Consider the following 56,422-nt stretch of genomic DNA (forward strand, 5'->3'; position numbering starts at 1 on the left):
CCCCCCGCACCGTCCCGTCCCCCAACACCTCGGCGACCACATCCGCCACCTCCCCCGCACACCCCGCCCGCACCGCCGCCACGAGCTGCCCATGCCGCCGCCCGCACTCGGCACGGGTCCGCCACAGCACCTCGGCAAGGTTGTCGCAGCCGGCGAGCAACCGCCCGGAACCGACCGGCACGGGCCCCCGCATCCGCTCGGGCCGAGGATCACAGGCGAAGACCGACCGCAACGCCACGACCATCTGCTCCGCGGCGGCGAGCACCCGTCGCTGCCCGTCCGTCTTCCCGGCCACCCGCAGCGGCAGCAGCGCGGTTCCGAGCCGGTCATCGGGCAGCGGAGCCCGCGTCACCGGCGACTGACCGGCCGTATGCCAGGCGGCCTGCACAAAGGGCCGGCTCGGATCACGCAGGGCCGTCTCCAGCAGGACGAGCCCACCCGCGCTCAACCGCTCCCCCACGATCCGCAGGCCGGGCTCGGCCTGGACGGCGACATCGAGCCGCACGGGCCCCTCGGGACCGTCGGCCGTGCACCCGATCCGGAAGCCACGCCGCCGCTGTGCGTCGGGCCGGGCCCGTTCCGGAACGCACGCGACCGGATCGGGGAACACCTCCCCCACCCCGGCACCGCCGCCGAGCCGCGCCAGCGCCTCGTACGCCCGTAACGCGGTCGTCTTCCCGCACCCGCTCGGCCCGGCGAAGAACGTGAGCGCGCCGAGCGGAAGCGCGACCCTCCGATGCCCGGCGAACGCGGACAGCCGCAGCTCGGTGACCTGAGGACGCCCGGGACACGCCTCGCCTGGGAGGCGGGCAGGAGACAACTCAGACGAGAACACGGCCATGCCCGGACCGTAGGCCCCCGGCGATCAGGCGAACCGTTCCACCCCGGCGCCCTTCCTACGATCGAGGGACCGCACGTGGGCGCGACCAGCCACAGACGACCCGCACCCGCAAGACAAAGCTCAGCAACGTCAGACACCCGGCGCCGTCAGCCGCCCGGCACCGTCACGTGCCCGGAACCCCCGCCCCCTCCATCAACCCGCTCACCTCGGTCCCGGGCGGCGTCAGCAGGAACACGTTCCGGTCCACCCGGTGCATCCCGCTCGCCAGCCCGAAGACGACACCCGTGCTGAAGTCCAGCACCCGCTTGGCGACCTCGGTCTCCGCTCCCGTCAGATCCAGCAGCACCGGAATCCCCGCCATCAGGGTCTCGGCGACATCGCGGGCGTCCGCGAAGACGTTGACCCGCAGAACGACGAACCGGCGGCGCGGCTCCGTCACCGCCTCCGGGGGGACTCGGTGGTCCACCGCGGACGGCCAGGCGTCACGGCCGCGCAACGGCACGACCTGGGCGAGCCCTTCCCACTGTTCATCGGTGACGTCGTGGCTGTTCACCGGCTCCCCCCGACCTGACTTGCCTTCAATGCCTGCACCAGCCAATTCTTACGCCAAGTCACCCGTTCGGCCCAACAGCGACACGGTGCGCGACCGCACCGAAACCGTCCCGCACGGCACCACCCACCCCCTCACATCGCCTCGTCTGCAACTGTGTGGCCGACGTAACTCCTCATGATCAAGGGATGTGACATCGACGTAACGGGCAATTCGTACGCTTCACTCACCACCCCGACCGCCGGAGAAGGGCAGCGCGTGATCTCGACCACCTCCACGACTCCGGTCTCCACGACTCAGGTCCGGACGGTCTGCACGTACTGCGGGGTCGGCTGCGGAATCCTGCTGGACGTCGGGATGGGGCCCGACGGGCGGCGTACGGTCCTGAAGGCGTCCGGTGACAAGGCGCACCCGGCGAACGCGGGCCGGTTGTGCACCAAGGGCGCGACCACGGCCGAGATGCTCGCCGCGCCCGGGCGGCTGACCACCGCGCTGGTCAGGGACGACCGGGGCGAGGAGCCGGTGCCCTCCCCGGTCGCCGACGCCATCGCCGAGACCGCCCGCCGGCTCCGCTCGATCATCGACGAGCACGGGCCGGACGCGGTCGGCTTCTATGTGTCCGGGCAGATGAGCCTGGAGGCCCAGTACCTGGCGAACAAGCTGGCCAAGGGGTTCGTCCGCACCAACCAGATCGAGTCGAACTCGCGGTTGTGCATGGCCAGTGCCGGGGCTGGTTACAAGCTCTCCCTGGGCGCCGACGGGCCGCCCGGGTCGTACGAGGACTTCGACAAGGCCGACGTGTTCCTCGTCACCGGCTCGAACATGGCCGACTGCCATCCCATCCTCTTCCTGCGGATGATGGATCGGGTCAAGGCGGGCGCGAAACTCATCGTGGTCGACCCGCGACGCACCGCCACCGCCGCCAAGGCCGACCTGTTCCTCCAGATCAAGCCGGGCACCGACCTCGCCCTGCTCAACGGCCTGCTGCACCTGCTCGTCGAGAACGGCCACACCGACCCCGACTTCATCGCGGCCCACACCGAGGGCTGGGAGGAGATGCCCGCCTTCCTCGCCGACTACGCGCCGGCCGCCGTCGCGGAGATCACGGGGATCGACGAGGACGACCTGCGCACGGCCGCCCGGCTGATCGGCGAGGCGGGCGAGTGGATGAGCTGCTGGACGATGGGGCTCAACCAGTCCACGCACGGCACCTGGAACACGAACGCCCTGGTCAATCTGCATCTGGCAACGGGTGCCATCTGCCGGCCGGGCTCCGGGCCGTTCTCGCTCACCGGGCAGCCCAACGCCATGGGCGGGCGCGAGATGGGGTACATGGGGCCGGGGCTGCCGGGGCAGCGGTCCGTGCTCGTCGAGGCCGAGCGGGACTTCGTCGAGGAGCTGTGGGAGCTGCCGCCGGGCACGCTGCGTGCCGACGGGGTCGGCAAGGGCACCGTCGAGATGTTCCAGAAGATGGCCGACGGCGAGATCAAGGCCTGCTGGATCATCTGCACCAATCCCGTCGCCTCGGTCGCCAACCGCCGTACGGTCATCGAGGGTCTTGAGGCCGCCGAGTTCGTCGTCACGCAGGACGTCTTCGGTGAGACCGAGACCAACGCGTACGCCGATGTCGTGCTGCCCGGCGCGATGTGGACCGAGGGCGAGGGCGTCTTCGTCAACAGTGAGCGCAATCTGACGCTGACCCGGGCCATGACCGACCCGCCCGGGGAGGCGATGGCGGACTGGCGGATCATCGCGGCGGTCGCGTGCGCGATGGGGTACGAGAAGGGGTTCTCGTACGAGAGTGCCGAGGACGTCTTCGAGGAGATACGGCGGGCCTGGAACCCGGTGACCGGCTGGGATCTGCGGGGGGTGACGTACGAGCGGCTGCGGGCCACGCCCGTGCAGTGGCCGGCCGCCGATGTGGCGGGCCCGGAGCGCAATCCGATCCGGTACGTCGGCGCGGACGGCGAGCTGCGGTTCCCTACCGGGAGCGGGCGGGCCGCCTTCCATGCGCGGCCGCACATGCCGGCCGCCGAGATGCCCGACGACGACTACCCCTTCGTACTGAACACCGGGCGGGTGCAGCACCAGTGGCACACGTTGACCAAGACCGGGCGGGTCGCCAAGCTCAACAAGCTGAACCCGGGGCCGTTCGTGGAGGTGCATCCGCGGGACGCGCGTGAGCTGGGGATCGCCGACGGGGACCGGGTGGAGGTCGCCTCGCGGCGGGGGCGGGCGGTACTGCCGGCCGTGGTGACGGACCGGGTGCGGCCCGGGGGCTGTTTCGCGCCGTTCCACTGGAACGACCTCTTCGGGGAGTATCTGAGCGTCAACGCGGTGACGAGCGACGCGGTGGACCCGATCTCCTTCCAGCCGGAGTTCAAGGTGTGCGCGGTGTCCTTGACCAGGGTGGCGGCTCCGGTGCCGGAAGGGCCGGTGGGGCCGGTTGAGGCGCTGACGCCGACGGCTGTCACACCCGGCTCCGCTGATCCGTTCGGTCTGGCACCCTCCCCGCCGCCCGTCCTGACCGCCCAGGAACGCCTGTATCTGACGGGCTTCCTCGCCGGCATCGGGAGCGGCGCACCCGGGATCCCCGTCCTGCCGCCGGACGCGCCCTTCAGCCCCGAGCACGCACTGTGGGTCAACGGCGTGCTCGCCGGGATGTACTCCCGCACGGCGGCGGAACCGGTGACGCGTGACGGCCGTGAGGTCGTCGTGCTGTGGGCCTCGCAGACCGGCAACGCCGAGGAGTTCGCCACCGCCACCGCCGAGCGACTGGGCGCGGCGGGGCACCGGGCCACCCTGGTCGGCATGGACGAGGCCGATGTCCCCGCTCTCGCCCGTGCGGCCGACCTTCTCTTCATCACCAGCACGTTCGGCGACGGTGACGCCCCGGACAACGGGTCGGGCTTCTGGGACACGCTGTCCGACGCGGAGGCTCCGCGGCTGGACGGGGTGCGGTACGCCGTGCTCGCTTTCGGCGACTCGTCCTACGACGACTTCTGTGGCCACGGGCGTCGGCTGGACGCGCGGCTGGGCGAACTGGGCGCGGTGCGCATGGCCCCCCGTACGGACTGCGAACCGGACTTCGAGCCGTCCGCCGGGGTGTGGCTCGACCAGGTCCTGACGGCACTGGGCGGCACGCAGACACCCGCTGTCCCGAAGCCGACCGGGAAACCGAAGGCCGGTGCCAAGCCCGCCCCCGCCACCGCCCGCCTCGTCGGCAACCGGCTGCTCAGCCGGACCGGTGCGGGCAAGGAGGTGCGGCGTTTCACCTTCGACACGAGCGGGACCCCGCTGACGTACGAGGCGGGCGACGCGCTCGGCGTGCGGCCGGTCAACTCGCCCGCGCTGGTGGAGGAGTGGCTGGCGGTCACCGGCGTCGACGGATCGACCGCCCTGGAGCTGGACGGCGTCGGCGGGACCACCTTCGCCGAGGCCCTGCACCGGCACCTGGACATCACGAGGATCACCCCTGACCTGCTCCGCTTCGTCGCCGAACGCGTCCGCGACGACCGGGAGCTGCGCCGGCTGCTGCGGCCCGACAACAAGGACGGTCTGGCGCAGTGGAGTTGGGGTCGGCAGGCCGCGGACGTCATCGCCGAGCATCCGGTGCGGGCGAGCGCCGAGGACTGGGCCGGGGTGCTCAAGAAGCTCCAGCCGCGCCTGTACTCCATATCGTCCAGCCCGCTCGTCGACCCGCACAGCGTGTCGCTGACGGTCTCCGTCGTGCGGTACGAGAACCTGCACGGCCGGCCGCGCGGCGGGGTCTGCTCGCCCTTCCTGGCCGATGCCGAACCGGACACCGAGGTGCCGGTCTTCGTCCAGCGCTCCCCGCACTTCCGGCCGCCCGCGGACGCCTCGACGCCGATGGTGATGGTCGGCCCGGGCACCGGTGTCGCCCCGTTCGTCGGCTTCCTCCAGGAGCGGCGCGCGCTCGGGCACCGGGCACCCAACTGGCTGTTCTTCGGGGAGCAGCACCGGGCCAGCGACTTCTACTACGAGGAGGAGCTGACCACGCTCCTCGACGAGGGCGCCCTCGCCCGCCTCGACACCGCGTTCTCCCGGGACCAGCGCAACAAGGTGTACGTGCAGGACCGGATGCGCGAGCACGGCCCCGAGCTGTGGCGCTGGCTCCAGGACGGCGCCCACTTCTACGTCTGCGGCGACGCCTCGCGCATGGCCAAGGACGTGGACCAGGCGCTCCGGGACATCGCGGTCGCGCACGGCGGGCTGGAGGAGGCCGAGGCGGCGGCGTACGTGAAGCAGCTGGCGGCGGCGAAACGGTACGTTCGGGACGTGTACTAGCCCCTCGTGCGGGGCGTGTACCAGCCCTTCCCGGGGATCTTCTCACCCGCCTCACACCGGACTCTTCACCTCCGGGGGCACCCCGCTCACCAGGCATGATTACGTTCCGGTGCCGTGCAGTCGGCAGAACAGCAACGGGTGGCGCCCGGCCGGTGGACGCGGCCGGCGGCGCCCGCCGTCCCGGAACCCCCCGCCCAGTGGCACCGCGTCCTGACCCTCCTCGCGGACATCAGCCTCTTCGTCGGCACCCGCCCGATCTGGACCCAGGCGGCCAGTCACCGTCTTGTCGTGGCCGCCGTCATCTCGGCGTGCTACGCCTCGATCCTGGCGTGCGGCGTGCTGACCCTGGTCGTGCGGCGGGCGCGCTCACTGGCCCGCCTCGACCTGTGCGTCCTGGTGACCGCCGTGACGCTGACGCTGTGCGCGTGGGCGATGAACCACGGCGGCAGCGACGAGGCGATCCTCACCACCCAGGCCGCCCGTGAACTGGTCGCCGGGCACCCGGTCTACGGGCAGCCGTGGCCCTGGCTCTTCGGCCACGGCGTCGCCCTCACCCCGACGGTCACGGGCGGCTACGACTTCACGTACGGCTATCCGCCGCTGACACCGCTGCTCACCGCGCCGCTGCTGTGGCTGGGGCACGGGGCACTGCCCGCGACGGTCGTGAGCACGGCCGCGCTCATCGCCGGCGCCGTCGCGCTGTGGCGGATGCTGCCCACGCCGTGGCGGTCGGCGGCCACCATGGTCTGCCTCGGCTTCGGTTTCCTGCCGTCGTACGGCCGCCTCGGCTATCCGGCGATCGTGGCGCTGGCCCTGCTGGTGCCGGTGGTGGTGCGGTGGCCGCGGCTCGGGCGGGGCGGGCGGCTCGGGGTGGCCGGGCTGGCGCGGGCGGCGTGTCTGGGGGCGGCTTGCGCGGCACAGCAACTGCCGTGGTTCGTCACGCCGTTCCTGCTGGCCGGGGTCTACGCCGTGCGGCGCGGGGAGTCGGGGGCGCGGGCGGCGGCGCTGGTGGTGGCGCGGATCGCCGGGGCCGCCGGGGTCGTGTGGCTGCTGGTCAACACCTACTTCGTCGTGAGCGAGCCGGGCACCTGGGTCCGGGGCATCGCGCTGCCGCTGACGCAGGGCGCGGTGATCCACGGACAGGGAGTGGTCGGCGTGTCCCTGTACTTCACCGACGGCAGCGACCGGCTCGACTGGTACTCGCACGCGAGCATGCTGCTGGCGGCGGGGCTCTTCGCGCTGTTCGTGTTGTTCGTTCGGCGGCTGGGGCCCGCGGCGACCGTTCTGCCGTGGTGCGCGTTCTTTCTGGCGACGCGGTCCCAGGACGGCTACTACGTGATGATGACGCCGCTGTGGCTCGCGGCGGCGGTGACCGCCCCGGCGTCGGAGTTCGCGACCGCCTGGCAGCCGCGTCCGGGGATGCTGTCCCGGCGCCCGGCACGTATCGCGGCGGCCGTGCTCCTGCTCACGCCGGCTCTGACGAGCGCGGCATGGGCGGCGACGGGGACGCCTCCGCTGCGCCTGCGGGTGGTGTCCGCGCGATGGGCGGCGCCGACTGCCGTGAGCCGCCTCGGCGTCGAGGTCACCAACACGGAAGCCGCCGCGCTCGCGCCCCACTTCACGCTCACCACGGGGCAGGGCATGAACCAGTACTGGACGGTCGTACGGGGCCCGGCCACGCTGCCCGCTCACGCTACGGCCCGCTATGAACTCCGGCCGCCCGCAGGGAGGTTCGTCCTCCCCCGTCCGGGCGTACGGATCCGGCTGCGGGCCTTCACGGCCGTACCGCAGACACTGTCGAGCGCGGACGTCAGGCTGCCGCGGTCCGGGTGAAGCGGAGCGTGCCGGCGACCGTGGTGAGGCCGCGGATCATGCCGAGCTGGTTCCAGCCCATGCCGAACTGGTCGCGGTCCACGGTGAACTCGGCGTCCAGGGTGAGCGATCCGGTGTCCGCGCCGACGAGTCGGGCGGTGAACGACTTGGGGCGGCTGATGCCGCGGACGGTGAGCTGACCGACGACGTGCACGGTGTCGCCGTCGCGCAGCTCGGCGCTGCGGACCGAGAAGGTGATCTCGGGGTGGTGGGCGGCGTCGAAGAAGTCGGCGGAGCGCAGGTGCTCGTCGCGCTTGGCGTTGCGGGTGTCCAGGGAGGCGACGTCAAGGGTGATCGTGCCGGCGGCGGATCCGTCGGGCCGCACCTCGCCGTTGCCGGTGACGGCGTCGAAGGTGCCCTTCACGGTCATCAGGCCCCAGAACGTCCGGTGCCGGACGGCGACGGTGGAGGCGCTGGGGTCGAGCTGCCATGTTCCGGTTTCGACGGCGACGGTCATGATCTTTCACTCCTGGGCATCGGGGTCATGGGGGGCGCATGTGTAGTCCAAATTTGGATGACCCCACGCTAGCCGATACTCCAATTTTGGACAACAGCTACACTCGAAATCATGGCCGACCTCCCCGAATGCCCCTCCGCCTCCGGCGACGGGCTCCTGCCTGCCGAGCTGCACGCCTGGATGCTGATGCTGGCCGCGACGGGGGCCGTCGAGCAGGAGCTGCGCGGCGTGGTCAAAGAACGGCTGGACATCTCGCACGACGAGTTCCTGGTCCTGTGCCTGCTCGCCGGGGACCCCGGGGAGGCCCTGCGCATGACGCGGATCGCCGAGCTCCTGGGCCGCCCCAAGACCCGGCTCACCTACCAGATCGCCTGTCTCCAGCACGCCGGCCTGGTCACCCGCAAGTCGGTCTGCGGCGACAAGCGGGGCGTCGAGGTCGCCCTCACCGAGAAGGCACGGGGCCTGCTCAAGGACGCCTCCGGGGTTCTCGCCGAGACGGTCAAGGAGGCGCTGGCGCGGTTCATGGGCCCCACCCAGCGCGAGGCGATGGGCGCGCTGATGCCCGACTTCGCGGCCGAGACGACGCCGGAGTAGTCAGCGGTTCGGGCGCCGGGCGGTTGCCGGTGCGGTTGCGGGTACCCGGGCGGGGCCCGCCACCACACCGAGGAGGGGTTCATGGGGACCTCGGAGCTGCCCGCTCCCGTCGTACGTCGCGAGGCCGGACCCCCGCCCGACCAGGCCGCCCTGGAGGCCGCGCTGCGCCGGCGCGTCGACGGCGAGGTCCGTTTCGACGCCGGGAGCCGGGCCGCGTACTCCACCGACGCCTCGAACTACCGCCAGACGCCGATCGGTGTGGTCGTACCGCACACCCCGGAGGCGGCCGCGGAGGCGGTGGCCGTCGCCCGGGAGCACGACGCGCCCGTGCTGTCGCGGGGCGGCGGGACGAGCCTGGCGGGTCAGTGCGCCAACACGGCCGTGGTCATCGACTGGTCGAAGTACTGCACGGGCCTGGAGTCGGTCGACGTCGACGCCCGTACCTGTGTCGTCCAGCCGGGGATCGTCCTCGACGAGCTCAACCGCCGGCTCGCCCCGACCGGGCTGCGCTTCGGCCCCGAACCCGCCACCCACGCCAACTGCACCATCGGCGGCATGATCGGCAACAACTCCTGCGGCGCCACGGCGCAGGCGCACGGCAAGGTCGTCGACAACATCGCCCGCCTGGAGGTGCTCCTCTACGACGGCACCCGCTTCTGGTGCGGGGGGACGAGCGACGAGGAGTACGCCGAGATCGAGCGGCACGGTGATCTACGGGCGTCCCTCTACCGACGGTTGCGCGCCCTGCGCGACACGTACGCCGACGACATCCGCCGCCGCTTCCCGCGGATCCCCCGCCGCGTCTCCGGCTACAACCTCGACTCGCTCCTCCCCGAGCACGGCTTCGACGTCGCCGGTCTGCTGGTCGGCAGCGAGTCGACGCTCGTCACCGTCCTGCGGGCGGAGCTGGAACTGGTGCCGGTGGTGAAGGAACGCACGCTGGTGGTGCTGGGGTTCCCGGACATCGCGCTCGCCGCGGACGCCGTACCGGAAATCCTGCCGTACGAGCCGATCGCGCTGGAGGGCGTCGACCGTCATCTGATCCACGACGAGCGGCTCAAGCACCTCAACGAGGGAGCACTCGGCCAGATGCCCGAGGGAAACGCCTTCCTGATGGTGCAGTTCGGCGGCGAGACCGTCGAGGAGGCCGACGAGCACGCCCACCGGATGCTGGACGCACTGCACGAGTCCGAGCACGACGCGGAGGTCGCCTTCCTCGACGACCCCGCCCACGAGGAGCGGCTCTGGCAGGTCCGCGAGGCCGGACTCGGCGCCACCGCGCACATCCCGGACCACCCGGACACCTGGGAGGGCTGGGAGGACTCGGCGGTGCCGCCGGAGCGGCTCGGCGAGTATCTGCGGCGGCTGCGCGGCCTGTTCGAGGAGTTCGGGTACGAGAGCGACACCGGGCCCAGCCTCTACGGCCACTTCGGGCAGGGGTGCGTGCACACGCGGATCCCGTTCGACCTGTACAGCGCTCAGGGGGTGGCCGACTGCCGCCGGTTCATGGAGCGGGCGGCCGATCTCGTGGTCGGGTTCGGCGGGTCCTTCTCCGGAGAGCACGGCGACGGGCAGAGCCGGGGCGAGCTGCTGCCGCGGATGTTCGGGGAGGAGCTGGTGGAGGCGTTCGGGCGGCTCAAGGGCATCTTCGACCCGGCCGACCGGATGAACCCCGGGAAGGTCGTGGCCCCGTACCGGCTCGACGAGAACCTGCGCCTCGGCGGTGACTGGGCCCCGTACGCCCCCCGCGACCTGCACTTCGGCTTCCCGCACGACGGCGGGTCGTTCACCGAGGCCGCCAACCGGTGTGTGGGCGTGGGCAAATGCCGTCGCCTCGACACCGAGGACGGCACGGTGATGTGCCCGTCGTACCAGGTCACGCTGGAGGAGGAGCACTCCACGCGGGGCCGGGCCCGGCTGCTGTTCGAGATGCTCGACGGGCACGGCGACAGCGCGATCCGCGACGGCTGGCGTTCGCGGGCGGTCAAGGACGCGCTCGATCTGTGCCTGGCCTGCAAGGGCTGCAAGAGCGACTGCCCGGCCGATGTCGACATGGCGACGTACAAGGCGGAGTTCCTGTCCCACCACTACGCGGGTCGGCCCTGGCGCAGGCCGCGGTCCGATCTGTCGATGGGGTGGCTGCCGGTCGCCGCCCAGGCTGTGGGCCGTTCCGGACTCGGGCCGGTGGTCAACGCGTTCACCCACACTCCGCCCCTGTCGCGTGCGGCCCTCGCGGTGGCCGGGATCGAGGACCGGGAAGTGCCGCTGTTCGCACGGCAGTCGCTGCAGAACTGGTTCGCCCGCCGCAACCACACCGTCACGGGGGAGCACGGCACGGTACTGCTGTGGCCGGACACGTTCACCAACTTCTTCCATCCGCACGTCGGGCAGGCGGCGGTGGAACTGCTGGAGCACGCGGGCTGGCGGGTGACCATGCCCACCGAACCGCTGTGCTGCGGCCTGACATGGATCTCCACCGGTCAACTGGGCGTCGCCGAACGCGTCCTGGCCCGTACCGTCCGCCACCTGGCCGATCATCTGCGGGACGGCGGTCTGGTGGTCGGCCTGGAACCGAGCTGTACCGCCGTATTCCGGTCGGACGCTGGGGAGCTGTTCCCCGGCGACCGGGATGTGCGGCGGCTGGCGGAACAGACGGTGACCCTGTCGGAGCTGCTCACCGAGCACACCCCGGGCTACGAGCCCCCGCAGGTCCCCGGCCGAACGGCCCGCGCACTGGCCCAGGTGCACTGCCACCAGCACGCCGTACTGGGCTGGGAGGCCGACGAGAAGCTGCTCCGCGACGCCGGGGTCGACGCCGAACGACTGGACTCCGGCTGCTGCGGCCTGGCCGGCAACTTCGGCTTCGAACAAGGCCACCTGGAGGTCAGCCGCGCCTGCGCGGAACGCGTCCTGCTGCCGCGGCTGCGGGCGGCGGACGTAGGCACGGTGGTCCTCGCGGACGGCTTCAGCTGCCGGACCCAGATCCACGAGTTCGACAGCGGCGGCCACGAGGGCGTCCATCTGGCGGAACTGCTGGCATCGGCGCTGCCGCCCGTGTCCGGCGTGGCGGGAAGTGCGTACGGGGTGGCTCCGGGCGCCCGGCCGACACCTCCGGGCCGCGGGGCGCGGGCCCTGGCGCTGGCTTGGGCGGGGGTCGTGGTGGGCGGGGTGGTCGCGGGGGCGGTCCGGAGGATTCGGGGACCGCGTTGCTGATCGGGACCGGGGACTTGAAAGACATCGGGGCTGAAAGACATCGGGGCTGAGGCGGTAGCGCGGTGGACGGGAGCCCGGCTCGGGCGGCTCGTACTCCCGTCGCTCCCGTCGCTCCCGTCACTCCCGCTCTCCGCCGCGGCGAACTGCCGCCGGTCAGGCGGGGGGTGCGCCGTCGATGATCTCCATCCGGCCGGTGTCGAGGGAGTAGTAGGCACTGACGACGGCCAGTCCGCCCTTCTTCACGAGCGGGGCGAGGGCGGGGTCGGTGCGCAGGCCGGCGGCCGTCTGCTGGGCATGGGCGCGGATCATGGCGTCGACCGGGTCGGCGTGCTTCACCTTGGACACGGCCTCGTACGCAGGGCGGACGGCCTCGGCGATCGACTGGAGGTCGCCCGGCAGCGGCTTGCGCTCCTTCAGGGCCTTGTACGAGGCCTTGACCGCACCGCAACGCTGGTGCCCGAGGACGAGGATCAGCGGGGTGCCCGAGGTCACGGGCCCGTACTCGACGGAACCGGTGACCACCGGGGCGACCACCTGGCCCCCGGTGCGTATCGAGAACAGGTCGCCGATCCCGGTGTCGAAGACCATCTCCGGCGGCACCCGGGAGTCGATGCACGAGACTATGACGCCGTACGGATCCTGCTCCTCGGCGACGGACTCACGCCGGTCGAGACCCTGGTTGGGGCGCTGGAGCGTCCCGTTCACCCAGCGCTTGTTGCCGTCCAGCAGCCGTGCGAGCGCCGCGGAGGGGGTCTTGGGGGGTGCGCCCCCGGACGAGGCGGGAGCCGCCGCCGCCACGGCCGACGGCTGCGGTGCCGAGCCGTTGTCCGACGTCGTCGAACAGCCCGTGATCACGGCCGCGGTCGCCACCAGCCCTCCGGTGATGACGGCTCGGCGCTGCGGTTGCGAGACACTGCCCATGGCACGCTTCCCTTCTGCTGTTTCCCCTGGTGGGGCGGGTGGTGCCACCTTTTCGAAACAGCAGTTAGGGCCCGTACAGCGCTGATGCAGCGCACGAGAAGCGCCCGTCCAAATCACGGAGAGTGGCCCGTCGGCTGCGCCGGACATGCGGGAGTCCACGCGCCCGCCGAACGTTCCCCAGGCAACCGGCGTCATAGCGACAGCCGTCTTCGAAGGGACAGTCCCCATGACCCCCGTGCCCGCCGCCGCCCGTGCCGTGTTCAAGGCCGCACTGATCGGAGGGCTGCTCTGGGCGGTCACCGCCTGCGGCACCGAGAAGCCGGCACCGGCCTCCCACCAGGACCGGTGGAAGGAGCCCGCCTCGTACACCTACACGCTCCGGTCGAGCGAAGGCGAGCGGGCCCTCATCGGCACCTTCCGGATCACCGTCCGAAACGGCAGCGTGGCCAAGGCGACGGGCCTCGACGACAGCGGACGGAGCGTGGTCGCGGACCTCCCCGACGCGGTGCCCACCATCGGGCAGCTCCTCGCCGAACTGGACCAGGCGCGACGGGACGACGCGGACACGGCCGAGGCGGAGTACGCGCCCGACGGGCACCCGGTGCGGATCTCCCTGGACTGGGAGGAGAACGCGATCGACGACGAGGCCCGGTACGTCATCACTTCCCTTGATGTCACCTAGTAGTGCTTCGTTAGGTTCTGGATCTTGGGTCGAGCCGCCGCAGGGTGAGGAAGGCCTGGGCGGCGGTGACGAGGGTGACGTGGTGGTGCCGGCCGCGCCAGGTGCGGCCTTCGAAGTGGTCCAGGCCGAGGCCGTGTTTGAGTTCGCGGTAGTCGTGCTCGATCCGCCAGCAGGGTGTCGGCGTCGATGAGGCCGGGAAGCGGTCAGGCGGGGTCGCGGTAACGGGGCAGTGTGGGCGGCCCCAGCCCGCCGTAGTCGGGCTGATGAGGTTCGGCGGCTGTGGGCCGGGCGATCTCCTTGGGGTCGACGGCCGTGACGTAGGACCAGCCGCGCTCTTCCAGCGCGAGCCGGAAGGAGACACTGCGGCCACATCCGGCATCCGCCACGATCACCGGTACCGCCAGCCCCTGCGCGGCCAGCCGGTCCAGCAGCCCCAGCGCCAGACGCGTCTTGGACACATGCCCGACCTCGTCGGGCACCCCGGCCCGCCGACGCCGCTGCTGGTCTTGCGACCATTCCCCGGGCAGGAACAACTCCCACTCCAGCGGGCAGGAGGCAGTGTCGGTGGCCGCGTGCACACTGACCGCGACCTGGCAGTTCGCCCGCTTGCCCAGGGCCCCGCAGTACTGCCGGGCCACCCCGACCGAGGCGGTGCCGCACTTGGGGAACGACACGTCGTCGACCACCCACACCTCAGGGTGGATCGCTTCGCACAACCGCTCGGCGATCCGCCGCCTGACCGGCAGCGGATCCCACGGCGACTGGTTCACGAACTGCTGCAGAGCCTGCATGTTGCCGTCCGGCAGCCGCTCGGCCATCGGCTGGATCGACTTGCGCCGGCCATCCAGCATCAGACCCCGCAGATAACACTCGCCCCACCGCCGCTGATCACGCCGCGGCACCGAAGCAAACACATCAGCAACGAACTCCGATAACTCACCCCGGAGCCGCTCCACCTCCCCCAACCTCATGCCTCGAAGAGGCCCACCACCAGGCGAGATCACCCAAGGTAACGAAGCACTACTAGGTTCTGTCCGGCGGATCATTGCTTGATCGGTGTCGTCCTGGTGACCTCTCGCATGACACACCGGCCTGGGCTTGGGCTCACCCCTGGTACAGGTCGATGTGGTTGCCGCCGGGGTCCTGCACCGTCGACGACCGTGGCTTCCACGGCCTGTCGACCGGTGCTTGGATCTCCACGGCGCCGGCGGCGAGCGCACGCGCGTGCGCGGCGTCGATGTCCTCGACGCCCAGGCCGAATTTGGCCGGCCCGCCAGGCCACGGGTGTGACTCGGAGCCGGCCACCGTCAAGAGGAAGAAGTCGTCGTCCGGGTATGTGCCGAACTGGAACGAGCTGATCTCCTCGTGGTAGGCGGCGTCGAAAGCATCGCGGTAGAACGCGACCGACGCCGGCAGGTCATCGGCCACGATCGTGACTTGGCTGATACGGCGGGTCTTCACGGGTATCCCTTTCTCCATGTAGCGATCTACGGTCTCTATGAGCTTCGTCAGCGAGTCGGCTCTGGCTTGCAGGCGTTCGCGGTGCTCGGCAAGCACAGCGCCGATGCCGTGTTCGCCAACCGCGCGCATGGCCTCGACGGGAACCTGGAGATGGCGCAACGTCGCGTACAGACGCGCCTCGTCAACCTGGTCAGACCTGTACCGCCGGTATCCGGTGTCGGGGTCGACGTAGGCGGGTCTCAGTAGCCCGACGTCGTCGTAATGCCGCAACGCAGTGATCGACAGACCGGTGACCAGCGAAAAGCTCCCGATGCTCAGCACGGGACCATTCTGCGAGTCTCGGGTCGCCCGAGAGTCAAGCAAGCAGTGCTGCACACCAAAGAATCCGGCGACGACCTCCTCTACTTACAAGTCATCTCATTTGGCTGAGTAGGCTGCTGCTGTGGAGGGGATCGTTGAGCGGCTAGTGCCAGATGAGCTGTGGAGGCTGTTCCAGCGGGTGGTGCCGGAGGCGCCGTCGCGACCGCAAGGCGGCGGTCGGCGTCGTCACGGCGACCGTGAGGTGCTGGCCGCGATCGTGTTCGTGGCGACGTCGGGCTTCACGTGGCAGCAGTTGCCAGCGGCCTCTTTCGGCCCGTCAGGTGCGACGGCCCACCGCCGGTTCGCCGAATGGACCAGGGCCCGGATGTGGGCCAAACTTCACCGCCTGGTCCTCGACGAACTCGGCTCTCGCGGCGACCTGGACTGGTCGCGGTGCGCGATCGACTCGGTGAACATGCGAGCTCTGAAAAAGGGGGATCTGACAGGTCCGAATCCTGTCGACCGGGGCAAGTACGGCTCGAAGATCCATCTGATCACCGAGCGGACCGGTCTGCCCCTGTCTGTCGGTATCTCCGGCGCCAACGTCCACGACAGCCAGGCCCTGGTCCCTCTCGTGAAGGGCATACCTCCGATCCGGTCCCGTCGCGGCCCTCGTCGGCGTAGGCCCGGCAAGCTCCACGCCGACAAGGGCTACGACTACCGCCACCTGCGGCAATGGCTTTCACAGCGAGGCATCCAGCACCGTGTTGCCCGCAAGGGCGTCGATACTCGGTCGACACCGCTGGACCATTGAACGGACCATGGCCTGGCTCGCTGGCTGCCGCCGACTCCACCGCCGCTACGAACGCAAAGCCGAGCACTTCCTCGGCTTCACCAGCCTCGCCTGCACCCTCATCTGCTACCGCAGACTCACGAAACGACCTGGTAGTACGCCAACCCGGCAGTCACCATCACGTAGGTGACGCGGACATCAGTTCACAACGACATTGTCCCCGGACGACATCGACGGTCCGGTGGTGGTGTTGCCGTAGTACACCCAGCGCCACGTACCCGTCTTGGAGGCCTTCACGGTTGTCCTGAGATCACCCGAGCTGTTCGCGTACACCTTCTTCACCGTGGTGTAGGAGGCGGCGCCGGAGGGCTTGAACTGCAGGCTGACCAGGCGGCCTCCGTAGGAGGCGTACTTCCTGGTCTCCCAGTTGGCCCGTGTGACCTTTCCGGTCACGGTGATGGTCTTGTCCTTGGCCACCGGTTCGGGCGAGGCGTTGACGGTCAGGCGGGAGTTGCGCTTGACGTGGACCGTCAGACCCTCGTCGTCCGTGTCACCGCCGTCGCCCTTGAAGTACACCCGGGCCGCGACCTTCCAGGCCCCGGCCTCACTGTTGCGCATGTCCCACACACTCGGGTCGAAGTACATCGTCTCGTCGAAGTCGCAGACGCCCGAGCTCACCTTGATGCAGTCGCTCGTCTCGATGGCGTGCCACAGTTCATCCCCACCGTTGCGGTACAGGTACACCGCTGGGTACTCCCAGGCCTGAGTGGTCGCCATCCGGAACGAGGCGGGCACCGCAACCTCGTTCGACACCCCGATCACGATCGGCTTGCCGTCGTTCACTTGGACACGGGTGAACGAGACACCACCCTCGGCCGCCCCGGCCGGCGCCGCGGCCACGGCCGTGAACACCGCCGCCGCGCCACCGGCCACGACGACTCTCCAGAACTGCTTCCCCACCTGATCCCCAATCTCCGTACGCAATACAGCCGGAGGTATATCCCTCCAGCGCCCTACAGACAGCCGGCATTCGCACGGGGTTGTGCACCCGCGCATCACAATGCGGTCTCGGACAATCCCCGCCTGAGTTCGGCGTGTCCGGGCACCCGGCACACGGTGTGGGTGGCGGAGACGTGCAAGCTCCACGCCGACAAGGGCTACGACTACCGCCACCTGCGGCAATGGCTTTCACAGCGAGGCATCCAGCACCGTGTTGCCCGCAAGGGCGTCGATATGTTGCCCGCAAGGGCGTCGATAGCTCTCAGCGACTCGGTCGACACCGCTGGACCATTGAACGGACCATGGCCCGGCTCGCTGGCTGCCGCCGACTCCACCGCCGCTACGGACGCAAAGCCGAGCACTTCCTCGGCTTCACCAGCCTCGCCTGCACCCTCATCTGCTACCGCAGACTCACCAAATGAGATGACTTGTTACTACTGATCATGTCCGGAGCCATAACCGGATGGCGGCCAGGGTGACCACGTGGACGACAGCGCTCACTCAGTGATCCGCCGGACAGAACCCAGTGACGTTCTGTCGCTTGAGGACAGACGACGAGGACGGGTGACGAGGGGCCATGACCACCGACAAGCGCGGCGGAGGAGGGATGAGTGAGCAGCGGCGGGCGCGGCTGCGGCTGGAGATCTCGCGGGAGGCGGCGCGGCTGTTCTGGGCCGATCGTCATGCAGGGTGTCGTCACCCTCATCGGCGTGCTGCGCGGCTGGCCCCGGCACCGCTCTCTCGAAGACCACCTGGCCACGGAACTGACCCGGCTCCAACACGAGAACCCGCCCCGTCGATGTCGCCGACGAGATGCTCGCGATGAGGACGATCCAGCTCGCCGACTCCGAGCCGGCGCTCCGCACGGCGCGGCTGACGGCCTGCCACCAGACAGAACGGGAGCTGCGCGCGATCGTCGGCGACCGTCCGGAGCGCGGCTACACGGTGCCTGGGCCGTCGCCGAGGGGTACGCGGACCGGGACCCCGCCGCGATCTTCGAGGGCTCCTACGGCGGTTACGCCGCCCTGGCCGGCGTCAGCTTCACCCCCGACGTCTTCGCCGCCGCGATCGATGTCTGCGGCTCCTCGAACCTCGTCACCTTCCTGCGGACCGTGCCGGAGTTCGTGCGACCCACCTGGTCAACAACCGGTACCTCTACGCCGGCACACCGCTGATGGTCGTCCAGGGCCAACACGACTCACACCAGTTCGGGTTGCGGATCCGGTTGCAGCGCAGGTGCGGTCTTCGGCACCCACAGTCTGGTGGTCCGTACGAAACCGAGGATCACCGAGGCCGTCACCAGAAGGAGAAGTGGCCCGAAGAGCCAAGGCCGGTCGGCCATTTCGACCGGCAGAAAGCGATAGGCCACCAGGAGCGCGACGAAGACCGTCGCCCCGTAAGCGACCAGTTGGATTCCCGGTCGATCCCAGCCACGCGCCTGCGCGCGCAGGGCCGCCTCGATCGTGAGCGCGAACACCACGCCGGCCACCAGGTCCACGCCGTAGTGGTAGCCGAATCCCAGCGTGGCGCCGAGCGTGGCAACCAGCCAGAACGTGCCGGCGAAGCGCAGAACCCGTGGTCCCGTGCGGGAGTGAACGAAGATCGTGACGGCCCACGCCGTGTGCAGGCTGGGCATGCAGTTGCGTGGAGTGATCTCGTCGTACGGCATCGGGAGCGGGGCACTGAGCGGCGGCGCCGTCTCCGGCCAGATGTTGGCCACCGCCCAGTGCTCACCACCAGTGCCGAAGGCCCCGGTGCCATAGGCGAAGACCGGTCCGACCACCGGGAAGACCATGTAGATGGCCGGCCCGACGAGCCCGATCACCAGGAAGGTGCGCACGAGATGGTGGGCCGGGAACCTGCGCTCGACCGCCACGTGCCGCAGCTGGTACAGCGCGACGACGACCGCGGCCACCGCGAGCTGGACGTAGACGAAGTCGAGAACATGAGGGCCGACGGGTTCGGTGGCTCTGACGATCCGGCCCACCACCCAGGACGGGTTGCCCAGCGCGTGATCGGCGACGGCCAGGTACTGGTCGAGCACCGTCGGGCGGGTCTTCGAGGTGATCAGCAGCCAGGTGTCGCCGGTCTTACGGCCGGCCACCAGCAGCAGGGCCAGCCCCACGCCCTTCAGCAGCAGGACACGTTCCGCGCCGGTGCGGCGGGTGACCGCGATGACCGCGCAGCCCAGAATCACCCACAGCGCACCGTTTCCGAAGGGATGACCTTCGGTCACCTCGATACCGGCGGCCCACCGCACCACCAGAAATACGACGTCGATACCGAGCGCGGCACCCAGTGCGACAAACCGCTGCCGCCAGGTGAACACCACCATCATCAGCGCCATGCTGGCGTACAGGAGAAATCCCGATTTAGGCGGGAATATCACCTCTTGCAGCTGACAGGTGACGGGCCCCGGCAGGTCGTAACGGCGCGCCGCTATCTCAAGCGCGACAAGGAATCCGAGGGTGACGACTCCCGCGGTGACCCACAGGATCACTCGTGGTTGACGCCACACGGCCAACTGGTTTCCGCGTCTTATTCGCGAGAATATCCGCGAGGTTATATTTATCAATTATTTGGTCGATTTGTCATGTGCTCGGGCAACGAAGGGCGATCGTTAGTTCGATCATGTTATCGGAGCGGTCAAGAGGGCCGCCCGGCCTTCGCGTGCGGCGGTTCGTTCAGGCGGTCGGTGATCGAGCCGGTGGGGCGCGCCGAGTGGCGCCGGCGCCGGTCCCGCACCGGCCAGAAAAGGACATACGCGGTGGATACGACGACGAAGCCCAGGCGGATCAGACCGCGGGCCGCGTCATCGGGAACGACGAACACCGTGCCGTACAGGGTGATCAGCCCGACCCAGCTCCACCAGGGCACCAGGCGCCGCTGCCCGATCACGTCCCAGAGCAGTGTGCCCAGCAGGACGGAGGCGGTGTAGTACGTGTAGACGCTCGGGTCCAGGACGATCCGGGCGTTGGCGCCGAGCAGGACGACGGCGGGCCAGCGGCCTCGCCGGACCGCGAGGCAGCCTAGCGCCAACCCCAGTGCCGCCTGTGCGGGCCGGTCCCAGGGAGGGGTTTGCGGATCGTCGACGCCGAGCCAGCGCAGCGCGGACGCGGGCTGGTTGGGGATGGTGAACTCGGCTGCGGCGAACGACTGCGGGGCGCCGAGGAGGAACGGCAGCCAGACGAGCGCGACCAGAGCCGCGCACCACAGCCCCGCGCGCAGCAACTGTCTTCGCGGCAGCGCGAGCAGCAACGGCAGGAAGGCCAGAGCGGTCGGTTTGGAGTCCATGGCCAAGGCCAGGAAGATGCCCGTCGCGGCGGCGTTGCCGCGGGTGAGGGCGTGTACGGCCAGGGCCGTGAAGAAGAGGGCCAGAACGTCGTCGAGGTGGCCGAAGCGGACGGCGACCTCGATCCACATCGGGATGAAGGCCAGGCCGGCGATCAGCACGCGCTGCCGCAGCCGCTGGTGGTTGGTGCCGGTGCCCAGGAAGTGCCAGGCGGCGCTGCGTCCGGCCACCACCAGTATCACCAGGCCGAGCAGGGACATCACAGCGGCGGCCAGGAACTGCCCGACGGCGTCGGGAAAGGGGTTGAACAGGCCCGCCGCCAGGAAGCTGACGGGGCCCATCTGCAGTTCGGGGTGATGGGCGTACAGGTTCAGACCGCCGTCCGGCCGCCCCGGGCCGGCGTAGATCAACTCGCCGCCGGTGCGCAGATAGTGCCAGGAGAACCCCCCGTTCGGCTGGACCACGGCGAACCACAGGACTGCCCAGGCGGCGAGCAGCACCAGGTGCATCCGCTGGCTGATGGCCGACACGCCTTCTCCTCCTCGGTGCTTGTCGCCGCGCACGGTTCCCCCGTCCCACGCACACAGTTCGTGCGCCCCTCCTTGAGATGGCTGGAAGGCAGGAAAGGTTCTTTCGAGGAAGAGGGTCCGCCCCCGTGGTGACCGGTCTCTCGTCGCGTCCCCGCGGAAATGTGCGTGATCGGTAACAGACGGATCCCTCGGCCGCCTCCACCCCTCTTGCCGGATGCACGGGGCCACACAGCGACGGCAAGGAACAGACGACATGGTGCGAAGCGGCGGACGGGGTTGGTACGGCAAGGTGCTCGCGGCGGCGCTCGGGGTGACCACGGTGGCCGCCGTGACCTCGTTCTGGAACGGGCAACTGAGTTCCCCTCAGGGACGGCCCGCCCAGCCGGGCGCCTCGGCGCCTGCCGCCAAGTCGCCCACTCAGCCGCAGGGCCGGAAGGCGACGCCTGTGTCGGCGGAGATCGCGCATGCCTCGGACGGGGGCGCCCGAAGCGTCAACATCACCATCGACGACGGACCGGACCCCGTCTGGACACCGCAGGTGCTGGAGCTGCTGCGGGACAACGGCGTGAAGGCCACGTTCTGCATGGTGGGCACGCAGGCTCAGGCACATCCGGACCTGGTCAAGGCGGTCGTGGCGGCCGGGCACCGGCTGTGCGACCACACGGTTTCGCACGACGTCACCATGGACCGCAAGTCCCGGGCCTACCAGTCACAGCAGATCCGGGACGCCGAACGCCTGATCACCGAGGCGTCCGGGGGCGTACGCCCGATGTACTACCGGGCCCCGGGAGGCGCGTTCACCCCCTACAGCCGCCATCTCGCCGCGTCCCGTGGAATGCGCCCGCTCGGCTGGAACGTCGACTCCAAGGACTTCGAGCGCCTCGGCACGAACACGATCGTCGCCACCGTCAGGAACGAGCTCCCCAACGGCCCGACCCTCCTCTTCCACGACGCGGGAGGCGACCGCTCCCAGACCGTGGCCGCCCTGCGCGAGCTCCTGCCCTGGCTGAAGGAACAGGGGTACTCCTTCGGCTTCCCCGTGCGCTGACCGCGGCCGCCACCGCGCGGCGAGCTGCCCGGTGGCGGCGACGATGCTGGTGGCCTGGACGGCTGAAGGGCGGTCAGAACGACGAGGGGGCGTCTCCGCGGAACGGGGGCACCACCTCGCAGCGCCGCGGGGACGCCGGAAGCGTGGGCTTGTCCCGGTGCGGCACAGCGGTGGCGCGCACCGGGGTCGTGGCCAGTACGGCCGAGGTCGTGAGGGTCCCTGAGGACTTGTGCGTGTGCCGCTCACCGAGGCTGTCGTCGATCCGCACGACGAACCCGGTGGTCCTGCCCGCCGGCTCAGCCAGGTCGATCATGCCGGCCACCGCCGAGACCTTCTCGTACAGCGTCTTGCCCTGGGCACCGCGCGCCGGTTCGTCGGACCTGGCGACGGTACGCAGCGCGTCCAGGATCCGCACCAGGTTGTGCCCCGAGACGAACACGTCCTGCATCCCGTCGGCATCCTTGGTGATACGGCCCTTCGGCAGGTTCGGATTGGCGGTGAAGAGGCCCAGGTGCCTGCCGTCTGGACCGGCCCGGTTCCCCGCGTCGTACGTGCTCTGGGTCCAGAAGGGTTTCCACACCCCGAAGGCCGCCCGCGCCATGAACGTCCATGTGTCCTCGTGGCAGCGCAACGTGACGTAGGAGATGCCTGCCAGTCGCCGCATCACCTCGCCGTGTCGACCGGCGGAGATCTCGTTCGCGGCACGTGCGGCGAGGTCGACGGCCCGGTCCTCCTCGCGCCACCGCTCCTCCTGCTGCCAGCGGCGGTTCGCCAGGTCCCGCTTGTGCCGCCGGCCTTCGACGTACTGTTCGACAAGGGTTCTGAGCACGACAGGGTCACTCCCCGCCCGGCGTGGTGGAACCGACCGCGAATGCCCGGGTCGGCAAGGCGTTTCGCCGGGATACGGCCCGGTCAAGGTCTTCGAGGAGCAAAAGCGAACTCATACTGTCTGAAACGCGCCAGCGACCTTCAAGACACGCTGCGGCGTCCCGACCGCCTGCCGTCCCGGGATGGCCCTGCTAGCCGCCCGTGCGGGACAGGGCGGCGGCGAGGGTGAGTGGCGCGGTTCTCATGCCGATCAGCACAGCCGGCTCCAACTGCGCGAACCGGTCGGCGGCCGCCTTCGGGGCGTAGTCCTGCCCGCACACCGACCACACGGCACCCAGGCTCGCGGCGGCCAGGAACGCGACGATCGCGTGCGGGGTGTTGGGCAGGTAGCCCACGACCCGGTCGCCCTTGCCGACGCCCAGGTCACGCAGGGTGGCCGCGACGGAGGCGACCAGGGAGCGCAGCCGCTCCCCCGTCACCGGGTAGCCGGAACCGGTCTCGTCCAACGCGATGATCGCGGGCCGGTCGGCGGCGAGGTCGCGCAGGGCGTGGTGGGCGTAGTTGAGGGTGGCACCGGGCATGACCTCCGCTGCCAGCACCCGCTCGTACGGGCTGTCCGCGTCGATGTCGAAGTACTCCCACACCGCGCCCCAGAAGCCCTCCAGGTCGGTGACCGACCAGCGGTGCAGGGCGGTGTAGTCGGCGCCGTCCATCCCGGCGTGGCGGGCGAAGTCCATGATGCGGCTGCCGGCGACGGCCTGCGGGTCGGGCGTCGTGAAGGGGTCCGGGTACGGCCTGGTCATCGTGTGGCTCTCCTCAGCAGGCTCTTCTCGACGGTCGGTGGGCAAGGGTGGGGGCTGCGGGTGGTGTGCAGGAGGGACGCCCAGGTGGCGGTGTCCGTGAAGGCATGGCCGCCTGCCGGGACCACGTCCATGACGACGCGGTCGGGACGCAGCACCACGGCGTCCGCACGGCCGGCGCGCAGCCAGGCGGCGAGCGTGCCGTCGTCGCCGAGATCGGCCACGGGGACCGCCCGGACGCCCCGAGCCCTTGGGCGAGCGCGTTCAGCGCGGGCCAGGGATCGGCGGCGGTCAGGACGGTGAAGGAGTCGTCAGGGATGTCCCGCAGCGGCACGGGCTCGCCGGGGGCCTTGTCGAGCAGGGCCTTCAGAGGCGGGAGCGGCTCGCCTTGCAGGGCACGGACGGGTGCGGGCCCCATCAATGCCGTCCGGGCCGTCGCCTACACCCACGACTCGCCGGCGCCACACGGCCGGCACGTGCTGGCAGCCCGAGCGGGGCTGCCAGCTCAGATCCTTGCGCGACAGGCTCAGCCCGGGGCCACGGCTCGGCCGGTCGTGGGGGAGATCATCCCGGCACACAGCCCTCGAGCTGCCAGCCCCTGCGCTATCCGCGGTATCGCGGCGAGGGAGTTGGCGGACCAGTCGTGCATGAGGATGACCTGCCCGCTGGTGAGCCGCCCGGCGGCCGCCACGATCGCATCCGTACTGGCCCCGTTCCAGTCCTGCGAGTCGACGTTCCAGAGGATCTCGGTCAGCCCGTACTTGGCCGCGACCGCCTTCACCGTCGCGTTGGTTTCGCCGTACGGCGGCCGGAACAGCCGCGGGGTACCGCCGCCCGCGCTCGCGATGGCCTGCTGGGTCCGGTAGATCTCGGAGTCGACCGTCGCCTGGCTCTGCTGGGTGAGGTGCGGGTGGGTGTAACTGTGGTTGCCGACCCACATACCGGCGCTGACCTGGGCCCGCACCTGGGCCGGGTTGGCGGCCGCGTACTGGCCCTGGTTGAACATGGTGGCCCGCAGTTCGTTCTGCCGGAGTGCGTTGAGCAGGGCCGGGGTCTTGCCGGACGGCCCGTCGTCGAAGGTGAGCCCGACGTAGCCGTTACAGGCGGCGGCCTGGGCAGGGGCGCCGGCGTGGACGGTGAGGGTGGCGGCGGCAAGGGCCGCGACGACGGCGAGCCGGGCGGCGAGGGATCGTAACGGGCGTTGCCCGCGAAGGGCGCTCGTCTGGCGGTCCATGGTCACCCCACCGTGATGTTGGAGTTGCCGCTGCTGCGGTAGCCCTCGGTCGCCATGATCATGTAGTAGCGGAAGCTGCCGAGGGTCATCCCGGCACGGGCCCAGGCGTCGAAGTGGTTCCCGGTGGTGATGGCGCCCCCCGTCCGCTTGGACCGCCGGACACTCCAGTACTGGTTGAAGGTGCGGGTGCCCTCGACCGACGGGGCGTTGTACCGGGTGGTCTGGTAGATGTCGTACGTCCCACCGTCACTGGTGACACTGCCCTTGTACGTCCCCGTCGGCCGGTAGGTCCCCCAGCTGTCGACGACGTAGTACTCGACGAGCGGGTTCGAGGTCCAGCCGTACAGACACAGGTAGGCGTTGCCGGACGGGTTGAAGGAGCCCGAGTAACTCACCGTCCTACGACTGCCGTTGCTCCACCCCTTCCCCGCGACGAAGTTGCCGGTGTTGCTCCATGAGGTGCGGTAGTTCCCACCGGAGCTGAGCGTCATGGAGACGGTCCCCGGCGCGTCGGTCCAGAACGAGTAGTAGTAGCCGTTGTTCGTCCCGGTCTGATTCGCGGTGATGACGGTGTCCGCGTGGGCGGTCCCGGGCAGGGCGACCCCGGCCGCGACGGCCAGAGCCGTGACACCGACACCGCTGACGAACGTCCTGCGGCTCATGGGGTGTTCGGATGCGGATGCGGGTGGGGGTGTGGGTGCGGGTGCATCGTTCATGTGCCTGCTTCCTCCTCGTCGAGTAGCTCGGTCATCGGCAGTTTTGGAGTGACCCTGCCAACTGTCAATAGTTTCGGTAATCACTTCGAAACATTCTGACGGAGAGGGAGAGGCTGGAGTGGATGTCTTGCCTGGTCAACGGCCATGCATGACTAACAAATCTAAGGTTGATGGGCCGTGCCACCAAGGTGAGATCAATTCCGAACTCATCCTTTACGAATGTTTCGAAGATTTCCCGATCAAGGGCCGCCCTGAAGCTTGGTCGGATGGCACGAAAGCGGAACACGGGCCCCGCGCCAGGACCACGACACGGCGGGTCTCCGTCCATGCGTGAGCCACAGAGGAAAACAGGTCGCGGGAACCCTCGGACCGGTGAAACCCAGGTCAGGAGCGCTTGGCCACCGACTCACGGATGGCAACGCGGGAGCGGGTGTTGGCCTGTTCGAGGGAGACCCGTCGGCAGGGCGCCAGGCGCGGGATGCGGGTACGCCAGACATCCGGACGCTGTCCGCGGCTGAGGCTGCTCGACCGGGAACCCGGGGCGGAGGTGCGGGCGTTCGAGCCGGTGCTGCGCCTGCTGGAGAAGCGCGTCGCTCCGCACATGGAAGTCCTGCGGCCTGGCCTGATCGCCGCGCCCGCTCGCGAACCCGCCCGCCCTTTCGGCGGCGAGCAGGCCCTGGTGGAACACATAGGACTGCGCGACCTGGAGACTGCGGACGCCGTCGACGCCATCCAAGCCAGTGCCGGTGAACGGCATTACCGGTGACGGCCCACCGATGAACACCGCCACCACCTGATCTGCCGTGCCGACTGCAGCAGCCGGCCGGTGGAGGCCGAGGTCGTCGAGGAGTGGGCCGGACGGATCGCCTCCGACTCCGGATTCGCCGCGGTGGAGGACGCCGTCGAACTCACCGGCGTCTGCGCCGGCTGCCAACCCCCACCGAGTGAGGAGAACTGCCGTCATACCCCTGGGATTCGGGCCGGGAAACCCCGCCTCACCGAGCCCGCACCTACGCGGGCTGAACGAGAGCGTACGCACCCTGCTGGACCTCGGCGACGACACCGCCGTCATGATCCGCCAGCTCGCCTGCACCGAACCGGGATGCCCGCCCTCGGAGACGGTCGTCGCCGCCCTGCCGATGAACAGCGAAGCCCCCGGTCACACTGGAACTGCGGTTCATCCGCCCACCGCGCGAGGCCCGGCTCCGTGGACGCCGGTGAGCCCGCCCGCGCCTGACGGCGGCTCAGTGGACGGCCGGGCCCAAGTGAGCCAACTACGTCCGGAGCGGGCGGACTTCGAGCCACACATGCGTGAATTGCCATATGTTAATGTGGCCACGCACGGCCGGCGGAGCACGAGCCGCAGGCGACCGGAGAGCACCACTAGGAGCACCACATGACCACCGCCACCGAACACCGCACCCACGAGGGCCACACGCACACCCACGGCGAGGGCTGCGGCCACGTCGCCATCCCGCACGGCGACCACACCGACTACGCGCACGACGGCCACCTCCACACGGCCCACGAGGGCCACGTCGACGAATGCGCGAGCACCGGCCACACCGCCCACGAGGGTCATGACCACCAGCACGGCGAGGGCTGCGGCCATGTAGCCGTGCCGCACGAGGACCACGTGGACTACGTGCACGACGGCCACCGTCACGCCGCGCACGACGGCCACTGGGACGACCACTGACCCGGATCCGCGTCCGGCAACCCAAGGCGGACCGGAAATCATTGTCACTTGCTAATGTATGCATGTGACAGCGCCCCCTCCCCCTTCGGCAGCCTCGGCGGACGACCCGATACGCGCCCTGGAGGCCGCCAGTGACCTGCTGAAGGCACTGGCCTCCCCCGTCCGCCTCGGCATCGTGCGCGAGCTGTCCGAGGGCGGAAAGTACGTCCACGAACTGGTCGCCGCCCTCGGAGTGAGCCAGCCGCTGGTCTCACAGCACCTGCGGGTCCTGCGCAACTCCCGCATCGTGACAACCCGCCGCCAGGCCCGCGAGATCCGGTACCACCTCACCGACGAACACATCGCCCACATCGTGCTGGACGCCATCCGGCACGCACAGGAGTAGTACGGGGCCGTCACGGCAGGACGGCCCCGCACTACTCCTGTTAATGGATCCCATTTTCATATAGCGTTCGTCGCACACAGAGGGCTGTGGAGGCGGTCATGACCGAGCGCGACGTACGCCTGGGCACGGTCCAGGAAACCCTGCTGATCCCGCTGTACGGCCGGGCGGTGGAGAACCGCAAGAAGGAAGCGGTCCTGCGCGACCCCGTCGCCGAGGAGCTCGTCGCGGCGATCGACTACGACTTCGCCCGCTTCGACGGCCTGCCGAGTCTGCTCGGCACCGTTCTGCGCACCAGCCTGTTCGATCGCTGGGTGGCCGACTTCCTCGCCGAGCATCCCACCGGAACCGTGATAGAGATCGGCACCGGCCTCAACACCCGCTACGAACGCACCGACAACGGCCAGGCCCGCTGGTTCGACCTCGACCTGCCCGACGTGATCGAACTGCGCCGCACCTTCTTCACCGACACCCCGCGCCGCACGATGATCGCCGCGTCGGTGACGGACGAGGCGTGGGCGGACACCGTCGCCGCGCACTCCGGCGGCCCATACCTTTTCGCCGCCGAAGCCGTCCTGCCCTACCTGCGGGAGACGGACGTGCGCAAGGTCATCGGCCTGCTCGGCGACCGCTTTCCCGGTTCACTGCTGGCCCTGGACACCTCCGGCCCCGGCCACTTCGACACCCAGGACCAGGACGACGCACTGGGCAAGGTCAGGGCCCGGATGCAGTGGGCCTGCGCCGATCCGGCACGGCTCGCCGAGTGGCGACCGGGGGTTGACGTACTGGCCTCCCACACGTTCAGCAGCCTTCCTTCCCGGATGTACGACGAACTTCCGACCGCCTACCAGGAGATGCTCAGCGGCCTCGCCGCCCAGCGGCTGCGTCGGGTCGAGGACTACCGCCTGAACCTCGTTCGGCTGCCCTGACACCACGCCTCCGCGCCGATGCGCATCGTCACCGCGGACCAGCACCGCTGAGCAGCGGATCCGAGAGCATCGTCCAGCCGTACCGCCCCACGGACGACTCCCGCTCCGGGGCCTCACCGTGCCTACGCCGCCGCCGGCCGTGCGGAGCACAACGTGTCGGGGGTGGCATTCGCCGTCTGAAGACGGCCACCCCTTCAGCCGGAGCCCGGCTGAAGGGTGACGGTGAGCAGGTCGGCGTCGAGTACGTCCAGGGGTGCGGTCTCGAGGTGGCCCGAGCCAGCCCGGCCACGTCGTCGGGAAACAACAGCTCAATGGACGCGCTCGCCGAACTCACTGCGCCGGCGTCACGGCGCACCCGTACATCGGCTCTCTCCGAAGTCGGCTGTCCGCCCCCTGTCGGCCGACCTGGATGCCGAGGGCTGTCTTCGGCACAGGAGGAGTGGCTCAGGCCCACCCTCTGACGCCGCAGCCAGCCGATGTCACTCCTGCTGCGGAACCACCGCCACCGGACACTCGGAGTGGTGCAACACCGCGTGGCCCACCAGGCCGAGCTGCGGACCGAGGTGGCCGCGACGCCGACGGGCCCCGATGACCAGAAGGTCGGCCGCCGACGACCGGACCACCAGCGCATGCCGCGCGGAACCCTCGACAAACGCACGGTGCACGATCACGCCGGAGTACTCCTCGGCAACGCCGTCCACCGCCTCGTCCAGCAGAGCCGAGGCGTGGTCCTCCTCGGCATGGGCGGGCTCACCGGTCAACAGCGGATGCGGCACAGTCCTGTGCGCCGGGCGACGCCAGGCCCGTACGGCCTCGACCTCGCACCCGCGCACCGCGCCCTCCCGGAGGGCATACCGGACCGCTGCCGGCGCTGTGGCACCGCCGACGCCCACGACGATGCGGCCGTTGGCGGCTTGTCTGTTCTCCGCCCGGCCGCGTACGACGACGACCGGACAGGGAGACCGGGCTGCGAGGGAGAGACTGACCGAGCCGAGCAGGAGTTCCTTGATCGGGCCCCTGCCTCGTACCCCGGTCACGACGGCATCGGCGAGGCGCGCCTCTCCCAACAGCGCCGACACGGGATCCTCCGGCACCACGCCGGTACTGATCTGCAGTGCCGGCGCGCGCTGCCGGGCACGCTGGGCCGCTCGCGCCACGACACTCTCGGCGAGGTCATGCTCGGTCACCACATCCGAGACAGCCCCAGGGGTGTCTGCCAGAGCCGCACTCTCGTACCGCTCCCACAGCGAGGCGTGGACGATCCGCAGCGGCAGACCGTGGCGGACCGCCTCGTCCACGGCCCAATCGACAGCGTGGAGGCCGGGCTCCGAGCCGTCGACACCCACGACCAAGGGCAGCACCACGATTCCCACCGCCTTCAGCGCGCCGGGATGCCCTCTCATTCTCCCTCCGCCCGGGCCGGCGCGGCTCGTACACCATCCGGCCGACGGCAGCCGAGAAGGGGGTGTGGTGGACACACATGTGCGTTTCGGCGCGGCGGAGTGGGCGCTTGCAACGCTCGGTGACTGCTTCACAGAAGTTGAGCCAGAACCCGAGTTTCGGCAGCACTTGGCGATCACCCGGCAGCCAGATGTTGATGAAAATTGACACCGCTGGGGTCAGATCAGATCGGCCCAGGGGGCCGGCGGAGCTGACGCGAAGAAGCACCATGTAGGGCACGTCCACCGAGGAACAGGTGTCATCGAACGTGATGACGTCCGGTGTGCGTACGCCGGCACGTCGTGCGGCGGGGATGACCGCGGCCTCCTTGACCATGTCGGGGAGGAACCGCTTCTTTCGCGGAACACGTAGCACCAGGTCGTCCCCGAGCAGGAAGGCTCGATTGGCAGCCCCCGAGAGAATGGGCCGTACCTGTTCCGCGGTGGTCCCGTGCCGGGCGGCGGCAGGCAGCGAAGGTCAAGGCGTTGCAGCAATCCCTCGGCCTGATACGTACGGCGATCAACGCCAAACGCTGGGCGCAGGCCCGTTACTCACTCAGCCGCGCCCGAGCCCTGGTCAACGCCCTGCCCGCCGACCAGACAGTCCAGGAACGCGAGCAACTCCCCCAGCTACGCAAGAAGTTCGAGGCACGCAACGCTCCGGCCGCCAAGAAGGCCACAAAAGCGAAGCCGACTTCCAGGACGCCTGCAGGCGCCAAGAAGTCGGCCACGAAACCCTCGGCACAGAAGGCAGCGCCGAAGCCGACACCCGACCTCGGCAACCGCCACATCAACCGTGCCGCACTCGGCTACGCAGAAAAGCCCGACACAAACCTCACGAACGGCGCCCAGCCCTCGCTGCCCACAGCGAAAGCCGGACGGGCAAGGTCCTTGGAGTCCCGTACATGAACAGCCTGGTCGGCGATCGCGATCTCCACACAGTCGTCACCCTGGCTGCCGCTGTAACTGGACTTGAACCAGGCGAGTTCCGTCGTACCGCTGCTCATAGCTCTCCTCGCAGTCGCTCCAGCAAGGCCCGGGTTTCCTTGGGGCTCAGGGCCTGCGAGCGCAGTGTGTCATAGCGCTGGCAGAGCAGGCTCACCTCTTTCCGGTCGGAGATCAACCGTCCGTTCTCCTGCCCTTCCGAGTACCCGAGCCGCTGCCCCGCCGGAGTCTCCAAGATCCGCACCGGCCCATCCAGACACGCATGCAACCCCGCATCCAGCGGCACCACCTGAAGCGTCACATTGCGCGGAGCGCTGCGCTCCAGCACATGGTCGAGCAGCTCACGCATCGCCTCCGCGTCCCCGAACCGCCGCCGGAACACGTGCTCCTCGACGATGAAGCTGAACGGCACCGTAGGCCGCTCCCGCATCATCTTCTGCCGTTCCATCCGAGCCGTGAGCTGCGCCTCCAGCTCCGCATCCGTCCGCAGCGGGATCGTGCCCTCGAACACCGCCCGCGCATACGCCTCCGACTGCAACAACCCCGGCACCAACCGGCACTCATACGTACACAGACTCACCGCCTCCCGCTCCAGCCGGGCCCACCGCCGGAACCACGCCGCGAGCCCCGCCTCACCCCGGGTGAGGTGACGGGCCGATTTCCGGAGCGCGCCGGTGTTGCCGGTGGCCTCCTCCGCGCGCTCCACGAACGCCTCGTCCGGCATGCGACGCCCCAACTCCACGGACTCCACGGTGTGTTTGGAGAACCGCACCCACGTGCCGAGTTCCTCGCGGCTGAGCCCCGCGTGCTCGCGCAGCGCTTGAAGGACGGCGCCGAACGTGCGCAGACTGTCCGACGGGTGAGGTTCCCGCTCCCACTCCCCCGTCGGGACCGCCCGGGCCGTCCCGACGCCCCCGGCCGCCGCGTCCCCCTCGACGTTGCCCATCCGCTGCCCCTCTCTCCGCACGGCACCACAACAGTGCCTCACAGCCCCGCACTTGCCACTCAGCGTGACGAATCATGCAGCGTACTGTCCACCCTTTGTGTCCGTACGCTGACTCCGCGTACGGGGTGCCGCGCTCCCTCTCACCCGCCCCCAACGGCCACGCTGGCGCCATGAACCACGCCACTCCCCAACTCGGCGCCCCCACCCGCACCTTCACGCAGCTTTTGTCGTCCACCCGGCGGGGCGCCCGGCTCGCCCGACTGCTCGCCGTGACCGAACTGCGGTCCTGGAACACCCCGCAGGACCTCACGGAGCGTGCCGAACTCGTCGTATCGGAACTTGCCACGAACGCCGTGCTCCACGGCCGCGTACCCGGTCGCAGCTTTCGCCTGACCCTCGCGTTCGACGCCTCGCCCGGTCTCCTCCGCATCGACGTCACTGACGCGCGTGGAGACCGGTGGCCGCAGGCCCGTCCCGTGAGCGCCGTATCAGACGCCTCGCTCCACACCAGCGGGCGCGGCCTCGCGCTCGTCGCGGCGGCCGCCGACCGCTGGGAGACCCTCCCCTTTCCGCCCAGCGGCAAGACCGTCCGGGCGGCGCTCTCAGCACCGTGGGGGGCAACGGCCCTCACCCACGGAGAATGCACGCGCGCCACGCCTCCACGAACGCCGCAGCCGCCCCTCCGCGACAGGAACACCCGCCTCAAATGATATCTCTCAAAGCTAAGGAATGGTATCGTTTCACTGACGTAAATCGTCTCCGAAGGGATCGCGCACATGGCCAGAACCGTTATCGACCTCGACGAGGACATGGTCGCCGAAGCCATGCGCATCTTCGGGACCAAAACGAAGGCCAAGGCCGTCCGCCTCGCCATGGAAGACGCCGTCAAGAGGCACCTGCGACAGGAGGGCTTCGACGCCATGGACGCCGGCGAACTCGACTTCAGCGAGATCGTCGAGAACACCGGCCCCCGTAACGCGGACGGCTCCCTCAAGCGCGGGGGAGGCCAAGCCGCCTGATGCAGGACCGCTATCTGATCGACAAGTCCGCCCTCGCCCGCTGGACGAAGCCGAGCGTCAAGGAGGTGCTCAAGCCTCTGCATGAGCACTACCTGCTCGCCGTATGCCGCCCCACCGAGTTCGAGATGATCCACTCGGCACGGGACAGTTCGGAAGCGACACGTATCAGCACCTGGCTCCACGCCTTCGACTTCCTCGGAACCGACGACGACGCCTTCAGCCGCGCCCTTGAGATCCAGCGCCATGCCCTCAACGCGGGCTTCCACCGCGCCCTGTCCCTACCCGACCTGCTGATCGCCGCCACAGCCGAACTGAACCAGCGAACGGTCCTCCACTACGACGGGGACTTCGACATGATCGCCTCCCTCACCGGCCAGCCCACCGAGTGGGTCGTCCCACCCGGCAGCGCCGACCGGTGAGCGTGCGGCCTCAAGTCACCTGTGCAATCCCGCACCGCTCAGCAAGTGAGAGCGCGAGCGCGTCAACGCCTACACGGGCAGCGCGGGGAACACGGTCACGGAGCCGTCCTTGCCCCGGGCGATCTCGATCGCCACGTCCATCGGGCGACCACTGACCGAGACGCCGGCACCCAGCTGGTGAATACGGTATGCCGCGCTCATGAGGCGATCGACCTCACCGGTCGTGAAGACGGGTCGCAGACCGTTCGGGCGTGCCAGTTCCAGGGCCGACAGGCGTACCAGGACAGCGGCGATGCCCGACTCCAGTTCATCGAGGCGCTGTTGATCGCGCTTGAGTGCGCGGGTGAAGTTCTCGAAGGGGTTACCGGGTTCGCTCTGGGCGTGCTCGACGGCCTGGAGGGCGACGACCCGCCGCTTCAGCGCGACAGCCAGGGAAGCGAGTTCGAGGTGGGCGCGGAACGTGCCGCCGTGGTCGTCGACGCCGGGGAACGACTTGGTCAACGTGCCGAGTTCGACGGCCTCGCCCTCGGGCAGTCCGTCGAGCGCGCTCTGCCATCGGGCAAGGCGGCGGTCGGCTTTGCCGAGCGCCGTGTTGATGGCATGCACCGCCGAGTCGAGTCCCAGCGAGACACCGAGCTTGCCCTGGTCGAGCAGAATCGCGGTGGCTTTGTCGATGGCGTCGCGGCAGCCGTCGAGTTCGCTGTGCTCGTCGTCGAGCTTCTCCTCCTGAAGCTGCTCCAGCAGTTGTGTGATGTGTTCGATGGCCTGCTGGCGCTTGCGGTCGGCGTGCGCGCTCACGCCCACCGCCACGGCCATGAGCACGAGTGGAGCGGCCACGGTGAGCGCCGTGCCGCCGGCGGCCGCGGCACCGGCGGTCGCGCCGGCCCCGCCGGCCGTGCCAGCCGCTGCCGCTCCTCCGACCGGCACGAACCTCGCTTTGGAGGCGATCCTGCCCGTCGAGCTCACGAGCTCACCGTAGATACCACCGGCCGCCCCCTTCGGCACCATCGGGCGGACGAGGCCCTGTCCGAACTGGGCGGCGACCTTCGCCGGAACCACCATGCGATACAGATTCTCGCCGGAAGCGGTCGCTCTGGCCGTCGTGAGGGAAGTGCGCGTCGACTGCGTGATGAACTGCGACAGGTGCTGCGCCAAGGGGCTCGCGGCGTCGAGCGGGATGCCACGGCCGCGGTCGATCTTGTCGGGCAGCGGATGCGCCTCCAGCGTGACGATCGGCTGGTCGGCCAGGACGGCCAGCACTCCGCGCAGTTCAGCCAGGCGCTCAGCGGTCATCGACTCGCCCGCGGTCACCCCTGACACCCGGACGTCAGCGGTCGCCAGCGTCCACACGGGCACGGTCGTCTTGCGGTCGTCAGTCATCGTCTCCCCTTGTGATTTGCAGCGTGCTCGTGGCCTCGGTCGCCCTCACCGCAGGTGCACCCGCCCGTCCAGCCCCTCCAGGTGCCGCGGCATCCGATTGCCCTGCCAGTTCAGCACCAGCCGCTCCCGGGCGCGGGTGATCATGACGTAATACGCCATGCGCAGGGCTGCCGACGTGGGGTCGGCGGCGGAGTCTGACTCCGCGTCGGCGATGACGACCGTGTCGAAGTCGAGGCCCTTGGCGCTGGCGCGGTGGACGAGGACGACGCCTGGGCGGGCGAGGTCGAGGTCGCGATAGCGGCCGGAGGAGGCCGCCGAGCTGTAGAGCTGGGGCTCCTGGGCCAGGCCCGCGCGCTCCAGGCGGCGCATCAGGTCGGCGGCCGTACGCGCGGAGTTGACGATGACGCCGATGCGGTCCCGTGGGTGCCGGGCCGCCAGGGCGGCGATGTCGTCGGCGAGGTCCTTGGTGCCGGAACAGTGGCGGACCACGGGCAGCGTCCCGCTGCGGAAGGGGATGTCGGGTCGGGTGCCGCCCGTGCGGAAGTGCTCGGCGAGGGAGGCGATCTCGCGGCTGTTGCGGTGGTTCCCACCGATCTCGACACGGCGGGTGGAGCGGCCGAGGGCGTCGGTGATCTCGGTGAGGGTGGAGTTCGTCTCGGTGAGGCGCTGGCACTCGTCGGCGAGGACCGTGACGGAGGCGGCGGCGATACGGGCCACCCGGTAGAAGCCGGGCGACAGGTCCTGGCCCTCGTCGACGACGAGGTGGGGCGTGGTCGCGTCGTCCTCGCCGAGCGTCTCGGCGGCCTGGCCGGTGAGGGCCGTCCAGTCGAACCAGCCGTCCTGGGTGCGCGGTGCGCCGTATCCGAAGTGGCGCAGAACCCAGCCGTGGACGGTGGCGGCCTCGACGGGGGCACCGGGGACCGTGAGGCCCTGGAGGGTGTCCCGCAGGAGCTGGCGCAGGAGGTTGGAGCGGGTCAGGAGCAGGGTGGGTCTGCCGGTGAGGGAGAGGTGGACGGCGCGGTGCGCGGCGAGCAGGCTTTTGCCGCTGCCGGGCGGGCCGCTGACGACGTGGTTGCCGGTCAGCGGTAGGGCGTCCAGGCAGTCGCGCTGGTCGGGCGTGAGGTCCGGGTGGAGGACGGGGGCGTTCGCGGTGGTCATGGGCGTCATCCCAGGGCCGTGGCGGCCGCGTACTCGCGGCTCGCGGTGAGGACGTCGGTGAAGTAGCCGGGGACGCGGGCGGAGCCGACGACCAGCGCGCGGTCGAGGAGGGTGTTGCCGGTCTGGCAGCTCGTCTCGGGCAGCAGGGTGCAGGCGTGGCAGGCGGCCCGGTTGAGGTTGCCGAAGCCCTGGCCGGTGTGCTCGGCACACAGCGGGTCGGCCGAGCACCAGGCGGCGGCTTCCAGCATGCGGATCAGTGTCTCGGCGAAGTGCGGTGCCTCGCCCTGCCGGACCAGACCGCCGAGGGTGCCTTCCGCGTCACCGGCGGCCGTGTAGACCAGCAGTCCGCGCTGGCCGTACTCGGGGCGGCCGTACACGCGCTCGCGCAGGCTTGCGGTGGTGTAGCCGGAGTCGAAGGAGAGCTGGCGGATGAGGAGATGGGCGAGGGTGTGCAGGAGCAGGAAGCGGGGGGAGAGGTCGCTGCCGACCGTTTCGGCCAGTTGCTCGTCGCGGAACGACGCGTCCAGGTCCGTACGGACGCCGTGGACGTGGGCCTGGACGCGGGGGTCGCGTTCCCAGGCGATGAGGCGCTGCTCGTCGAGGGTGAGGACGATGCCCTCGCCGTAGACCTCGGTCGCGGGCAGCCAGCGCAGGCGGCCGCTGGTGTCGGCGCGTACGAGGGTGCCGTGCGGGGAGTGGCGGCGGAACCCGGTCAGGGCCCGTACCTCGCGCAGGCGGTCGGCGAGGACGACGCCGTCGATGTGCGCGTCCAGGGTGGCCCAGGGCTCCTCGCTCTCGCCGTCGAGGCCGAGGCCGCCGCGGCGGATCGCGAACTCCTTTGTGGGCTCCGGGAGTTCGACGGCGTCGAAGGCATACCACTCATCGCGGCTCAGGTCGGGCTTCACCGGCTCCGGCCGCGCGGCGGGCAGGGGCGCGGGTGCGCCCATGGCCTCCGCGAGGAGCTGGTCGATGAGGCTGTCGGGGGCGTCGGTGTCCTCCTTGATCATGTCGCGGAAGACGTCGGCCCTGGGCGTGCCGTGTACGTCGATCAGGTTCGTCCAGTAGCCGTGGTTTCGGACCGTCTCCGCCAAGTCCTGTTCGGCCCGGGGTGGTTCGGCGGTCTGGGGGATGTCCAGGGCCGAGTAGACCGACGGGTAGTAGACGTTGCCGGCGGTGCGCTGCACAATGTGGACCTGCTGGCCGCAGGTGGCGTTGTCGATCCGGCGCTGCCAGGGGTTGCGGCCGGAGCAGTGGCCGCCCTGGGGGCCGAGGATGTCGAGCAGGTCCCGCTCGGCGCCGCACGGCTTGCCGCCCTCCCCCGTCGCTCCGCAACGCACCGAGAGCGCTTCGAGTCCGGACGCGCGGTCGGCGACCCGGAAGCTGAGCCGACGTGCCTTCCATGTCTGCTTCGACTCGGAGCAGGCGGCCCGTCGTTCGGGGGTGACGGTGGAGTGGGCCCAGTACCACCAGTCGACGTCGTCGAGGTGGCCGTCCGCGCAGATACGGACGAACCGCATGGGGGTCAGGCGGGGTGCGGCGGCGCAGGATGTGCAGACGGGCGGCTCGCCCGGCTTCTCGTGCTCGCGCAGGAAGCGGACCATGACCCGGCAGGCCCCGCAGAACAGCCAGCCGGGGAAGCGTACGTAGGGGACGCCGGGGCGGTCGGGCTGGTCGTAGCGGTCGTTGAGGGTGTGCGGGGCGGCGTAGAAGCCGGTGACACCCAGGCGGTCGGCGAGCCGCTGGGACGGGACGGAGGTCTTGAGCTGCGGCCAGTTCTCGATGCCGACGGCGACGAAGGACTCGCCCTGCACGTCGAGTACGGCGCCGACGCCGAAGGGCAGCACGGTCTGCGCCTGGCGGACCCGGAGTTTGCGCGTCACTTTCCTGCTCCCGTCACGGTGATCTGGCACTCTCGGTCGACGCTGCGCATGGAGTTGAGGGTCTCCCACAGGCCGTAGCGCTGCTCGAAGCTCTTGAGCAGGTTGTGCTGCCCCTTGCCCTGGCTGCGGTAGTAGAGGCTCTTGCCCTCGGCCTCCGCCGCCTCGGTCTGCCGGTACCAGTCGTCCAGGAGGTAGCCGAGTTCCGCGCGGACGTCGGCGCGTACGGCGTCGGCGTCGGCTCCCGTGGCGTCGCGCTCGGCGACCGCGGCGCGCTCGGCGAGGGCGTCGGCGATCCGCTCGGCCTCGTCCTTGCGGCGGGTGAGCAGTCCGGCCTGGTTCTCCGCGGCCAGGCCGAGCCGGTGGCGGACGAGGATGACGAGCACGGCGTGCAGGGCGCGGCGGCGGGCGGGCAGGGACCAGGGGGTGATGCTGGCGGGCTCGACGTACCGGTAGAGGGCCCGGTGGTAGTCGATGAAGGTCTCGTAGTGCGAACGGTCGCGCGGGCGGGTGGCGTTGAAGTAGGTGACGACCAGTCCGGGCACCTGGTGGCGGCCGACGCGGCTGGTGGCCTGGATGTACTCGGCGGTGGTCTTGGGCTGGCCCTGCATGAGCAGGTACGCGAGCCGCTTCACGTCGACGCCGACGGAGAGCATGTTGGTGCACGGCAGGAACGAGACCGACCGGGGATCCGTCCACGGCCTTTCGAGGCGGTCGAGGAGGATGGGCTGGTCGGCGCGCGGCACGCTGCTGTCGAGTTGCTGCACGTGCTCGCCGTCCAGCGCGCGTACGTCCGCGCCCTCGTCGAGCGACCGGAGCTGGGCGGGGATGTCGTCGCCGGCCGCGGTCACGGTCCGGCCCAGCTCGCGCAGGCTGTGGTGGTAGGCGACGAGGGTCCAGTAGTCGTCGCGGTGCTCCTCGGGAAGCTGGTGGACGCCCTGGAGCATGGCCGCGGTGGTGGCGACGGCGCCGCGGCCCGCGGTGTGGCCCTGGGCCATGACGCCGAGGTAGAGGCGGCCGGGTCGGCCGGTGTCGGGGACGGCGAAGAAGCTGTCGCGGGCGTCGAGTCCGGACGGCGGGAAGAGCTGGACGTCCTGGTGGTGCAGGGCGCGCACCTGCTCCGCGGAGCGCCGGATGGTGGCCGTGGCGGCGACGATCTTGGGCGGTCGGCCGGCCGCGTCGGTGCACAGCTCCAGGACGGCCGCTTCGTAGAGGCCGACGGTGGTGCCGAGCGGCCCGGTGAGCAGGTGCAGCTCGTCCTGGATGATCAGCGACGGAGGCGGGTTGCCGGTGCCGGCGCCGAAGAGACGGCCGGAGTCGGGCTCCCAGGCGAGCCGTGCGAACTTGTCGACGGTGCCGAGGACGAAGGTGGGCGGGTTCCGGTAGAGATGCTGGTCGACGACGGCGACGGGCAGGACGTCGTGGAAGGCGCACTCGTCACGGGGGCAGTTGAAGGCGAAGTCGTCCGGTTCGGCGCGCACGCCGTAGTCGGAGCGGACGGCGGAGCGGCTCTGCGGCAGGATGCGGGTGCCGCACCACGGGCAGCGGTCGAGGATGAAGACGTCCGTGGGGTGGCTGGCCTCGCGCTGCTCGTCGAAGGTGGTCTTGGCCGACTCGAAGCTGTTGGGGGTGGTGCTTTCGCCGACCCACAGTCCGATGGTGATCGGCCTGTCCCCGAGACCGAGTCCGGGTTCGGTGCGGCGCAGGTGTTCCAGGGCGCAGATCGTGGTGGCGGCGCGCTGGAACTGCTGGGTGGTGAGCAGGCTGAGGGTGTAGCGGCTGAGCACGGCGGTTCCGTCGCCCTCGCCTCGGATCCGGCGCAGGGCGATGGTGAAGGCGGCCAGGAGCAGATAGGCCTCGGTCTTGCCACCGCCGGTGGGGAACCAGATCAGGTCGGTGGTCTCGCGGTCGCGGTGATCGGCGTCGGCGACGCCGTCGAGGGCGAGGAGGAAGAAAGCCAGCTGGAAGGGGCGCCAGGCGGCCTTGGGGTCGACGGGCGGCTCCATGGCCACGGGGTCCGAGCGGTGGCGCCGCTGACCGGCCTGGTCGGAGGCGGAGTGCCGCATCTGGAGCAGCATGGCGCGCTGGGCGATACGGAAGGCGGCGAGAAGTTCGGGGCGGGCCGGATCGCACAGGGTGCGCACGCCCGCTTCGATCCGGGTGACCGCCTGGCGGACGCGGCCGAGGATCCGCTCCGCGGCCTCCCGCCCCCAGGGCGGCACCTCGACGGATCGCTGGCCCACGTACCAGGCGTGGTACGCGGCGGCGAACTCGGCCAGCTCCTCACTGAGTTGATCAGCGCCGACAGCCGGGTCGGCGAGGTGGGAGACGGTGAGCACGGGGGCGTCGAGCGGGCCGCCGGCCCGGGTGGCGGGCACCTCGGCGCGCGGCAGGGCCTCGCAGGCGAGGAGTGCGACGCCGCCGTCCTCGCCCGGGTCCTCCCGGACGGCACAGCCGTGGCCGACGGCATGGGTGACCACATGCCGGTACTGGAGGCGCAGTTCGCGTTCCTCGGGATCGCGACTGGCGAGCCTTACGCTGGGATACGGCAGCACGGCGCCGTCGGTGGGGCGTACCGTGAGCCGGCACTGGAACAGCATGTCGTCCCAGCTCGGCGCCTTGCCGTCGGAGCCGTCGTGGCGGGCGGTGTTGACGAGGGCGACGGTGATCAGCGTGCCGTCGCCGTAGGAGCGGCGGGTCAGCTGGATCTTCGCGCGGCCGTCGAGGACGGGCACTTCCGTCCGGTCAGGGCCGACCGTGTGTGTCTCCGGCGTGAAGGGGTGGCGCTGCCAGCGCCGCCCACGGCCGGGTTCATTGCGCTGGGTCTCGTAGCGGGCGGCTGCGCAGCTCACCTCGACGTGGGTGGCGTCGGTGTAGAAGCTGAGGCCGAGGGACGCGGGCAGCCAGCTGTTGGTCTCGGGCACCGGGTCGGGAGCCGGGTCCACGTCGGGGGCGTCCTCCTCGGTGCCGGGTGCCTCGGGGTCGTCGGCCGCGAGGGCGAGCTGCCGCTGGAGATCGGCCTGTTGGGGGTAGAGCGTGCCCATGAGGTACTGCCGGTCGGGCGGTGCGTCGAGCACCTCGTCGTCACCGCCGGCGGGACCGACGAGCTGGCGGGTGAGGTAGTCGACCAGCTCCTGGCGGGGGTCCATGTGCGGGTTCCTTCGGATGAGAGTGAGGGGAGAGCGGAGAGGAGAGAGGAGAGAGTGGTGACGGGCGGCGGTGGTGTATGCGCCGGTTGCGGCGCGTATGCGCGGGTTCGGCGGTGTACACACCGGTCGCGGCGGTGTACGCGCGGGTTCGGCGGTGTACGCGCGGGTTCAGGGGGGCGGCGCCACCAGGCCGTGGCGGGCCGCGTGACCGTAGAACTTCGCCTTGGCCTTCGATTCGATCTGGCGGATGCGCTCGCGGGTGACTCCGAAGACGACGCCGATCTCCTCCAACGTGTCCGGCTCGTCACCGTCGAGTCCGGTGCGCCGGACGAGCACGTGCCGCTCGCGCTCGGAGAGCTCCTCCAGGACGAGGCGCAGCCGCGCCATCAACTCCTTACGAATCACCACGACGTCAGGGCCGGGCAGTTGGCTCGGCCCGATGATCAGGTCACCGAGCGCGGCGTCGTCGCCGATGATCCGGTCCAGGGAGTCGGTGGGCCGGCTGATCCGGCGCACCTCCTCCACTTCGGCGAAGGTGAGTCCGCTGACGTACGCCACGTTGTCGACGGTCCTGGGGCGGCCTTCGTTCAGGAGCTTGCGCTCGGCGACGGCAACCTTGCTGACTTTTTCGTGAACGTACGCGGGCAGTCGGATCAGGGTGCCTTCGTCGGCGATGGCCCTAGTGACGGCCTGCTTGATCCACCAGGTCGCGTACGTCGAGAACTTGAAGCCCTTGGTGGCGTCGAACCTACGGACCGCACGCAGGAGTCCGATGGTTCCGTGCTGGACGAGATCGTCGGCGTCCAGTCCGCGTCCCTGGTAGCCGAGCGCGATCTTCCAGACGAGCCGCTGGTTGTGCAGGACGAGGCATTCGTAAGCGCGCCACCGCTCGCCGTCACGAGGCAGGGCTGCGATCTCCTCTACCGGAACATCGCGGCCGAGGCGGTCGGTACGGCCGAGGCGGTCTTCACCGCCGCGCAGGAGCACGGCGAGGCCGACTTCCTCTTCCGCCTTGAGCAGCACCTTGGCGGTACCGCGCCGCCATCGGTCCGCCTCCAGCACCGCCCTGGCCGCGAGCACGGCGTCGGCCAGTCGCGGGGCCGTGGCGGAATCGGCGGAGCGGACGGGCTTGCCGCCGGCCGGTACCTTCGCGGGTGCGGCGCTCGGCGTCGCGGTGGATGCGGGTGCCGCGCGCCGCGTCTGACCGGCCGTCACCGCCTGGCCAGACCTGACGGCACTGACGGACCTGGCGGGACTGACGGGCGGGCGGGGTCGGGTGATCGGGAAGTCGGCGGTCAGCTCACGCGCTTCGGCGGGACTGAGCCCGTGCAGCCGTACGACGCCGTCGTGGGCGAGCTTGCCGACGCTGCCGCCCACGTCGGCGTAGCGGGCCAGCATCCGCCGGGCCTGGGCCATGCGGACGGCCGCTGCGGAAGGGACGGCGGGCGATACCGGGGGCGCTGTCGCGGAAGGGACGGCGGACGATACCGGAGCCGCTGTCGCGGAAAGGGCGGCGGGCGGTACCGGGGAGGACGCCTTCACCGACGGGACCGCGGCCCGGCGCGAGGCCTTCACATGGATGCCGACCGTAGCGAGCCCCTTCCTGAGCCTCGCTCGCTGCTCGTCGGTCCTGAGCCCGAGCCGTTCCGCTTCCGCCGCGAAAGCCCGCTGACTGACCAAGCCCGCACGCGAGGCGCAGCCTTTCAGTCTCTTGATGACGGACGGCAACTCCGCCTCGATCATGCGCCGTTCGACCTCGGCCACCGGCTCCCCCTCATGCCCCCCGCCCCAGCAAGCCTGCCGGAGATATCCACACTTTAAGACCGGAGTAGTCACATCCTCAACATATTCTGTGCATGCGTTTACTTGTACTCCGAGTAACTTGACAGTGTCAACAGGTAAAGTGGCGGTGTTCGCGAAGGCCCCGCCCCACCCGGAAGGTCACTCATGCCCCAGCCCGAACGCCTCCCCGGCACACCCGAGTTCCGCATCAAGCTCCCCAAGGACGGCGGTGAGGCGCGCGGGTATCTGCTCGCCGTGCAACTCCTCCTCGGCCGCCGCCGCGCTCGTGTACGGCTACGACGCGTCCGGGCCGGAGTCCTGGCGAACCTCCGAGGGCCACCCGCTCGCCGACTATCTGTCCACCGGCTGGCGGGCCCCGCGCAAGGCGTGGCTGGTGCGCGGTTCCAATGTCTCCGGGCACAACCTGGTGCGGCAGTTATGGCTGAAGGAGGGGTTCGTCTCGCTCGCGGCCGCGCACCTGCCGCCCTTGGAGGAGACCGATCCGACGAAGAGCACGCTGCGCCGCTTCATCGAGGACGGGTACGAGGGGGCGGCCTCGTACAACCAGAAGCGGGGTCTCGTCGACGAACTGCACGCCTTCCTGACGCAGATGCGCATCGGCGACACCGTGGCCACCATCGGCGACGGCCGGCTGCACATCGGGCGGATCACCGGGGACGCCGTACAGACCTCGTCGCCGGGCGGGCTGTCCAACCTGCGCAGGACCATCACCTGGTTCACGAAGAGCCACGCGTACGAGGAGCTGCCGGAGGAAGTCCAGCAGAGACTGTCCGTCCAGCACGACGTCGTCGACCTGACCGGTGTCCTGGACGCCCTGGACGCGCTCATCGGGCTTGCGGACGGTACGGATCCGGCAGCAGGCGGCGGCGAAAGCGGCGAACACCCCGCCGCCGAACGGCTGGCGCCTCGGGAGCTCACGCTGCCGGACATCACCGAGGCATTCACCGCCGAACTCCTCGTACACGACCGCGCCTGGCTGGACGAGATGCGTGAACTCCTCCTCGACGAGCGGCAGTTGGTGCTCTACGGCCCACCGGGCACTGGGAAGACCTACCTGGCGATGAAGCTGGCCGAGTACTTCGGCGGCGGTCCGGAGCAGGTGAAGATCGTGCAGTTCCACCCGTCGTACGCCTACGAGGACTTCTTCGAGGGGTTCCGGCCCGTGGAGGATCCCGAGACGCGCGAGGTGGCCTTCCGGCTCACGGCGGGACCGTTGCGGGAACTCGCCGACCTCGCCTCCCGCGAGGACAACCGACACATTCCGCACTTCCTGATCATCGACGAGATCAACCGGGCCAACCTGGCGAAGGTCTTCGGTGAGCTGTACTTCCTCCTGGAGTACCGGACGCGGTCGGTCCGGCTCACCTACTCCGGGGACGACTTCGCGCTGCCGCCCAACCTGTTCGTGATCGGCACGATGAACACCGCCGACCGGTCGATCGCCCTGGTCGACGCGGCGATGCGGCGCCGATTCGCTACAAGGTCGAGAAGGCCGACGGACTCCTCAACGCCGATCTGTACCAGGCGCTGGCCTACGCCACCGTGCTCGGTCTGCGCGAGGCGCACCTGGTGTACGCGGCCGGACGCCGACCTGAGCGATTCCACGAGGTGCGCGGAACGCAGGCGGGGCCGGACGGCCGGGGAGTGCGGCTCTACCAGCACAGCCTCGATCTGTCCCGGGAACCGGAGCAACTCCTGTCGGCTCTCCGGGACATCGCCGGACGGCTGGCCACGGCCGCCCCGGATCCCCGATCATGAAACACCGTTCGGCAGAAAGGAACAGACCTCATGCCCCGGCTCGCCTTCGCCCAGAGCTTCTGGGACGGTTACGACACCCTGGAGAAGCCGGTCCGAGCCGGAGTGCGCAAGGCCATGGCGAAATTCCAGGCCATGCGCGTCGCCGAACTCAACGCGGACAAGGGACTGCACCTGGAGTCCGTCGAGAACGCCCGTGACCCGCGGATGCGCACCATTCGCATCACCGACTTCTGGCGCGGCGTCGTCCTCGCCCCCGACGACGGCAGCGATGTGTTCCTGCTGGTCAACGTCCTTCCGCACGACGACGCCTACACATGGGCGGCGAAGCGTCTGTACAGCGCCAACTCCGCGACCCGGGCCCTGGAGGTACGCAACGCCGTCGCCCTGGACGAGCTGACACCGCTGTACGAGACGGCCGCGCGCACGGCTCCGCGGCTGCTGTTCGCGGACGTCTCCGACGGCACGCTGCGCGAACTCGGCATCGACGACCAAGTGCTGCGCGCCGCACGTTCGTTGGTGGACAAGGCGCAACTGGAGGCGTTCGCCACGCTCCTGCCGGAGGATCAGCTGGAGGTGCTGCAGTACGTCGCCGAGGGCTTCAGCCCGGAGGAGGTCTACCGGGACGTCGTCGCCGTCCGCCGGCCCGCCGACGCGCCCGCCGAGCCGGTCGAGGACCTGGCCACGGTGATCGCCAACACTCCCGCGCGCATCCGACTGGTCACCGGGCCGCAGGAGTTGGAGGAGATCCTGGAGAAGCCCTTCGACGCCTGGCGGGTCTTCCTCCACCCCTCCCAGCGGCGCGTCGCCTACCGCGCCTCATACGGGGGTCCCGTCCAGGTCACCGGCGGTCCCGGGACGGGCAAGACAGTGGCGGCCCTGCACCGGGTCAAGCACCTGCTCGGCCGCTCCGAGGACGGCCGGATCCTGCTCACCACCTACACGAACGCGCTCGCCGCCGGACTGCGGGACATGCTCGGCCTCCTCCTCGACGAGGACGAGAAGCTGCTGGCACGGGTCGACGTGACGACGGTCGACGCCTGTGCGAACGGCATCGTGCGCGCGAAGTCGGGGGCCGCGCCCAAGCCGATCGGGGACCGGGAACAGCGGCAGGTGTGGGAGAAGGTGGTCAAGCAGCTCGGTCTGCCGTTCACCGACCGGTTCCTGGCGCAGGAGTACCGGCACGTCGTACTCGGCCAGAACCTCCGCGATCTCGACGCCTACCTCGGCGCGAGCCGCCGTGGCCGGGGCACCGGTCTCGGTCCCACGCGCCGCCGGGAGGTGTGGAGCGGTGTGGAGCGGTTCGAACAGTTCCTGCGCGACCGCGGCGAGACGACTCACCTGCGCGTGTGCGCCCGCGCGGCGGAACTGCTCGCCGGGGAGCCGGCTCCGTACGCCCATGTCGTCGTCGACGAGGCACAGGACCTGCACCCCGCGCAGTGGCGTGTGCTGCGCGCCGTCGTCGCCCCCGGCCCCGACGACCTGTTCGTCACCGGCGACCCGCATCAGCGGATCTACGACTCCCGTGTGTCGCTCGGCTCCCTGGGCATCACCACGGTCGGCCGCAGCTTCCGGTTGCGCGTCAACTACCGCTCCACCGAGGAGATTCTCGCCTGGTCGGCGCGGCTGCTGACGCCGGTCACCGTCGACGCGCTGGAGGGTGAGGGGACGGACTCGCTGGCCGGATACCGCTCCCTGCTGCACGGGCGCCGCCCCCAGGCGCAGGGGTATGCGACCCGGCAGGAGGAGACCGACGCGCTGGTGGAGCGGGTCCGGGTGCTGCTCGCCGAAGGTCTGGCGCCGCACGAGATCGGCGTGTGCGCCCGCTTCAACCTCTCCCTGGACGCGGCCGAGGAGAAACTGAAGGCCGTCGGCATCCCGGTGCTACGGGTCAGAGGGCAGGTCCCGCAGGGAGCCGAGGGGGTACGGCTGGCGACGATGCACGCGATGAAGGGGCTGGAGTTCCGAGCGGTGTCCGTCCTCGGTGTCGCCGACGGCACCGTCCCGTTCACCCGGGAGATCACGCCGCGCGAGGCGGACCCGTTGCAGCACGACGCCGACCTGCTCAGGGAGCGGTGCCTGCTCTTCGTCGCCTGCACGCGTGCTCGTGAGGCGCTGAGCGTGACGTGGAGCGGAACCGCGAGCCCGTTTCTGCCGGGCGCTGCCTGAGCGTCCCCCGGTCCTCACTCCTCCGGTGCCAGGGCGCCCGTCGCGAGGCCGTCACGGGCGACTTCGGCGAGCTGCCGGGTCAACTCGTCGACCTCACGCATTCCTTCCTCGAACGCGGACAGGGCTCGGAAGGCGGAGCCGTACCGGCGCTGCTCTTCGATGCCCATGCGGGGGATGCGTGAACCCCGGCTGTCGAACCGGTATGTCCCGCTGGCGCTTGTGGACCGGCGGGTGTTGACGGAGCTGCGCAGAAATCCTTGCAGGTAGTCCGTGTCGAGCTGCTCGCTGGCCGAGACCGGTTCCGGACCGTCGTAGGCGACGAGTCCGGCGCGTGCGAGTTCGGCGACGCTGGTGGTGGCGCCGTCCAGTGACCCCGGTCCGCCGCCCGGAGCGAGTTCGGGCAGAAGGGCGGCGAGTCGGCGGATGCGGTCCTCGATCTCCTTGCGCAGGGCCGCGTACTCACCGGGGTAGTCGCGGTGCCGGGACCGGAGATGGCTGCCGGGGGTCAGGTCGACGGTGTCGTCGAGGAGTTCGATCAGCGGCACGTCGGCGATCTGGTCGGGGCGTGGTTCGAGGCTTCCGTCGGGGCTGTTGCCCGTCAGGTCCACCATGCACACGGTGTGGTTGGTGTCGGCACCTGCCGCGTTCTCGGGTCGCCGCAGGCACCACAGATGCACGGGCAGGGCGTGCGACGTCGCCGTCCCCGGCGGCAGGGCGACCACTTGGCGCACGATGCCGCGTCGGACGAGTTCCGCCCGGATGCGGCGGCCTGCCTTGCGGTAGGCGACCGAGGCCGGCATGACCATGAGGACCTGACCACCGGGCAGGGTGTGCGCGTAGGCGTGCTGGAGCCACGCCAGCTCCCCTTCGGCCTTGGACGGGGTACCGAGTTCCCAGCGGGAGTCGAGCAGCAGTTCCTCTCGTCCCCACTCGGTCACGCCGGCCGGTGGGTCGCAGACGACCAGATCCGCCTTGAGGTCCGGCCATTCGTCCGCGCGGAGGGAATCACCTGCCACGATGCGCACACCCGACCGACCCAGGAGGTCGGCACGGAGCTGTGCGAAACGGGCGCTGTCCGCCTCCACCTCCTGGCCGCGGCAGCGCATACCGGCCTCGGCGGCGACGGACAGGAGCAGCACCCCGATTCCGCAGGCAGGATCGAAGACCGTGGCGCCGGCCGGCAGCTCGGGAGCGAAGTGGCACACGGCACGTACCACTCGCTCGCCAGTCACCTGGTCCGATCCCGCACGCCGAGCGGAATCCATGAACCGTTCTGTCAGGCCGCTCACGAGGTCGACCGGCGCTCCGGATTGAGCAAGCCCTTGGACACGGGTGGCGACGTCATCCGGCAGGCTCGACTCAGGCTCTCCGGCCAGCACCGCGGCGACCTCGGCCAGGCCCACGACCATTTGTTCCCCGTACGCGGCGCGCATGGCCTGCCACAACTCGACCTCGGGTGCCACCTCCTGGCCTTTGCGTTGCCTGTCCAGCCATTCCTGGACGTCCGCGAGCGCGTAGAGCGGACTGTTCGCGGCGCCTCCGGCCGGCGCGGGGAAATCTTCGTGGCGCCGACGCCAATTGGAGACAGCGGCCCGAGTGACTCCGGCCAGACGAGCGATCTCGGCGCCGGTGACAAGCGGGCCGTCCGATGAAGCGGCGTTGTCCGTCATAACCCCAGCGTACACGGACAGTCCACTCATTTTCCGTCATGAATCATGTTGACGACGTACACGAATCGACGTCAACATCTGGCGTGTACTCGGTCGGTCCCTTGAGGCACCGGAGGCACACCGTGGCATCGAACACCGCCGTACGCACCGTTTACCGACTGTCCGGCGTCGCCCCCACCCCGGAGGGCATGCTGTACGCCCTTGACCTCGAACTTCTGGACGGACTCGGTGCCGATCCGCATTTACCCGAGGCGCTTGGAGTTCCCGCCGTGTACATCACCTGACGATGGAACGGTCGAGGTTTGACGGCCGGGCAGGCCGGTCACACGCCTCTCTGCGGTGAACTGATGGCACGTCCGGTGCATGTAGGTGCCAGGTCAGGATCCCTTTTCCACCGGCTCAAGAACCGCCACACACTGCACATGATGAGTCATCGGAAAGATGTCGGTCTGAGCACGGCAGGGAAACCCGCAGGTCAGAGCAGGTTTTTCGGCTCACTGTCCCGCGTGCGGGCGCCCGGAGCGTCAAACGAGCGTCACGGCTGACAGCCCGTCGCTCCCACTCGGGGCAGACCGAGCTGCCACGACCAGCTTCTCCGGCAGGCTCTGTCCCACTCACTCCAGAGGCCAGCTGGCTCATCATGACCCGCTCCACTTCTCCGGCCGCCATAATGGACTCATGCCGTCCAGCCCACAGCGTCCTGCACCCGCACCGAGCGACCTCTCAGGCGCGGTCGCCGAGGACCTCGCGCTGTACCGGGAGAAGTTCCGGCGACGTCTGCCGGAGTCGCTGGACGAGTTGCAGGGCCCGACCAAGGGGATCGTGGATCTGCCGCTGCATATTGCTTGGTCGGGGATGACCTCGTACGACATGAGCAAGCCTCGCCAGCGCATGGGCCTGTACCGCACCGTCCTGCACGAGGGCCTGCTAGACGACCTGCCCCGGTACCTCAACCAGGACCTGCTCCTCCAGCTGTGGCCCGTGCTGCGCACCCTCGTCGGTCGCACCGTGCGCGCCGTATGGGAAGACGCCTTCCCCCAGCTCGCCTCCCGCACCCGAGCAGCCGCGTGACGGACATGCCGGAGCTGCACACGCGGCTCCTGGCGGATGTGATCGCGCTCGGCTCCCGGTATCCCCTGGTCCTCACTGGCGGATATGCCGTGCGGGCGCACCGCCTCGTGAACCGCCCCAGCCAGGACCTCGATGTCGCCACCGAGAACCCGGCGCCCATGGCCGATATCGCGGCCGCGCTCCGTAGCGGTCTCGAAGCGCGGGGGGTGGCAGGTGCAGGCGCTGGAGACCGCCCCGCTGTCCGCCCGCTTCACCGTGTCCGATCCGGCGACCGGGCAGGAATGCGAGGTCGACATCCTCAAGGAGATCTTCTGGCGGCCGGTCGCTCAGAGCCCGTACGGGCCCGTCCTCGCGGAGGAGGACGTGATCGGGACCAAGGTCCGCGCCCTCGCCGACCGCGGAGCGCCCCGTGATCTGATCGACGTGTTCGCAGCCTCACGCCGCTGGACCAACGCCGAGCTCGAGGAGTTCGGCCGCCGCCACGCCCGCGGCCGCTTCGAGCGCGAGGACCTCCAGGCGAACCTCACGGGCGCTGAGTGGACCGATGACGAAGCCTTCGCCGCCTACGGAGTGGACGATGCCACCATCGCCGCTCTCCGCGCATGGGCCGTGGAGTGGGCCGACGACCTCGCGGCCCACCTCCTCGAAGAGACCGATGACCGGGAAATCGACTGATCACGCCCGGACCCCCACACGGCGCTAGGCACCCAGACGGGCTATGAGACCCAGCAGTACCCTGCCGCTGCCGCCTATCGTGACGCTGCTCCCTGCACTGAGCCGAGCGGAGTCCTGGCCGTGAAGTACGCATTGTCGGAGAAGCAAGCCGCGATGCTGCGAGAGATCGCGACGGCCGCCGAGGCCGTGGTCCTCCCGCCAAAAGCCATCCATACGGCTGCGGCGCTTGAGAAGCGCGGATTGATCAAGAGGACGTGGCGCAGCAGCGGGCCACCAGTCGCGGTCGTCACGGCTGACGGCCGCTACTACCTCGAGCACGGAAAGCACCCTCGCGAGGTGCAGGCAGCAAAGGAACAGCTGGAAGACGACGCTGACGAGGCTGCCCGTGCCCCTGCCGACGGAGTCGAGCTGGTCTCCCGGCTGCGCCGCTCGGCCTCGGGGAAGCTCACGGTCTCTGATCCAGGTCCTCAGACGAGGGGGCGGTGGCGGGCTGCCTACTACGACGCGCTGCACCACGGTCGCGTGCCGGAGGGGCACAAGCTGCGCTGGTCCGGTCGGCAGCGAGGCGACTGCGTCTTTGCGCTGATCGGCGAGGAAGCGGAGAAGGCGGCCCAGCCTCCGCCGGTGCCGGCTGTCGACGTGCCCGCGAGCGTGGGCCGCCCTCACCGTCTGGTCCTCGCGACGCGCAAGGCTCTCGGCAGGTCCCGGACCGTGGTCGACACCCGGGGCAAACCCGAGGCCATTCCCCTGTACGTGTCACGTTCGCTGGTCGACCGCGCTCTGCGGATCATGCACGCGCTCCTGACCGAAGCCGAGAACCGCGACCATGGGGTGGAGACCCGGACCGATCTCGTCCATGGGGAAGCCGTACACACGCTGGTCATCGTCATCCACGGCCGGGCCTTCCCCCTCGCCCTGATGGAACGGACGACCAAGGTCCCGCACGAACCGACGCCCCAGGAAATCCACCGGCAACAGCACAGTCCCGGGTCAGGGCGAGGCGATCACTTGCCGATCCGAGAGCGCGACTTCGATTCGCGTCACCCTCTCCACGATGAAGCCCCCAGGTCGAAGACGTGGGGGCTTCACGGTCGCCTTCCGGTGGTCCGTGCCGGCCGAGACGCTCAGCGCGTCACTGGTGGCCGCTGCAGCGGAAGTTGGCGGCGTCGTTCGTGCTGCCGTGTCCGTCGTAGCGGGCGACGGCCGGCCACCGGCACAGCGGCCGGCTCATGGGCCCGTTCTCGGCGCGCAGTGTGGTGGGGGCCTTGCCGTGTTCGACCCACTTCACCAGGGCCGCCAGTGGTTCGGCCGGGGCGGCGCCGGAGCCGCCCCGGCAGTGCCCCACGCCGGGGGCCGTGAAGAGACGGGCGAAGTTCTCGGTCTTCGCCCGGCCGCCCATCGCGGCGGTGACCTGCTCGTAGTAGCGGGTCGTTCCCTGGGAAGGGATCAGCTGGTCGGCCAGGCCGTGCCAGAGGAGCAGTTTGCCGCCGGCGGCGCGGAAGGCGCTCAGGTCGGGGTCGTCCGTGCCGACCACGGGGCCCCACTCCTGACGGGAGCGTTCGAAGTAGTGGGTGAAGTTGGCCATGGTCAGGCGGTGCCAGTCGAAGGACGGGTCCTTCGCCAGCCAGTAGGTGAACCAGCCCGACGCGAGGGGCGTCGGGACCCCGTCACCGTTCGCGGTGGCGGCGAGTCTGGCGAACGAGGCGCCGGGCAGGATTCCGTACCACAGGCGGCGACCGTCCGGGCGTCGCGGCCCGTCCCAGATCTTTTTCACCACGGCCGCGTCCTTGGCCGTGATCGTGCCGCAGGGGGTCACGGTGCCGACCAGCGAGGTGGGGTTGAAGCGGCAGGTCCGGGGGTCCGCGATGACGCCGTCGGTCACACCGTCCCGGCTGTCGCACGCCGCTGTGACCGCCTTGTCGACCGCGTCGAACTTGCACGAGGGCACGAAGTCGCCGAGCTCGTGCATCACGACCTGGGGCCACATCGCCGCGGGGAGGAACCGGTCCGCCTGGATCGCCGGCGCGCCGGCCAGGATGCCGTCGTAGTCGCGGGGCTGGACCTGCGCTTCCTGGAGACCTTCCCTGCCGCCGTTCGAGCAGCCGTTCCAGTACGAGTAGGTGGGCGACTTCCCGTAGAACGCCTGAGTGACGGCCTTGCCCTTGACGGTCGTCTCGTGCAGCGCACGCGAGAGGAAGTCGTTGATCAGGGACGCGTTCATGCCGGTCGGGGACCAGGCCCACGAGGCGTCGCTGGAGTCGGCGGTGTGACCGGAGTCGGAACCCGCGGCGGCGTAACCGGTCTTCGCCGCGCTCTCCGTGTCCGGGACGGAGCCGTTGAAGCCACCGCCTCCCACCCCTTGGAAGCGCCCGTTCCAGGTGCCGACGGGCAGTGACACGCGCATGTGGATGCTCTGGGGAACCAGCAGTTCGACGTTGCAGATCACCGGAGTGGTGGTGGTCTGCCAGGCACTGGTGACCGTCGTGCCGTCCGGAAAGCGCAGAGCCGTGAGGCTCTCGCAGGACCGGACCGGCTGGCCGGGGCCTGTGTTCGCGGCCGCGCTCGCCCCGTGGACCGGCATGGCGCAGAGCCCTGCCGCGAGGATCAGGGATCCCGAGATCGCGAGCCGGCGTCGGGCGGGGCCTCGCGGGGATGGTGCATGCTCGGCGCTGCCGGCTGAAGGCTTCCCCTTCATGCCCGCTCACCTCCCTCTTTCTTTCTTGGCTGGGCGGATGGGGCCGGTCAGCGGTCGGCCGGCTCGTGGATGTCGGAGGGGATCGGGTCGGCGTACAGTGCGGCGATGTCCGCGTCGTACTTCTCGGCGACCTTCTGCCGCTTGAGCTTCAAGGTGGCGGTGAGTTCATCGCTCGTCGCGTCCCAGTGCGCGGGAATCACCCGGAAGCGCTTGACCTGCTCCACGCGTGCCAGCCGGCTGTTGCCCTCGGCCACCGCGGCTCGCAAGGCGTCGATCAGCAGGGGGGATCGGGCCAGGGAGCGCGGGTCCGGCGGCAGCCCGTGCTCGGCGGCGAAGGCCGCCGCGGCCTCGGCGTCCAGGACGAGCAGCGCGGTGATGTAGGGGCGGCTGTCGCCGATGGCCATAGCGGTGCCGATCAGGGGACTGGCGGTGGTGAGGGCCGTCTCGACCGTGACGGGCGAGATGTTCTTGCCCCCTTCGTTGATGATCAGGTCCTTCTTGCGGTCGACGATGGTCAGGTAGTCGTCCGCGTCGGACACGATGACGTCGCCGGTGTGGAACCAGCCGTTCCGGTCGAAGGCTTCGCGGGTCCGGTCGGGGTCGTTGCGGTACCCCTTCGCCACCGACGGCCCCCGCACCAGGAGTTCGCCGTCGGCGGCCCGGCGTGCTTCCAGGCCGGGCAGCAGTGTGCCGATGGTGCCGAAGCGTGCCCGCGCGGGCGGGCTGACGGCACCGAAGCAGCTCAGCTCGGACATGCCCCAGCCCTCGCAGATGGGGACGCCGAGCGCCGCGAAGAATTCGAGGGTCGCCGGCGGCGTGGGTGCCGCGCCGGTCACCGCCCACCGCACCTGGTCCAGCCCCAGACGGGACCGCAGGGCGGACAGGACGCCGGCGTCCGCCTCGGCATAGGCGGCGGAGAGCTCGTCGTCGACCGGCTTGCCCGCCTGCAGCAGGCGCGTACGCCTGAGGCCTGTCTCCAGCGCCGCCCCGACAGCCCTCTGCCGGGCCGCGTCCGGCTCGCTCTCGATGCCGAGCTCCACGGCCTGCTTGATCTTGTTCCAGACCCTGGGGACGGCGCACCAGATCGTCGGCCGGCAGTCCGGCAGCGCCTTGCCGATCTCCTTGATGTCGGGCACCACGGTGACCTGCACACCGAAGATCGCCTGTGCGTACAGGCAGGTGAAGCGGTCGACGATATGGGCGGAAGGGAGGTAGGAGGTGGTCCGGTCGCCGAAGCGGAAGTCCAGTACCTGTGCCACTCCCGCGGCTTGGGCGAGCAGGTTGGCGTGCGTGATCTCCACGCCCTTCGAAGGGCCGGTCGTTCCCGAGGTGTAGATCAGGGTGAGTACGTCGTCCGGCTGGACTGCGCGCCAGGTCGCGTCGAAGTCGAAGGAGGTGTTCGCCCGGCCACGGGCGCGGAGGGTTTCCAGGCTGAGGGTGCCGTCCGCCGGCTTCGCTTCGTCGCCGTACGTCAGGGTTTCGTCGTCGGCGGTCCTGGTTTCCTCGCCGCCCGCCGGGACTTCGTCGCCGTCCACCAGGATGAGGTGCTCGACGGCCACACCGGATTCCCGGACGACGGGAAGGTACTGGGTCTCGCACACCAGCACCCTGCTGCCGGAATTACGCAGGACGTGGGCGAGTTGGGCCGCCGGCAGGGTGTTGTAGACGGAGAACGGGATGGCGCCCAGGTGCTGGGCCGCGAGGTCGACAGGGAAGAACTCGACCCGGTTGGTCATCATCAGCGCGACGGTGTCACCACGCCCGACTCCGAGCCCGGCCAGGCCGGCCGCCAGGAGGCGCACGTCCTCGGCGAGGGCCCGCCAGGTGACGGTGCGCGTCGCGCCCACGGTGCGCAGGGCCATCGTGTCGGGCGCGACGGCTGCCGTGCGCTGGAAGGCGTCGCAGAGCGTGGCGGACATGGGTCTGGGGTCGGTCATCTGGATCAGTTCCCGTCGATCGGCTCCGTACCGGAACTCACGCTCGACAGGCCCGACGCGCACCTCTACGGCGGCGCCGGCAAAGCCGCGGCGTGAGCGCGCGGGTTCGACGACGGCAACGCTAGGCATCCGTGGCGCGTAGGGCATCGGGCATGACGCCCAACAAAGCGGCCGCCGCACTGTGATCGGATCACACCCCTGTGTCGGGAGGTGATCAAGTCTCCACCTGTGGAGGTGACCGGGTCACACCGCGGTGCCGGAGCCGCCTCCGAACAGTCTGATCGCGATCAGCAGCTCCTGGAGGTCGGCGAGCCTGCGCAGGTCGCACCCCGTCCGTTCCTCGACACGGGCCAGACGGTGATGTGCGGTGTTGATGTGGACACCGAGTCGCTGGGCCGCGGCCTTCACGTTCAGATCGTTGGCCGCGTACTCCTCCACTGTTCTGATCAGGGTGCCGTCCGTCCGGGAGTCCTCGGCCACGAAGGTGCGGAGCGCCGCTGGCACCATCCGTGCGGCGGTCTCGTCCGCTCGAAGGGTCAGATAGTCGAGCACACTGAGATCGGACAGGCAGACGACGCCACCGTCCGGCGGCAGAGTGCCCAGCGCGGAGACCGCCTCGTGGTACGCCTTCCCCAGATCGGCGACGGTGTCGTACCGCGTGCTGATGCCCACTGCCAGCCGTGTCCCCTGGTCGGCGAGCGTCCGCCAAGCCGTCCTCACGGATTCCCCGGACACACTGCCCACCCTGTCGCGCAGCGCCCGCACGATCACTGTCTCGTCCTGCCGCAGCACGGTCAGCGCACGAGCCGGGTCGCCCGCGGCCTGCCCGAGAAGCGAGGCGGCGGAACGCAGACTGTAGGGGTCGCCGACGGGACCCACGGGCACCGCGACCACCACGGCACACGGCGTATCGGGATGCAGCCCGGCCTTCGTGGCCGCGGTCAGCCGTGGTCCCGGCGCCGGCTCCCGCCCCGCGATCAGGTCTTCGAGCAGGTCCCGACGCACCCGGTCGCCTTCCACGGCCAGGAACTGTTCCTCGTCCAGATAAGCCCGGGCCGCGACCGTACTGCCCCGGTTGATCAGTTCCATGACGAGTCCGCACGCTTCCAGCGCGACGTCACGCCCGCCGGTCGTGTGCACCGCCCAGTCGGCGATCGCCTCCCACATCACGCGGTGCGCGATGCGCAGCGCGTGCATGAAATCCACCAGGGGCATACCCTGCCGTGCCCGCCGCGCGGCATGCGGGCGGACGAACGCCACGTCGTCGTCCGTGACCGGTCGGTCGCGGGCCAGGCTGACACTGAGCACGTCGACCGCCTCCGTCACGTGGGCCACCACGTCGGCCAGCAGCGCTTCGTCCACGAGGGCGGCGTAGCCGGGAATCTCCGTCCGCATGGCCTCCAGAGCCGCCTCGGCCAGTGACTGCCGCTGAGCGGCGATGATGTCGGCCACCTCACCGAGGGCGGCCACCTGACCTGATCGGCGCATCACGGCCTCAGCCTAGGGCCTGTCCGGGGTCACCCTGCGGTTGTCCGGGCTCGTGATCAGCGATCGGACACGTCGGCCCCGTCCGCCTGACCCGCACGCGGACCACCCACGATCCCGCCATCGGCGGCGACCCGCCGTACGGAAGCCGTTGTGCGCCTGCCGTGCGTGGCGGCGAGCGGTCAGGGCTTCGGGTCGACGGTGTGGGTGCGCCGGTAGTGGTCGTAGTCGCTGGTGTGCTCTTCGGCCCAGTTCTGCAGGTGTTGCAGTGCGGCGGTGGCGCCGCGGGCGAGGTCGGTCAGGTCGTACAGCACCGTCGGTGGGCGGCTGGTGTGCACGGTGCGGGTGATCAGTCCACCGGTTTCGAGGTCGCGCAGGGTC

At 70.1% G+C, this 56,422-nt stretch carries 42 protein-coding genes and 8 pseudogenes; 21 read left to right on the forward strand and 29 right to left on the reverse strand.

All coding sequences use genetic code 11. The features are described from left to right. Together ADK36_RS41500 and ADK36_RS41505 are read right to left on the reverse strand one after the other, a co-directional pair. Positions 1-841: biotin transporter BioY (locus ADK36_RS41500; RefSeq protein WP_053201302.1), on the reverse strand; the 841-nt coding region annotated here is incomplete at its 3' end. A 163-nt stretch (positions 842-1,004) separates the two neighbouring features. Continuing rightward, positions 1,005-1,394, reverse strand: a complete 390-nt coding sequence (locus tag ADK36_RS41505; protein WP_048587163.1) for a cell division protein SepF — start codon at positions 1,392-1,394, stop codon at positions 1,005-1,007. 354 nt (positions 1,395-1,748) lie between these two features. Here ADK36_RS41505 and ADK36_RS41510 point away from each other — a divergent pair, with 354 nt between their 5' ends. Together ADK36_RS41510 and ADK36_RS41515 are read left to right on the forward strand one after the other, a co-directional pair. Then, a complete protein-coding gene (locus tag ADK36_RS41510) occupies positions 1,749-5,699 on the forward strand; it encodes a bifunctional nitrate reductase/sulfite reductase flavoprotein subunit alpha (RefSeq protein WP_234330069.1) in 3,951 nt (1,316 codons plus the stop codon). A gap of 114 nt (positions 5,700-5,813) precedes the next feature. Beyond that, a complete protein-coding gene (locus ADK36_RS41515) occupies positions 5,814-7,532 on the forward strand; it encodes a hypothetical protein (RefSeq protein WP_425315368.1) in 1,719 nt (572 codons plus the stop codon). Here the strand turns inward: ADK36_RS41515 and ADK36_RS41520 are convergent. Then, positions 7,510-8,028: a YceI family protein gene (locus tag ADK36_RS41520; protein WP_048587164.1), complete on the reverse strand. Its 519-nt coding sequence runs from the start codon at positions 8,026-8,028 to the stop codon at positions 7,510-7,512. The genes ADK36_RS41515 and ADK36_RS41520 overlap by 23 nt on opposite strands. A 111-nt stretch (positions 8,029-8,139) precedes the next feature. On the opposite strand from ADK36_RS41520, the gene ADK36_RS41525 reads away from it, so the two are divergent. Further along, positions 8,140-8,622 (forward strand): MarR family winged helix-turn-helix transcriptional regulator, encoded by a 483-nt coding sequence (locus ADK36_RS41525; protein ID WP_048587165.1) that lies wholly within the window; start codon positions 8,140-8,142, stop codon positions 8,620-8,622. A gap of 81 nt (positions 8,623-8,703) precedes the next feature. Next, entirely contained in the window at positions 8,704-11,835 is a 3,132-nt protein-coding gene (locus tag ADK36_RS41530) for an FAD-binding and (Fe-S)-binding domain-containing protein (RefSeq protein WP_053201304.1), read from the forward strand. 153 nt (positions 11,836-11,988) lie between these two features. Here the strand turns inward: ADK36_RS41530 and ADK36_RS41535 are convergent, their stop codons facing one another. Then, a complete protein-coding gene (locus ADK36_RS41535) occupies positions 11,989-12,756 on the reverse strand; it encodes a carbonic anhydrase (protein ID WP_053201306.1) in 768 nt (255 codons plus the stop codon). 226 nt (positions 12,757-12,982) lie between these two features. Between ADK36_RS41535 and ADK36_RS41540 the strand changes: the two genes are divergently transcribed. Beyond that, positions 12,983-13,438 (forward strand): DUF6174 domain-containing protein, encoded by a 456-nt coding sequence (locus tag ADK36_RS41540; RefSeq protein WP_053201308.1) that lies wholly within the window; start codon positions 12,983-12,985, stop codon positions 13,436-13,438. A gap of 10 nt (positions 13,439-13,448) precedes the next feature. Here the strand turns inward: ADK36_RS41540 and ADK36_RS41545 are convergent. After that, a pseudogene (locus ADK36_RS41545) lies at positions 13,449-14,409 on the reverse strand (IS701 family transposase). Between the two features lie 133 nt (positions 14,410-14,542). Beyond that, a complete protein-coding gene (locus ADK36_RS41550; protein ID WP_199830360.1) occupies positions 14,543-15,220 on the reverse strand; it encodes a VOC family protein in 678 nt (225 codons plus the stop codon). A gap of 130 nt (positions 15,221-15,350) precedes the next feature. Here ADK36_RS41550 and ADK36_RS41555 point away from each other — a divergent pair. Further along, a pseudogene (locus ADK36_RS41555) lies at positions 15,351-16,182 on the forward strand (IS5 family transposase). Between the two features lie 8 nt (positions 16,183-16,190). Here the strand turns inward: ADK36_RS41555 and ADK36_RS41560 are convergent. Continuing rightward, a complete protein-coding gene (locus ADK36_RS41560; RefSeq protein ID WP_048586323.1) occupies positions 16,191-16,952 on the reverse strand; it encodes a hypothetical protein in 762 nt (253 codons plus the stop codon). 177 nt (positions 16,953-17,129) lie between these two features. Between ADK36_RS41560 and ADK36_RS41565 the strand changes: the two are divergent. Next, positions 17,130-17,413, forward strand: a pseudogene (locus ADK36_RS41565) (transposase); the annotation flags it as partial. 261 nt (positions 17,414-17,674) lie between these two features. Next, positions 17,675-18,166, forward strand: a complete 492-nt coding sequence (locus ADK36_RS50820; RefSeq protein ID WP_234330066.1) for an alpha/beta hydrolase family protein — start codon at positions 17,675-17,677, stop codon at positions 18,164-18,166. Positions 18,167-18,189: 23 nt separating this feature from the next. Here ADK36_RS50820 and ADK36_RS41575 read toward each other — a convergent pair whose 3' ends face one another. Next, a complete protein-coding gene (locus ADK36_RS41575) occupies positions 18,190-19,509 on the reverse strand; it encodes a phosphatase PAP2 family protein (protein ID WP_425315357.1) in 1,320 nt (439 codons plus the stop codon). Positions 19,510-19,637: 128 nt separating this feature from the next. Then, complete coding sequence (locus ADK36_RS41580) at positions 19,638-20,813, reverse strand: hypothetical protein (protein WP_425315356.1); 1,176 nt, start codon at positions 20,811-20,813, stop codon at positions 19,638-19,640. Positions 20,814-21,066: 253 nt separating this feature from the next. Between ADK36_RS41580 and ADK36_RS41585 the strand changes: the two genes are divergently transcribed. Then, positions 21,067-21,861: a polysaccharide deacetylase family protein gene (locus ADK36_RS41585; protein WP_048586321.1), complete on the forward strand. Its 795-nt coding sequence runs from the start codon at positions 21,067-21,069 to the stop codon at positions 21,859-21,861. Positions 21,862-21,934: 73 nt separating this feature from the next. Here the strand turns inward: ADK36_RS41585 and ADK36_RS41590 are convergent, their stop codons facing one another. From ADK36_RS41590 to ADK36_RS41610, 5 genes and pseudogenes are all read right to left on the reverse strand, one after another. Beyond that, positions 21,935-22,690, reverse strand: a complete 756-nt coding sequence (locus ADK36_RS41590) for a hypothetical protein (RefSeq protein WP_053084765.1) — start codon at positions 22,688-22,690, stop codon at positions 21,935-21,937. Between the two features lie 247 nt (positions 22,691-22,937). Continuing rightward, positions 22,938-23,492 (reverse strand): annotated as a pseudogene (locus ADK36_RS41595) (AMP-binding protein); the annotation flags it as partial. After that, positions 23,489-23,802: pseudogene (locus tag ADK36_RS41600) on the reverse strand (bifunctional 3-(3-hydroxy-phenyl)propionate/3-hydroxycinnamic acid hydroxylase); the annotation flags it as partial. The pseudogenes ADK36_RS41595 and ADK36_RS41600, both read right to left, overlap by 4 nt. Before the next feature lie 213 nt (positions 23,803-24,015). Further along, positions 24,016-24,723 carry a polysaccharide deacetylase family protein gene (locus ADK36_RS41605; protein ID WP_053201315.1) on the reverse strand — a complete coding sequence of 236 codons (708 nt, stop codon included), beginning with the start codon at positions 24,721-24,723 and terminating at the stop codon, positions 24,016-24,018. A 2-nt stretch (positions 24,724-24,725) separates the two neighbouring features. Next, positions 24,726-25,439: a glycoside hydrolase family 11 protein gene (locus ADK36_RS41610; protein ID WP_048586317.1), complete on the reverse strand. Its 714-nt coding sequence runs from the start codon at positions 25,437-25,439 to the stop codon at positions 24,726-24,728. 394 nt (positions 25,440-25,833) lie between these two features. On the opposite strand from ADK36_RS41610, the gene ADK36_RS41615 reads away from it, so the two are divergent. The 4 genes from ADK36_RS41615 to ADK36_RS41630 all read left to right on the forward strand — a co-directional run bounded on the left by ADK36_RS41615 (position 25,834) and on the right by ADK36_RS41630 (position 28,449). Then, a complete protein-coding gene (locus tag ADK36_RS41615; RefSeq protein WP_159029313.1) occupies positions 25,834-26,205 on the forward strand; it encodes a hypothetical protein in 372 nt (123 codons plus the stop codon). A 630-nt stretch (positions 26,206-26,835) separates the two neighbouring features. Continuing rightward, on the forward strand, positions 26,836-27,138 hold the full coding sequence (locus ADK36_RS41620; protein WP_048586315.1) for a hypothetical protein: 303 nt from the start codon (positions 26,836-26,838) through the stop codon (positions 27,136-27,138). Positions 27,139-27,202: 64 nt separating this feature from the next. Continuing rightward, positions 27,203-27,523, forward strand: a complete 321-nt coding sequence (locus ADK36_RS41625; protein WP_234330067.1) for an ArsR/SmtB family transcription factor — start codon at positions 27,203-27,205, stop codon at positions 27,521-27,523. A gap of 98 nt (positions 27,524-27,621) precedes the next feature. Then, a complete protein-coding gene (locus ADK36_RS41630; RefSeq protein ID WP_053201317.1) occupies positions 27,622-28,449 on the forward strand; it encodes a class I SAM-dependent methyltransferase in 828 nt (275 codons plus the stop codon). Between the two features lie 479 nt (positions 28,450-28,928). On the opposite strand, the gene ADK36_RS41635 is transcribed toward ADK36_RS41630, so the two are convergent. From ADK36_RS41635 to ADK36_RS41645, 4 genes and pseudogenes are all read right to left on the reverse strand, one after another. Continuing rightward, a complete protein-coding gene (locus ADK36_RS41635) occupies positions 28,929-29,852 on the reverse strand; it encodes a universal stress protein (protein WP_199830361.1) in 924 nt (307 codons plus the stop codon). 304 nt (positions 29,853-30,156) lie between these two features. Then, a pseudogene (locus tag ADK36_RS51700) lies at positions 30,157-30,360 on the reverse strand (phosphotransferase); the annotation flags it as partial. Positions 30,361-30,697: 337 nt separating this feature from the next. Then, positions 30,698-30,895: a DUF397 domain-containing protein gene (locus ADK36_RS41640; protein WP_053201319.1), complete on the reverse strand. Its 198-nt coding sequence runs from the start codon at positions 30,893-30,895 to the stop codon at positions 30,698-30,700. Continuing rightward, positions 30,892-31,779: a helix-turn-helix domain-containing protein gene (locus tag ADK36_RS41645; protein ID WP_053201321.1), complete on the reverse strand. Its 888-nt coding sequence runs from the start codon at positions 31,777-31,779 to the stop codon at positions 30,892-30,894. The genes ADK36_RS41640 and ADK36_RS41645 overlap by 4 nt, the downstream gene beginning before the upstream one ends. A gap of 170 nt (positions 31,780-31,949) precedes the next feature. Here ADK36_RS41645 and ADK36_RS41650 point away from each other — a divergent pair, with 170 nt between their 5' ends. The 3 genes from ADK36_RS41650 (at position 31,950) to ADK36_RS41660 (ending at position 33,217) form a co-directional block, all read left to right on the forward strand. Further along, positions 31,950-32,489 carry an ATP-binding protein gene (locus tag ADK36_RS41650; protein WP_078942837.1) on the forward strand — a complete coding sequence of 180 codons (540 nt, stop codon included), beginning with the start codon at positions 31,950-31,952 and terminating at the stop codon, positions 32,487-32,489. Positions 32,490-32,555: 66 nt separating this feature from the next. Then, on the forward strand, positions 32,556-32,798 hold the full coding sequence (locus tag ADK36_RS41655; protein ID WP_048586308.1) for a type II toxin-antitoxin system VapB family antitoxin: 243 nt from the start codon (positions 32,556-32,558) through the stop codon (positions 32,796-32,798). Beyond that, positions 32,798-33,217 carry a PIN domain nuclease gene (locus ADK36_RS41660; RefSeq protein WP_053201323.1) on the forward strand — a complete coding sequence of 140 codons (420 nt, stop codon included), beginning with the start codon at positions 32,798-32,800 and terminating at the stop codon, positions 33,215-33,217. The genes ADK36_RS41655 and ADK36_RS41660 overlap by 1 nt, the downstream gene beginning before the upstream one ends. A 69-nt stretch (positions 33,218-33,286) precedes the next feature. Here ADK36_RS41660 and ADK36_RS41665 read toward each other — a convergent pair whose 3' ends face one another. The 5 genes from ADK36_RS41665 to ADK36_RS41685 all read right to left on the reverse strand — a co-directional run bounded on the left by ADK36_RS41665 (position 33,287) and on the right by ADK36_RS41685 (position 42,545). Further along, on the reverse strand, positions 33,287-34,597 hold the full coding sequence (locus ADK36_RS41665; RefSeq protein WP_053201326.1) for a hypothetical protein: 1,311 nt from the start codon (positions 34,595-34,597) through the stop codon (positions 33,287-33,289). A 45-nt stretch (positions 34,598-34,642) separates the two neighbouring features. Continuing rightward, positions 34,643-35,755, reverse strand: coding sequence for an AAA family ATPase (locus ADK36_RS41670; RefSeq protein ID WP_053201327.1), 1,113 nt, complete (start codon positions 35,753-35,755; stop codon positions 34,643-34,645). Positions 35,756-35,760: 5 nt separating this feature from the next. Next, positions 35,761-37,635 carry a DUF1998 domain-containing protein gene (gene drmB / locus ADK36_RS41675; RefSeq protein ID WP_053201329.1) on the reverse strand — a complete coding sequence of 625 codons (1,875 nt, stop codon included), beginning with the start codon at positions 37,633-37,635 and terminating at the stop codon, positions 35,761-35,763. Further along, on the reverse strand, positions 37,632-40,781 hold the full coding sequence (locus tag ADK36_RS41680) for a helicase-related protein (RefSeq protein ID WP_053201331.1): 3,150 nt from the start codon (positions 40,779-40,781) through the stop codon (positions 37,632-37,634). The genes drmB and ADK36_RS41680 overlap by 4 nt, the downstream gene beginning before the upstream one ends. A 168-nt stretch (positions 40,782-40,949) precedes the next feature. Continuing rightward, positions 40,950-42,545, reverse strand: a complete 1,596-nt coding sequence (locus tag ADK36_RS41685; protein WP_234330068.1) for a sigma-70 family RNA polymerase sigma factor — start codon at positions 42,543-42,545, stop codon at positions 40,950-40,952. Positions 42,546-43,644: 1,099 nt separating this feature from the next. Here ADK36_RS41685 and ADK36_RS51705 point away from each other — a divergent pair. Continuing rightward, positions 43,645-44,010, forward strand: a pseudogene (locus ADK36_RS51705) (AAA family ATPase); the annotation flags it as partial. Between the two features lie 362 nt (positions 44,011-44,372). Further along, a complete protein-coding gene (locus ADK36_RS41700; RefSeq protein WP_053201334.1) occupies positions 44,373-46,508 on the forward strand; it encodes a UvrD-helicase domain-containing protein in 2,136 nt (711 codons plus the stop codon). A gap of 14 nt (positions 46,509-46,522) precedes the next feature. Here the strand turns inward: ADK36_RS41700 and ADK36_RS41705 are convergent, their stop codons facing one another. Further along, positions 46,523-48,178, reverse strand: a complete 1,656-nt coding sequence (locus tag ADK36_RS41705) for an N-6 DNA methylase (protein ID WP_048586299.1) — start codon at positions 48,176-48,178, stop codon at positions 46,523-46,525. 122 nt (positions 48,179-48,300) lie between these two features. Between ADK36_RS41705 and ADK36_RS49300 the strand changes: the two genes are divergently transcribed. From ADK36_RS49300 to ADK36_RS41715, 3 genes and pseudogenes are all read left to right on the forward strand, one after another. Further along, a complete protein-coding gene (locus ADK36_RS49300; RefSeq protein WP_159029312.1) occupies positions 48,301-48,462 on the forward strand; it encodes a hypothetical protein in 162 nt (53 codons plus the stop codon). Positions 48,463-48,856: 394 nt separating this feature from the next. Next, positions 48,857-49,249: a hypothetical protein gene (locus ADK36_RS41710; RefSeq protein WP_048586298.1), complete on the forward strand. Its 393-nt coding sequence runs from the start codon at positions 48,857-48,859 to the stop codon at positions 49,247-49,249. Positions 49,250-49,254: 5 nt separating this feature from the next. Further along, positions 49,255-49,924, forward strand: a pseudogene (locus ADK36_RS41715) (nucleotidyl transferase AbiEii/AbiGii toxin family protein). A 756-nt stretch (positions 49,925-50,680) separates the two neighbouring features. On the opposite strand, the gene ADK36_RS49305 reads toward ADK36_RS41715, so the two are convergent. The 5 genes from ADK36_RS49305 to ADK36_RS41740 form a co-directional block, all read right to left on the reverse strand. Beyond that, positions 50,681-50,818, reverse strand: a complete 138-nt coding sequence (locus ADK36_RS49305; protein ID WP_159029311.1) for a hypothetical protein — start codon at positions 50,816-50,818, stop codon at positions 50,681-50,683. Between the two features lie 238 nt (positions 50,819-51,056). Beyond that, positions 51,057-52,505, reverse strand: a complete 1,449-nt coding sequence (locus ADK36_RS41725) for a tannase/feruloyl esterase family alpha/beta hydrolase (RefSeq protein WP_048586296.1) — start codon at positions 52,503-52,505, stop codon at positions 51,057-51,059. Between the two features lie 161 nt (positions 52,506-52,666). Beyond that, positions 52,667-54,556, reverse strand: coding sequence for an AMP-binding protein (locus ADK36_RS41730; protein ID WP_048586295.1), 1,890 nt, complete (start codon positions 54,554-54,556; stop codon positions 52,667-52,669). A 243-nt stretch (positions 54,557-54,799) separates the two neighbouring features. After that, a complete protein-coding gene (locus tag ADK36_RS41735; RefSeq protein ID WP_234330071.1) occupies positions 54,800-56,044 on the reverse strand; it encodes a PucR family transcriptional regulator in 1,245 nt (414 codons plus the stop codon). Between the two features lie 179 nt (positions 56,045-56,223). Beyond that, positions 56,224-56,422, reverse strand: a 199-nt coding sequence (locus ADK36_RS41740; RefSeq protein WP_199830362.1) for a winged helix-turn-helix transcriptional regulator, incomplete at its 5' end; no start/stop codon positions are given.

The organism is Streptomyces viridochromogenes, from assembly GCF_001270495.1.
In the GTDB taxonomy this organism is placed as follows: Bacteria; Actinomycetota; Actinomycetes; order Streptomycetales; family Streptomycetaceae; genus Streptomyces; species Streptomyces viridochromogenes_A.

Excerpts from the sequence above, each read along its gene's own strand:
- ADK36_RS41605 (WP_053201315.1), bottom strand. The coding sequence starts at position 24,723 with ATGGACCGCCAGACGAGCGCCCTTCGCGGGCAACGCCCGTTACGATCC.
- ADK36_RS41725 (WP_048586296.1), bottom strand. The coding sequence starts at position 52,505 with ATGCCGGTCCACGGGGCGAGCGCGGCCGCGAACACAGGCCCCGGCCAG.
- ADK36_RS41530 (WP_053201304.1), top strand. The coding sequence starts at position 8,704 with ATGGGGACCTCGGAGCTGCCCGCTCCCGTCGTACGTCGCGAGGCCGGA.
- ADK36_RS41730 (WP_048586295.1), bottom strand. The coding sequence starts at position 54,556 with ATGACCGACCCCAGACCCATGTCCGCCACGCTCTGCGACGCCTTCCAG.
- ADK36_RS41510 (WP_234330069.1), top strand. The coding sequence starts at position 1,749 with ATGGGGCCCGACGGGCGGCGTACGGTCCTGAAGGCGTCCGGTGACAAG.
- ADK36_RS41665 (WP_053201326.1), bottom strand. The coding sequence starts at position 34,597 with ATGACTGACGACCGCAAGACGACCGTGCCCGTGTGGACGCTGGCGACC.
- ADK36_RS41630 (WP_053201317.1), top strand. The coding sequence starts at position 27,622 with ATGACCGAGCGCGACGTACGCCTGGGCACGGTCCAGGAAACCCTGCTG.
- ADK36_RS41635 (WP_199830361.1), bottom strand. The coding sequence starts at position 29,852 with ATGAGAGGGCATCCCGGCGCGCTGAAGGCGGTGGGAATCGTGGTGCTG.
- ADK36_RS41655 (WP_048586308.1), top strand. The coding sequence starts at position 32,556 with ATGGCCAGAACCGTTATCGACCTCGACGAGGACATGGTCGCCGAAGCC.
- ADK36_RS41670 (WP_053201327.1), bottom strand. The coding sequence starts at position 35,755 with ATGACCACCGCGAACGCCCCCGTCCTCCACCCGGACCTCACGCCCGAC.
- ADK36_RS41700 (WP_053201334.1), top strand. The coding sequence starts at position 44,373 with ATGCCCCGGCTCGCCTTCGCCCAGAGCTTCTGGGACGGTTACGACACC.
- ADK36_RS41520 (WP_048587164.1), bottom strand. The coding sequence starts at position 8,028 with ATGACCGTCGCCGTCGAAACCGGAACATGGCAGCTCGACCCCAGCGCC.
- ADK36_RS41645 (WP_053201321.1), bottom strand. The coding sequence starts at position 31,779 with ATGGGCAACGTCGAGGGGGACGCGGCGGCCGGGGGCGTCGGGACGGCC.
- ADK36_RS41585 (WP_048586321.1), top strand. The coding sequence starts at position 21,067 with ATGGTGCGAAGCGGCGGACGGGGTTGGTACGGCAAGGTGCTCGCGGCG.
- ADK36_RS41535 (WP_053201306.1), bottom strand. The coding sequence starts at position 12,756 with ATGGGCAGTGTCTCGCAACCGCAGCGCCGAGCCGTCATCACCGGAGGG.
- ADK36_RS41620 (WP_048586315.1), top strand. The coding sequence starts at position 26,836 with ATGACCACCGCCACCGAACACCGCACCCACGAGGGCCACACGCACACC.
- ADK36_RS41525 (WP_048587165.1), top strand. The coding sequence starts at position 8,140 with ATGGCCGACCTCCCCGAATGCCCCTCCGCCTCCGGCGACGGGCTCCTG.
- ADK36_RS41680 (WP_053201331.1), bottom strand. The coding sequence starts at position 40,781 with ATGGACCCCCGCCAGGAGCTGGTCGACTACCTCACCCGCCAGCTCGTC.
- ADK36_RS41705 (WP_048586299.1), bottom strand. The coding sequence starts at position 48,178 with ATGACGGACAACGCCGCTTCATCGGACGGCCCGCTTGTCACCGGCGCC.
- ADK36_RS41710 (WP_048586298.1), top strand. The coding sequence starts at position 48,857 with ATGCCGTCCAGCCCACAGCGTCCTGCACCCGCACCGAGCGACCTCTCA.
- ADK36_RS41660 (WP_053201323.1), top strand. The coding sequence starts at position 32,798 with ATGCAGGACCGCTATCTGATCGACAAGTCCGCCCTCGCCCGCTGGACG.
- ADK36_RS41540 (WP_053201308.1), top strand. The coding sequence starts at position 12,983 with ATGACCCCCGTGCCCGCCGCCGCCCGTGCCGTGTTCAAGGCCGCACTG.
- ADK36_RS41640 (WP_053201319.1), bottom strand. The coding sequence starts at position 30,895 with ATGAGCAGCGGTACGACGGAACTCGCCTGGTTCAAGTCCAGTTACAGC.
- ADK36_RS41735 (WP_234330071.1), bottom strand. The coding sequence starts at position 56,044 with ATGCGCCGATCAGGTCAGGTGGCCGCCCTCGGTGAGGTGGCCGACATC.
- ADK36_RS50820 (WP_234330066.1), top strand. The coding sequence starts at position 17,675 with ATGCAGGGTGTCGTCACCCTCATCGGCGTGCTGCGCGGCTGGCCCCGG.
- ADK36_RS41650 (WP_078942837.1), top strand. The coding sequence starts at position 31,950 with ATGAACCACGCCACTCCCCAACTCGGCGCCCCCACCCGCACCTTCACG.
- ADK36_RS41610 (WP_048586317.1), bottom strand. The coding sequence starts at position 25,439 with ATGAACGATGCACCCGCACCCACACCCCCACCCGCATCCGCATCCGAA.